58 protein-coding genes, 1 tRNA gene and 1 pseudogene (2 of these 60 running past the window's edge) are annotated in these 56,219 nt (G+C 56.7%); 26 read left to right on the forward strand and 34 right to left on the reverse strand.

The annotated features are described in order from the left end of the window. On the reverse strand, positions 1 to 487 hold the 5' portion of the coding sequence (locus tag GC165_09930; GenBank protein ID MBI1333186.1) for a hypothetical protein. It extends 548 nt beyond the left edge of the window; 487 of the gene's 1,035 nt are visible here — the first part of the coding sequence; the start codon lies at positions 485 to 487; its stop codon lies beyond the left edge, outside the window. A gap of 96 nt (positions 488 to 583) precedes the next feature. Between GC165_09930 and GC165_09935 the strand changes: the two genes are divergently transcribed. Beyond that, complete coding sequence (locus tag GC165_09935; GenBank protein ID MBI1333187.1) at positions 584 to 769, forward strand: hypothetical protein; 186 nt, start codon at positions 584 to 586, stop codon at positions 767 to 769. On the opposite strand, the gene gcvT is transcribed toward GC165_09935, so the two are convergent. Continuing rightward, complete coding sequence (gene gcvT, locus GC165_09940; protein MBI1333188.1) at positions 766 to 1,836, reverse strand: glycine cleavage system aminomethyltransferase GcvT; 1,071 nt, start codon at positions 1,834 to 1,836, stop codon at positions 766 to 768. The genes GC165_09935 and gcvT overlap by 4 nt on opposite strands. A gap of 89 nt (positions 1,837 to 1,925) precedes the next feature. Here gcvT and GC165_09945 point away from each other — a divergent pair, with 89 nt between their 5' ends. From GC165_09945 to GC165_09955, 3 genes are all read left to right on the forward strand, one after another. After that, a complete protein-coding gene (locus GC165_09945; GenBank protein MBI1333189.1) occupies positions 1,926 to 2,822 on the forward strand; it encodes a hypothetical protein in 897 nt (298 codons plus the stop codon). 52 nt (positions 2,823 to 2,874) lie between these two features. Further along, positions 2,875 to 3,792 (forward strand): hypothetical protein, encoded by a 918-nt coding sequence (locus tag GC165_09950; GenBank protein ID MBI1333190.1) that lies wholly within the window; start codon positions 2,875 to 2,877, stop codon positions 3,790 to 3,792. A gap of 86 nt (positions 3,793 to 3,878) precedes the next feature. Next, a complete protein-coding gene (locus tag GC165_09955; protein MBI1333191.1) occupies positions 3,879 to 4,151 on the forward strand; it encodes a hypothetical protein in 273 nt (90 codons plus the stop codon). A 73-nt stretch (positions 4,152 to 4,224) separates the two neighbouring features. On the opposite strand, the gene GC165_09960 is transcribed toward GC165_09955, so the two are convergent. Continuing rightward, entirely contained in the window at positions 4,225 to 4,416 is a 192-nt protein-coding gene (locus GC165_09960) for a hypothetical protein (GenBank protein ID MBI1333192.1), read from the reverse strand. 106 nt (positions 4,417 to 4,522) lie between these two features. On the opposite strand from GC165_09960, the gene purF reads away from it, so the two are divergent. After that, positions 4,523 to 5,995 carry an amidophosphoribosyltransferase gene (purF, locus tag GC165_09965; GenBank protein ID MBI1333193.1) on the forward strand — a complete coding sequence of 491 codons (1,473 nt, stop codon included), beginning with the start codon at positions 4,523 to 4,525 and terminating at the stop codon, positions 5,993 to 5,995. After that, on the forward strand, positions 5,995 to 7,053 hold the full coding sequence (locus tag GC165_09970) for a hypothetical protein (protein ID MBI1333194.1): 1,059 nt from the start codon (positions 5,995 to 5,997) through the stop codon (positions 7,051 to 7,053). Before purF ends, GC165_09970 begins: the two co-directional genes overlap by 1 nt. Positions 7,054 to 7,105: 52 nt before the next feature. Here the strand turns inward: GC165_09970 and GC165_09975 are convergent, their stop codons facing one another. The 5 genes from GC165_09975 to GC165_09995 all read right to left on the reverse strand — a co-directional run bounded on the left by GC165_09975 (position 7,106) and on the right by GC165_09995 (position 10,667). Beyond that, complete coding sequence (locus tag GC165_09975) at positions 7,106 to 7,714, reverse strand: hypothetical protein (protein ID MBI1333195.1); 609 nt, start codon at positions 7,712 to 7,714, stop codon at positions 7,106 to 7,108. A gap of 225 nt (positions 7,715 to 7,939) precedes the next feature. Further along, the gene (locus GC165_09980; GenBank protein ID MBI1333196.1) at positions 7,940 to 8,683 is read right to left on the reverse strand and encodes a hypothetical protein; all 744 of its coding nucleotides are present in this window, start codon (positions 8,681 to 8,683) and stop codon (positions 7,940 to 7,942) included. Between the two features lie 267 nt (positions 8,684 to 8,950). Beyond that, a complete protein-coding gene (locus GC165_09985) occupies positions 8,951 to 9,889 on the reverse strand; it encodes a GNAT family N-acetyltransferase (protein ID MBI1333197.1) in 939 nt (312 codons plus the stop codon). Next, positions 9,889 to 10,371, reverse strand: coding sequence for a hypothetical protein (locus tag GC165_09990; GenBank protein MBI1333198.1), 483 nt, complete (start codon positions 10,369 to 10,371; stop codon positions 9,889 to 9,891). The genes GC165_09985 and GC165_09990 overlap by 1 nt, the downstream gene beginning before the upstream one ends. Positions 10,372 to 10,373: 2 nt before the next feature. Further along, entirely contained in the window at positions 10,374 to 10,667 is a 294-nt protein-coding gene (locus GC165_09995) for a DUF1844 domain-containing protein (GenBank protein ID MBI1333199.1), read from the reverse strand. A 68-nt stretch (positions 10,668 to 10,735) separates the two neighbouring features. Here GC165_09995 and trxB point away from each other — a divergent pair, with 68 nt between their 5' ends. The 5 genes from trxB (at position 10,736) to GC165_10020 (ending at position 14,395) form a co-directional block, all read left to right on the forward strand. Continuing rightward, the gene (gene trxB, locus GC165_10000; GenBank protein ID MBI1333200.1) at positions 10,736 to 11,671 is read left to right on the forward strand and encodes a thioredoxin-disulfide reductase; all 936 of its coding nucleotides are present in this window, start codon (positions 10,736 to 10,738) and stop codon (positions 11,669 to 11,671) included. Positions 11,672 to 12,119: 448 nt separating this feature from the next. Beyond that, a complete protein-coding gene (locus tag GC165_10005; protein MBI1333201.1) occupies positions 12,120 to 12,734 on the forward strand; it encodes a PEP-CTERM sorting domain-containing protein in 615 nt (204 codons plus the stop codon). Positions 12,735 to 12,815: 81 nt separating this feature from the next. Next, positions 12,816 to 13,118, forward strand: a complete 303-nt coding sequence (locus GC165_10010) for a hypothetical protein (protein MBI1333202.1) — start codon at positions 12,816 to 12,818, stop codon at positions 13,116 to 13,118. A 51-nt stretch (positions 13,119 to 13,169) separates the two neighbouring features. Further along, positions 13,170 to 14,081, forward strand: coding sequence for a hypothetical protein (locus GC165_10015; protein MBI1333203.1), 912 nt, complete (start codon positions 13,170 to 13,172; stop codon positions 14,079 to 14,081). After that, on the forward strand, positions 14,078 to 14,395 hold the full coding sequence (locus GC165_10020; GenBank protein MBI1333204.1) for a metalloregulator ArsR/SmtB family transcription factor: 318 nt from the start codon (positions 14,078 to 14,080) through the stop codon (positions 14,393 to 14,395). Before GC165_10015 ends, GC165_10020 begins: the two co-directional genes overlap by 4 nt. On the opposite strand, the gene GC165_10025 is transcribed toward GC165_10020, so the two are convergent. Beyond that, on the reverse strand, positions 14,392 to 15,243 hold the full coding sequence (locus tag GC165_10025; protein ID MBI1333205.1) for an AAA family ATPase: 852 nt from the start codon (positions 15,241 to 15,243) through the stop codon (positions 14,392 to 14,394). The two genes, GC165_10020 and GC165_10025, sit on opposite strands and share 4 nt — an antisense overlap. Before the next feature lie 113 nt (positions 15,244 to 15,356). Here GC165_10025 and GC165_10030 point away from each other — a divergent pair, with 113 nt between their 5' ends. Together GC165_10030 and GC165_10035 are read left to right on the forward strand one after the other, a co-directional pair. Next, a complete protein-coding gene (locus GC165_10030; protein ID MBI1333206.1) occupies positions 15,357 to 16,637 on the forward strand; it encodes a YHYH protein in 1,281 nt (426 codons plus the stop codon). Between the two features lie 2 nt (positions 16,638 to 16,639). After that, positions 16,640 to 17,158, forward strand: coding sequence for a hypothetical protein (locus GC165_10035; protein ID MBI1333207.1), 519 nt, complete (start codon positions 16,640 to 16,642; stop codon positions 17,156 to 17,158). Here the strand turns inward: GC165_10035 and GC165_10040 are convergent. Beyond that, a complete protein-coding gene (locus tag GC165_10040) occupies positions 17,142 to 17,591 on the reverse strand; it encodes a DUF3291 domain-containing protein (GenBank protein MBI1333208.1) in 450 nt (149 codons plus the stop codon). The two genes, GC165_10035 and GC165_10040, sit on opposite strands and share 17 nt — an antisense overlap. Positions 17,592 to 17,641: 50 nt before the next feature. Here GC165_10040 and GC165_10045 point away from each other — a divergent pair, with 50 nt between their 5' ends. Continuing rightward, positions 17,642 to 18,505 (forward strand): hypothetical protein, encoded by an 864-nt coding sequence (locus GC165_10045; protein MBI1333209.1) that lies wholly within the window; start codon positions 17,642 to 17,644, stop codon positions 18,503 to 18,505. After that, a complete protein-coding gene (locus tag GC165_10050) occupies positions 18,502 to 19,896 on the forward strand; it encodes an ADP-ribosylglycohydrolase family protein (GenBank protein MBI1333210.1) in 1,395 nt (464 codons plus the stop codon). Before GC165_10045 ends, GC165_10050 begins: the two co-directional genes overlap by 4 nt. Here GC165_10050 and GC165_10055 read toward each other — a convergent pair. The 5 genes from GC165_10055 to GC165_10075 form a co-directional block, all read right to left on the reverse strand. Then, positions 19,888 to 20,412: a hypothetical protein gene (locus tag GC165_10055; GenBank protein ID MBI1333211.1), complete on the reverse strand. Its 525-nt coding sequence runs from the start codon at positions 20,410 to 20,412 to the stop codon at positions 19,888 to 19,890. The genes GC165_10050 and GC165_10055 overlap by 9 nt on opposite strands. A gap of 94 nt (positions 20,413 to 20,506) precedes the next feature. Then, positions 20,507 to 20,797 carry a DUF705 domain-containing protein gene (locus GC165_10060; protein ID MBI1333212.1) on the reverse strand — a complete coding sequence of 97 codons (291 nt, stop codon included), beginning with the start codon at positions 20,795 to 20,797 and terminating at the stop codon, positions 20,507 to 20,509. Between the two features lie 71 nt (positions 20,798 to 20,868). Beyond that, on the reverse strand, positions 20,869 to 21,603 hold the full coding sequence (locus GC165_10065) for a PEP-CTERM sorting domain-containing protein (protein MBI1333213.1): 735 nt from the start codon (positions 21,601 to 21,603) through the stop codon (positions 20,869 to 20,871). An 18-nt stretch (positions 21,604 to 21,621) separates the two neighbouring features. Further along, positions 21,622 to 22,530 (reverse strand): hypothetical protein, encoded by a 909-nt coding sequence (locus tag GC165_10070; GenBank protein ID MBI1333214.1) that lies wholly within the window; start codon positions 22,528 to 22,530, stop codon positions 21,622 to 21,624. A gap of 100 nt (positions 22,531 to 22,630) precedes the next feature. Continuing rightward, positions 22,631 to 23,674 carry a LacI family DNA-binding transcriptional regulator gene (locus tag GC165_10075; GenBank protein ID MBI1333215.1) on the reverse strand — a complete coding sequence of 348 codons (1,044 nt, stop codon included), beginning with the start codon at positions 23,672 to 23,674 and terminating at the stop codon, positions 22,631 to 22,633. Positions 23,675 to 24,394: 720 nt separating this feature from the next. Between GC165_10075 and GC165_10080 the strand changes: the two are divergent. Then, positions 24,395 to 24,601, forward strand: a pseudogene (locus GC165_10080) (signal recognition particle-docking protein FtsY). A gap of 355 nt (positions 24,602 to 24,956) precedes the next feature. Here GC165_10080 and dnaN read toward each other — a convergent pair. Genes dnaN through GC165_10095 form a run of 3 tightly spaced genes read right to left on the reverse strand, consistent with a single transcriptional unit; the run spans position 24,957 to position 26,909 of the window. Further along, entirely contained in the window at positions 24,957 to 26,060 is a 1,104-nt protein-coding gene (dnaN, locus tag GC165_10085; protein ID MBI1333216.1) for a DNA polymerase III subunit beta, read from the reverse strand. A 13-nt stretch (positions 26,061 to 26,073) separates the two neighbouring features. Further along, positions 26,074 to 26,355: a hypothetical protein gene (locus tag GC165_10090; GenBank protein ID MBI1333217.1), complete on the reverse strand. Its 282-nt coding sequence runs from the start codon at positions 26,353 to 26,355 to the stop codon at positions 26,074 to 26,076. Further along, on the reverse strand, positions 26,352 to 26,909 hold the full coding sequence (locus GC165_10095; protein ID MBI1333218.1) for a sigma-70 family RNA polymerase sigma factor: 558 nt from the start codon (positions 26,907 to 26,909) through the stop codon (positions 26,352 to 26,354). Before GC165_10095 ends, GC165_10090 begins: the two co-directional genes overlap by 4 nt. A 70-nt stretch (positions 26,910 to 26,979) precedes the next feature. On the opposite strand from GC165_10095, the gene GC165_10100 reads away from it, so the two are divergent. Further along, positions 26,980 to 27,870 carry a hypothetical protein gene (locus GC165_10100; protein MBI1333219.1) on the forward strand — a complete coding sequence of 297 codons (891 nt, stop codon included), beginning with the start codon at positions 26,980 to 26,982 and terminating at the stop codon, positions 27,868 to 27,870. Here the strand turns inward: GC165_10100 and GC165_10105 are convergent. From GC165_10105 to GC165_10120, 4 genes are read right to left on the reverse strand one after another with little or no spacing between them, the layout of a single operon-like run. Next, the gene (locus GC165_10105) at positions 27,800 to 28,312 is read right to left on the reverse strand and encodes a hypothetical protein (GenBank protein ID MBI1333220.1); all 513 of its coding nucleotides are present in this window, start codon (positions 28,310 to 28,312) and stop codon (positions 27,800 to 27,802) included. The genes GC165_10100 and GC165_10105 overlap by 71 nt on opposite strands. Beyond that, positions 28,312 to 28,743: a PIN domain-containing protein gene (locus tag GC165_10110; protein MBI1333221.1), complete on the reverse strand. Its 432-nt coding sequence runs from the start codon at positions 28,741 to 28,743 to the stop codon at positions 28,312 to 28,314. The genes GC165_10105 and GC165_10110 overlap by 1 nt, the downstream gene beginning before the upstream one ends. Then, complete coding sequence (locus GC165_10115; protein MBI1333222.1) at positions 28,730 to 28,996, reverse strand: hypothetical protein; 267 nt, start codon at positions 28,994 to 28,996, stop codon at positions 28,730 to 28,732. Before GC165_10115 ends, GC165_10110 begins: the two co-directional genes overlap by 14 nt. Before the next feature lie 57 nt (positions 28,997 to 29,053). Beyond that, the gene (locus tag GC165_10120) at positions 29,054 to 30,139 is read right to left on the reverse strand and encodes a PEP-CTERM sorting domain-containing protein (protein ID MBI1333223.1); all 1,086 of its coding nucleotides are present in this window, start codon (positions 30,137 to 30,139) and stop codon (positions 29,054 to 29,056) included. 123 nt (positions 30,140 to 30,262) lie between these two features. Between GC165_10120 and GC165_10125 the strand changes: the two genes are divergently transcribed. Both GC165_10125 and GC165_10130 read left to right on the forward strand, forming a co-directional pair. Beyond that, positions 30,263 to 31,162 carry a hypothetical protein gene (locus tag GC165_10125; protein MBI1333224.1) on the forward strand — a complete coding sequence of 300 codons (900 nt, stop codon included), beginning with the start codon at positions 30,263 to 30,265 and terminating at the stop codon, positions 31,160 to 31,162. Positions 31,163 to 31,277: 115 nt separating this feature from the next. Continuing rightward, positions 31,278 to 32,969 carry an STAS domain-containing protein gene (locus GC165_10130; GenBank protein MBI1333225.1) on the forward strand — a complete coding sequence of 564 codons (1,692 nt, stop codon included), beginning with the start codon at positions 31,278 to 31,280 and terminating at the stop codon, positions 32,967 to 32,969. Between the two features lie 256 nt (positions 32,970 to 33,225). Here GC165_10130 and GC165_10135 read toward each other — a convergent pair whose 3' ends face one another. Beyond that, positions 33,226 to 33,939, reverse strand: coding sequence for a hypothetical protein (locus GC165_10135; protein ID MBI1333226.1), 714 nt, complete (start codon positions 33,937 to 33,939; stop codon positions 33,226 to 33,228). 270 nt (positions 33,940 to 34,209) lie between these two features. Further along, complete coding sequence (gene ilvE, locus GC165_10140) at positions 34,210 to 35,082, reverse strand: branched-chain-amino-acid transaminase (protein MBI1333227.1); 873 nt, start codon at positions 35,080 to 35,082, stop codon at positions 34,210 to 34,212. A 91-nt stretch (positions 35,083 to 35,173) separates the two neighbouring features. Here ilvE and GC165_10145 point away from each other — a divergent pair, with 91 nt between their 5' ends. Beyond that, positions 35,174 to 36,532, forward strand: a complete 1,359-nt coding sequence (locus GC165_10145) for a hypothetical protein (GenBank protein MBI1333228.1) — start codon at positions 35,174 to 35,176, stop codon at positions 36,530 to 36,532. A 9-nt stretch (positions 36,533 to 36,541) separates the two neighbouring features. Here GC165_10145 and GC165_10150 read toward each other — a convergent pair whose 3' ends face one another. The 7 genes from GC165_10150 to GC165_10180 form a co-directional block, all read right to left on the reverse strand. Next, a complete protein-coding gene (locus GC165_10150) occupies positions 36,542 to 37,255 on the reverse strand; it encodes a cupin domain-containing protein (GenBank protein ID MBI1333229.1) in 714 nt (237 codons plus the stop codon). Between the two features lie 10 nt (positions 37,256 to 37,265). Further along, positions 37,266 to 38,474: a PEP-CTERM sorting domain-containing protein gene (locus tag GC165_10155; GenBank protein ID MBI1333230.1), complete on the reverse strand. Its 1,209-nt coding sequence runs from the start codon at positions 38,472 to 38,474 to the stop codon at positions 37,266 to 37,268. 231 nt (positions 38,475 to 38,705) lie between these two features. Then, positions 38,706 to 40,526: a hypothetical protein gene (locus GC165_10160; GenBank protein ID MBI1333231.1), complete on the reverse strand. Its 1,821-nt coding sequence runs from the start codon at positions 40,524 to 40,526 to the stop codon at positions 38,706 to 38,708. 1 nt (position 40,527) lies between these two features. Next, positions 40,528 to 40,920, reverse strand: coding sequence for a hypothetical protein (locus GC165_10165; GenBank protein ID MBI1333232.1), 393 nt, complete (start codon positions 40,918 to 40,920; stop codon positions 40,528 to 40,530). Between the two features lie 8 nt (positions 40,921 to 40,928). Next, a complete protein-coding gene (locus GC165_10170; protein ID MBI1333233.1) occupies positions 40,929 to 41,999 on the reverse strand; it encodes a hypothetical protein in 1,071 nt (356 codons plus the stop codon). Further along, positions 41,996 to 42,931, reverse strand: coding sequence for a hypothetical protein (locus tag GC165_10175; protein ID MBI1333234.1), 936 nt, complete (start codon positions 42,929 to 42,931; stop codon positions 41,996 to 41,998). Before GC165_10175 ends, GC165_10170 begins: the two co-directional genes overlap by 4 nt. Beyond that, the gene (locus GC165_10180; GenBank protein ID MBI1333235.1) at positions 42,903 to 43,925 is read right to left on the reverse strand and encodes a hypothetical protein; all 1,023 of its coding nucleotides are present in this window, start codon (positions 43,923 to 43,925) and stop codon (positions 42,903 to 42,905) included. The genes GC165_10175 and GC165_10180 overlap by 29 nt, the downstream gene beginning before the upstream one ends. Before the next feature lie 44 nt (positions 43,926 to 43,969). Here GC165_10180 and GC165_10185 point away from each other — a divergent pair, with 44 nt between their 5' ends. Continuing rightward, positions 43,970 to 44,677: an outer membrane lipoprotein-sorting protein gene (locus GC165_10185; protein ID MBI1333236.1), complete on the forward strand. Its 708-nt coding sequence runs from the start codon at positions 43,970 to 43,972 to the stop codon at positions 44,675 to 44,677. On the opposite strand, the gene GC165_10190 is transcribed toward GC165_10185, so the two are convergent. Then, positions 44,674 to 48,138, reverse strand: a complete 3,465-nt coding sequence (locus GC165_10190) for a glycosyltransferase (GenBank protein MBI1333237.1) — start codon at positions 48,136 to 48,138, stop codon at positions 44,674 to 44,676. The genes GC165_10185 and GC165_10190 overlap by 4 nt on opposite strands. 301 nt (positions 48,139 to 48,439) lie before the next feature. Here GC165_10190 and GC165_10195 point away from each other — a divergent pair, with 301 nt between their 5' ends. Continuing rightward, positions 48,440 to 48,904: a DUF1801 domain-containing protein gene (locus tag GC165_10195; GenBank protein MBI1333238.1), complete on the forward strand. Its 465-nt coding sequence runs from the start codon at positions 48,440 to 48,442 to the stop codon at positions 48,902 to 48,904. Positions 48,905 to 49,183: 279 nt separating this feature from the next. Here the strand turns inward: GC165_10195 and GC165_10200 are convergent, their stop codons facing one another. Then, complete coding sequence (locus GC165_10200) at positions 49,184 to 51,496, reverse strand: hypothetical protein (GenBank protein ID MBI1333239.1); 2,313 nt, start codon at positions 51,494 to 51,496, stop codon at positions 49,184 to 49,186. Positions 51,497 to 51,535: 39 nt separating this feature from the next. Here GC165_10200 and tkt point away from each other — a divergent pair, with 39 nt between their 5' ends. The 3 genes from tkt (at position 51,536) to GC165_10215 (ending at position 55,353) form a co-directional block, all read left to right on the forward strand. Then, on the forward strand, positions 51,536 to 53,515 hold the full coding sequence (gene tkt, locus GC165_10205; GenBank protein MBI1333240.1) for a transketolase: 1,980 nt from the start codon (positions 51,536 to 51,538) through the stop codon (positions 53,513 to 53,515). 16 nt (positions 53,516 to 53,531) lie between these two features. After that, a tRNA-Arg gene (locus GC165_10210) sits at positions 53,532 to 53,607 on the forward strand. 261 nt (positions 53,608 to 53,868) lie between these two features. After that, the gene (locus GC165_10215) at positions 53,869 to 55,353 is read left to right on the forward strand and encodes an AAA family ATPase (protein ID MBI1333241.1); all 1,485 of its coding nucleotides are present in this window, start codon (positions 53,869 to 53,871) and stop codon (positions 55,351 to 55,353) included. Between the two features lie 30 nt (positions 55,354 to 55,383). On the opposite strand, the gene GC165_10220 is transcribed toward GC165_10215, so the two are convergent. Then, a complete protein-coding gene (locus tag GC165_10220) occupies positions 55,384 to 55,650 on the reverse strand; it encodes a hypothetical protein (GenBank protein MBI1333242.1) in 267 nt (88 codons plus the stop codon). 247 nt (positions 55,651 to 55,897) lie between these two features. Between GC165_10220 and GC165_10225 the strand changes: the two genes are divergently transcribed. Next, on the forward strand, positions 55,898 to 56,219 hold the 5' portion of the coding sequence (locus tag GC165_10225) for a hypothetical protein (protein ID MBI1333243.1). 167 nt of this gene lie beyond the right edge of the window; the window shows 322 of its 489 coding nt (coding positions 1-322); the start codon lies at positions 55,898 to 55,900; its stop codon lies beyond the right edge, outside the window.

The following is a 56,219-nucleotide window of genomic DNA, read 5'->3' on the forward strand; positions in this document are numbered from 1 at the left end:
AGACTTCGCGAACCTTTTCGAGCGGCTCCTTGAAGCTCGGCATGTCGTAGATGTAGATGGTGTTGACCTTGGACGAGATGCCTTTTGCCTGCGGGTCTTCGTCGAAAAGCTGTTCACCGCCGGGATCGCCAGAGAAGCAGAGGTAAACATCCACACAACTCTTGTTGTAGTCCGGCTTGTGGTCGATTTTGAGTTCGGTGAAGTTGTATTTCCAGAGATTCAGCAAGAGCCGCGCGGTGGTTGGCGCAAGTTCGTCGTGGACCTTTCGGTCTTGGGAAAACACGCGAAATCGAAGCTGGTATTCATCGGTGGAGGTCCAGGCGTGACCATAACCTTCGGTCAGCCATTCGAACGCGAACGGTTTGTTCTCCGGCGGAAACTTCAGCGGAGAGAGTTTGGCGACTTCGAGCGGTTCCGACCGTTGCCGGACTTCGATCAAATCTTCGCGGAAGGGTTGGAGATAAAGGAGCGCCGCTAGGAACGTCATCGACCTTTTGATTTTACGCTAAACTCGCGGCGTCCCGAAAATCCAGTCCATGACGGCCCTGGGCGGGGCCCATCGGTGCCACAATGAAAGTAGCCCATGCTCAACGAAAAGGTCGACTTTCAGTTTCTTCAGCAATTCGTGGTCGTGTGCTGCATCCTCTTCCTCATCGTGTTGTGGGGGAGCTTTTACTTCTTCACTCGGTTCAAAAAGAAGGACGACGCGTACCGCCACCGCTTTGTGGACATGCACGCGACCGACCCCGAAACCGAGCAGCAGCCCTAAGACCGCTTAAAGAATCGCTTGCCGACGACCATCGCCGGTTCTCGCTTGCCGCGTACATCGACTTCGCACGGTGTGTTCAGCTTGATGTCCGAACGGAGGAAGGCGAAGGCGATGCCCTTATCGAGTAGGGGCGATACCACGCCGCTGGATACTTCGCCGACTTCTTCGTCGCCGACGAACACCTTCATGCCCGGCGCAATGAGGCGCTTGACTTCGAGTTGGATGCCTTGGAGCTTGGTCGGTGTGCCATCGGTGCGAGCGGCACTGATGATGTCGGAACCGATGAACGACTTGGTTTTGCTGACGACCCAACCCAGTCCGGCGGCGATGGGTGACAGTTCGTCGGTGAGTTCGTGGCCGTAGAGCGGGAGTCCGGCTTCGACGCGAAGGGTATCGCGCGAACCCAGGCCGCAGGCGGCGACGCCCGCTTGTAGCAGGGCGTTCCAGAGATTTTCGGCGTCCTTGGCAGGGCAGATCAGTTCGAAACCGTCCTCGCCGGTGTATCCAGAGCAAGGTGCGAAGCAGTCGATACCGGCGATTTTGCAGTCGACGAGGCCGAACAGGCCGACGGAAGAGATGGCTTCGGGCTTATCGGAGAGGGAAGCGACGATGGAGCGGGCCTTGGGACCCTGCACCGCGATCATGGCGGTGTCGTCCGTCTCGTCAGCGATGTCCACGCCGAACTTGTTGTGGGACTTGATCCAGTCGACGTCCTTTTCGTGGTTGCTGGCGTTGACGACCATGTAGAACTCGTCGGCGGAGAGTCGGTAGACGATAATGTCGTCCACGCATCCGCCTTTGTCGTTCGGCAGCAAGGAGTATTGACCCTGCCCGTCGACTAGCTTCGCGACGTCGTTCGAGGTGATCCATTCGAGGAACTCCAGAACGCTCTCGCCTCGGAAGCGGAGCCGAGCCATGTGCGAAACATCGAACATCCCAGCGCCTTCGCGAACGGCCTTCGATTCGACGAGGATGCTGGTGTACTGGACCGGCATTTCGTACCCGGCGAAGGGGACCATTCGGGCGTTGAGGGCGAGGTGGGCATCGAACAGCGGCGTTCGCAGCAAGGTGTCGGACATTAGTTGAAAGGGTACCTTGGGGCGCGGATTGTCTTGTCCAAAATCGGGTCGGCGTGATAAGGTTCGGGTGGGCCGAAATGATTCCAGAGCGCAAGCGAGATTCGATTCATTACCCTCGGTACGAGAAGACCCAGTTGGTGCCGATCAGCTTTTGGCAGTGGTGCGTTCTGCTGGTGGTTGCCAATCTCGACGTCTTGCTTTTGATCATGGCGCCCACGTTGATGTTGCCGTTTAGGACGTACTACAGTATTGCCGAGGGCAGCGCTGTGATTGCCATTTTGGGAATACTTGTCCTTCCGTTCTTATTTGGCGCAGGTTCGGTGGCTCGCGGAGCGCTTGCCCGTGTTCGCACCTTTCCAGGCGTTGGTGGTACTTTATCTGCCCTCATTTTGCCGACGGTTGTGGCGGTGGCGGCATCTTATCAACTTGGCTGGTCAACGCTCGTCTTTCACCGTTTAATTCGAAGCATAGGCTACTTAACAGATGGCGTTTGGCCGACTTGGCTCGCTGGATTGCTCTACTTTGGACAGCCCATTCTTTCGGCCGTCTCCTCGGCAATGCTCGGCTTAGTTATGCTGACGAACCCGACCAGGAAACCACAATGGCTACTGTTTGGCACTTACGGTATTGTCCATGCGGTCCTCTTCCTCATCGGCAGCCGGCTGAGCCACATGGTGTACCCAACAAGAAGTACAGCATTACTGTTATCTCCGAGTTTCCCTTTTTGGATCATTGGGTCGATTCTCGACGTCATCGTCTATCTTTTGTGTACGTACCTTCTGGTCCGTGCCTTTCGTCCATCGTTGTTTCCAGCGGCGTTCGGGATGTTCTGTGTCTCGCTAGCTTTGTCCTTCACGGAGCATCCTTCGGGTTGGTATTCGATCTCTGCTCGTCTTATTGCTTTGCTATTGGTTTTCTTTGTGTGGGTGAGCCAGGAGCGGTTTGGCGGAATGGAAGAAGCCGAGGCCACCTAACAGCGGTCTTGCCGATGTTATGTCTGGTGTGATAAGGTTCCAGTAGGTCGCCATGATCCCAGACCGAACCGAAGATTCGCCACGCTATCCACGATACGAGAAGACTCCCTTTGTGCCTTTGACCTTTGGGCAGTGGGGCTTTCTTTTTGTGGTCGCCTGCATGCCGTCTCTTCTGGGAATCATGACACCGAGCTTGCCACGGTCTTGGTGGCATATGGTGATTTCGCGGACGACTCCCGAGTTGTTCGCGTCTGTCGGCGTGTTGATCCTGCCTTTTCTGTTTGGCCGGGGTTCGATGGCACGCGAGGCCCTTTCGCGGGTCAAAATTTCTTGCGGATGGGCCGGTATTGGTTCCGGGCTAATTCTTTTCGGAGTAAGCGTCGGTGCGGTTATTGCCGAACAGCGTGGGATGGGCGGCATTTTTAGTCCTTTCATCCAGCGACTGACCGATCTTAATGGTGGCACCACCTCTAACTTTTGGAAGGCTTTTCGCTATTTTGGAATCCCCTTTATTCAGATTGCGGCTTGGACCTTTTTGACTTTGCTGATGCTTTCGCACCCCAAGTGGAAGGCGGGCCTAGCCCTCTTTGTTGGCTACTATATAGTGAGTTTTGTTCTCAAGATGGTTGCGTACCAGCTGCAAATCATGATTACCACTAGCCGATACGGAGACAAAGGCGTGCCATGGAACCTTGAAGGGTGGCTTTTTGGCACGGTCTTCGAATTAGTCGCGATCATTGCCTGCAGCTGCGCTTTGACCCGAGCGTTCCGTCCATCGCTGATGCCGGTTGCGGTGGTGTCGGTTTCGATGGCACTCTTCGGCCTGATTATCCAAGTACCTGCAGGTTTCTACCAGATCATCGGGGCAATTGTTGGGACCCTCCTCGTCTTTTTCGTTTGGGCAAATCAGGAGCGGTTTGGCGGGAACGAAGACGAGACAGGCGGACTGGAGATGAAGGTCGAGGCGTAGCGAAATCGAAAGGGTTCTTGCAAAGCCTGGATTTGTTGTGGTATCTTGACTATTCGCGCCGATCATTCGATTTGGCGGAGGTAGTCATGGCTAAAGTTTGTCAAGTGAGTGGAAAGAAAGGAAATACGACGGCGAAGTACATTCGCAACCGCCACTCGCAGGGTTGGAAGTACAAGGCTCCTCACAAGAACCGAACCCAGAACGCCAATCTGCAGGTGGTTCGACTGAAGGTCGGCGGCAACAATGTCAAGCTCGTGGTTTCGACCGACGTGCTGAAGAGTCCGCTGTTCGCTCAGGTCGCCTGTGGCCTCAAGCCGGTGCCCAAGACCTGGCTGAAGAAAGCGTCCTACGGTCTCTAAGAGAAGTCTTTCGACAAAAAACGAAGGCGACAGCGGAATGGCTGTCGCCTTTTTGTTTTGAAATCAGAGCCCATTAAGCCCGGATGTCGATCGTCGAACGCAGACCGTCGTCCTTCATGGCGCTCGGTTGAGACGCACACTTGGGAGGGGTTTTCGCGCTCGGTTGCGACGAAGCTGTTAGCACGTGTCGGGCACTGGGCTGGCTAGCCGCTTTGTAGACGGACGCCGCCGATGCCGATGCCGCACTCATCGCCTGGACAACCATAGGGAATCCTTTCCATTGGTGGTGGTGAAATCACCCGGCATTCGTCTAAGGAAATCGAAACCAGCGTTCTGGAGGGTGCCGAATGTCGGTATCCTTACCATTGTTCATGGATCACCGCGAGCTCTTAGGCGATGCCATCAAAGAAGAGTGTGGAGTGGTCGGAGTCTATACTCCCGGCCAGGACGTTGCGAACACCACCTTCTTCAGCCTTTTTGCCCTCCAACATCGGGGCCAGGAATCCGCCGGAATTGCGGTTAGCGACGGGGAAAAGGTGCGCATGCACAAAGACATGGGTCTGGTGAACCAGGTCTTTACTCCCGAAATTCTGGATAGCCTGAAGGGCGACATGGCGGTGGGCCACAACCGCTACAGCACCACCGGCGCGAGCGTGTTGCGTAACGCCCAGCCGGTCTATTGCCAAAGCTTGGTGGGCGAAATTGCGGTAGCGCACAACGGCAATCTGATCAACGCCGGCGAACTTCGGAATCAGATGCAGGCCGAGGGCGAGCATTTCGACTCCACTTCGGACTCCGAGGTGCTGGCGAGGATCATCGTCAACAACCTGGAGCGAGGACCGGTTGAAGCCGTTCGCGAGGTGATGCGGCTTTGCAAAGGTGCGTTTTCCGTTGTGGTCCTGACACCCAACACTTTGATCGGTTTTCGCGATCCTTACGGCATCCGCCCGCTCTGCGTGGGCAAGCTTGGCGAAGGCTATATGATCGCCTCGGAATCGTGCGCGTTTGGTCCAGTCGGCGGGCAGTACGATGTCGACCTGAAGCCGGGCGAGATCGCCTTGGTGACCCGCGAAGGGCTGACGATTGAGCACGGTGTGGACTCACCACGCGAGGCGATGTGCCTGTTCGAATTTATTTACTTTGCCCGACCCGACTCGCGTATGTTTGGCACTGGCCTGTACGGCGCGCGTTTGCGGATGGGCGAGCGACTGGCTCAGGAGCACCCGGTCGAGGCCGATATTGTGGTTCCGGTGCCAGATAGCGGCATTCCGGCGGCGCTTGGGTATTCGAAGGCGAGCGGGATTCCTTTCCGCGAGGGCATGACCAAGAGCCGCTATATCCACCGGACTTTCATTCAACCCGACCAGCGTATGCGCGAACTCGGGGTACGAATGAAGTTGACTCCGTTGGAGGATCATTTGGTGGGTAAGCGGGTGATTTTGGTTGATGATTCGATCGTTCGCGGGACGACGACCAAGCAGTTGGTCAAGATGCTTTTTGAATCTGGGGCGGTCGAGGTCCACGTTCGGATCACGGCTCCGCCAATTGTGTATCCGTGCTTTTACGGTATCGACATGGCGTCGAAGGGTGAGCTTGCCGCCGCAGTTATGTCGCTGGACGAATTGTCGGACTACCTGGGCTGTACGTCGCTTGGGTACTTGAGCGTCGAAGGCGCCCAGATGGCAGTAGACGGCACGACGGAAGGGTTCTGTACGGCGTGCTTTACTGGGAAGTATCCGCTTCCGATTCCGGCCGGGCTCCAGAAGCATGCGTTTGACGATCCGCCTCCTGTTGGCGAGATGGCCACCATCGCGCCGGGTCAGGGCGTTCTGTTCGAGCAGTAATGCCGGTCGTCGTGCTCCAGGGCTTGCTGGCGGACGACGAAAGCCAGTCGGTTATTCGCGACCTTTCTGCGTATCGTGAGTTTGGCGAGCGGTCGAGTTTACTGAAGTTCTTTCGTCGGGAGGATCAGTTTGAATTTGGGTTGCTGGGGCATCGGGATCTTTCGGTCGCCGAGGGCCCGCTGACGGTTGCCGCGCTGGGTTGGGATCCGCCAGAGCGGTCTACCCATTTTCATGTCTCTCTTTTGAGCGTCGAGGGCGACGCGGTGGCTGAGCCGACGCCGCCCACGGCTGAGGAACTGGCCACGTTGAAGAAGGAGCTTTCGAAACTCGATTCCCGGTCGATGACCTTTTTGTTTGGGGAAGGGCTCGACCATGGGCTGGTTTGGGAGCGGCGGGTTGACTTGCTTACCCGGACCCCAGAGGCAGTTGGAGAGATGGGACTTCGGGTGAGTTTGCCAGAAGGCGACCAGGAGAACGATCTTCGGCGGTTCATCGACGACTCGGTGAACATCTTGACTGAGCAAGACTTCAACCTTCGGCGCATCGACCAGGGGCTAAGGCCGATTAACCTTTGTTGGCCGTGGGGGCAAGGAGAAAGAATTCGGGTTCCGAACAAAGTGTTGGAGCTTGGCCATCCGTGGAGAGTGTTTGCACCGACGCTTTCGATGCGAGGCATTGCGCGGCTATCGGGGTTTCGGGTGTCTTCTCTGCCGATGGTATCGAAGCTTTCGGATAAGGGTTTGGATGACCTCAAACGGTCGTTGATGGACGAAGCCTATTCGCTCGCCGTTTTCGACTTTAGTGGCATTGAGGAACCTGAGGAGCGAGGATATCGGGCTAATGACGTAGCCCAATGTGTGTTACTGCCGATGGCCGACTGGTGCGTGGATCATGACCGAAGTATGGTCGCAATTGCCACGAATCAAGGTGGGAATGGGCTTGTGGCTTCGGTTCAGAAGAAAGTGGGCGAGCGAGATATCTATCCATTCGACGAACGTTCGTTATCCGAACGGAATGTAGGCGAGATCGCTCTCGATCGGATTTTGAGCTCGGCGTAAAGACAAAGCCCTGCACTCGTTGAGAGGCAGGGCTTTGGAGGTCGGTTGAAGACTAGATTCGCTTCATGGTTGTGCTCATAGGGATGTTATTCCCCATGAAGCCCATGGTCATTTTCATCGTCGTGCTGAGTGGCAAGCCGGTCGATCGCTCCAGTACGCTCGTGGAGGTGCCGCTGATGGTCATCGACATCTTCATGCTTTGTCCTTTTGCCGACGCCTTGCCAGCACCCATGTCCATGTTCATCGTGCCTGACGTGGTTGAACCGATGGTTGCCGTCTTTCCATCGAACTTCACGAGCTTGTAGACGATTTTGATAGTGCCCGTCGTGGCTGGGGCCGTTCCACCTCGGGAAGCCATGACGGTCTTCATGATTGCGCCGAGGTCGATGGTCTGCGCCCAGGTTTCGCCAATCTTGACGGGCTTCTTGGGGAAGGCGACGCCGATGGCGTTGTTTCCAAGGCTCTTCATGATTGCCTGCATTCCAGCGTTACCACCAGCCTTCGGGTCGGCCTTTACGCTGCCGTATTTGTCAATCAGCATGGTCTGATGCTGGCCTTCCATCATCTTCTTCATTTGATCCGAATTACCAGCGCCGCCCGTCACCTTCACGTCCGATGTCGAAATGTCGAATTTGAAGTAGCCGCCACTTGCGGAAGCCACCTTCAGAGTGGAGGTCGAAGACGTAGTTTGAGAGCCGCCACCCATTGGGTTAGATGATGTGGTGACGTTTGAATACTTGTAGGAAGAACCCACCTTAGGGTTAAGGGTCAACGACAATTGACCTTGAGTTGCGAGGATAGACGCGAGTGCGATTACTGACATGATTCCAATTACCTTGTACGAATGAGAGGATGAATTCGCTTCAAAAGTCCTGTTCTTGAGTACCTAAAGCCGCTTCATCGATACCGATTGTGATGACGAAAAGTGTTGACTTCCGGCGGTCGTCGCGGTCTGGATTTTCAGGTTCGATGCCAGATAGACGCCGGTCGAGCGCTCCACGGTGTACTGTCCGCCTCCGCTCATCGATTGACTGACCTGCATGAGGCGTTTGTTGGCGCCGCTGCCCGCCGTTACCTCCATTTTGACGCCGCCCTTGAGGGTACAGGAAATGACGGCCGACTTGGTTGAAGCCTGGACAAGTTTGAAGGTCATGACGACGGTGCCAACGGGGTTCTTGGCCTGCCCCTTCGACATGGTTGCCATGATTTTGCCCATGTCCACCGTGTTGGTCCAGGTGTCGCCCACGGCGACGGGATGGTGAGCGAACTGCATGCCGATAGTCTCGTTGCCAAAGCCTCCGAGTAGGCGTTGGGCTCCGGCGGAAGCGCTCTTGGGGTCGGCTTTCATCTGTCCGTAGCTGTCGTAGTCAAGCACGTAGACGGCCTTGTCCAGGTTCGCGGTCGGCGCGTTGCCGCCATTCTTTACGTTTGAAACACGCATCTCGACGCGGTAGGAATCTTTTTCGTGAGAAAGAACCTTGAGGGCCGTGACGGCGTTGACGGTCGAACTGCCCATTGGAGTTTGGCCCGAAGATGTGACAGAGAAGCGATAGCTTGATCCGACCTTGGGATGATATTGCAAGGTGATTTTTGCGCCAGCGGCGGCCACGAGAAAGGGAAGTACAGGCACGGTGAACCTTTAGAATAACACCCGTTCTGCGAAAAAAGTTCTCGGCTAACGGCAATCATACGAATGCCTGGTTTCGTGGTGGATTGTCATCCTTCGGTTGGTCTTCGCCCGGGTCGCCCCGAGGATCGGCACTCCTTGGACTCTTTCAGTCACGGGCACGATGCGCAGCCTTGGTGGGTCGGGCTAACTTGGATCGCCCCTTCAGGGCTGTTATGGTCTTAGAGCCATGGTTAGAAGGCAGGAGAGAAGTAGCCAGAATGTCGGTTTCTAAATCGTTAAGCGTCCAGCGCGGTAGAAGCGGGTCTTTTCGAAGCCGTGCTTTCCATAGAACTCGTCGAGCGTCGTCCAGTCGATGATGCACCGCTTGACGCCCCTCGACTTGAGTTCCAGCAGCCCGGCTGAGAGCATTGCTCCACCCCATCCGTTGCCTCGGACCTTTTGCGAAACGCCGATCGGGCCGAGGGCGCCCCAGTTCTCGCCTAAACTGCGTCGCCACACGGCGCCGCCGATTGGGTACTTGCTGTTCGAGTCCTGAATCGAGGCGAAGCCATGAATCGCGTCGTTGTGGAAGAGTCCGACGATGCCCGAGTAGCAACCTTCCTTTTCCACCTTGGTCATCATGTCGTAGCGCCAGCGTCCGGGGAATTCGCGTTCGAAGAAACGGACCAACATGGCGTGGTCGTCGGGCTGCAGAACCCGGAATTCAACGCCGTCGGTCGGTAGGTCGCGCGGGGGCTGATAGTCGGTCAGGTCTCGTTCGAGGTCGAAGTACTCGCCGCTCATCGAGAAGCCTTCGATGGTGAGAAAATCGTTGAGCCGGGGCTTATCCACCGGCACTCCGGGCCAGAAATGTCGGGAATCCATGCCGAAAACGATGGTGGTTGTGCCACGCTCGCGCATGATGCGCTTGGATTCACCGAAGAGGTCGACCATTTGGAGCGGATCGGTAAACGCCAAGCCGCTGAGGTGCATAGCATCGGCATCGGCGACGCGGTGAAACTTGGCCGGGCTTCGCTTGATGACGACGAACGCCCGGAGCATGTCTTCGAAGTCGAGATCGATCAAGGACGCGCCCCAGTCGAAGGTCGGACTGTCCACCGTGTTGATGCGGAGGATGTCCATGTCAATTTGGTATTGAGGGGGATAGAACGAATTCCAAAGCTCAAGGACTTTGTTTAGATCAACTTCACGCCAATCGGTAATCATTAAGCGGCCTCGCCGAGATACTGCAAGTGATCATTATAATACGCGAGCGCGTCGCGCGCCCTCGCCACTCGGTCTCGGAAGAACACATCGTCGGATTCCACAAACGCGGCCAAGGTTTGCTGGGCCCAAAGCGCTTGAAAAGCGTCGGTCCCCGAACCCAAGAGGCGAAGCCCGACCTTTTCATCTTCAACGTCGAAACGAAGGAAAGCGATCAGAAAGGGACGTAAGTCCCGGTATCGATCTTCCATGGCGACCTTCAGGGCCTTGTACCTCGCTTCACTGCCGAATTTCGGTCCATAACTCTGCGCCCCAGCCAGCATCTCCACAAACTCCTCGAAGTCGGCGCAGAACGCCGTGAAGTGGTTCGTTGAAAAAGACCGAGCCGAGTCCTCATGAACATGACGGTACGGATCGGGCCAGAGTTCAAAGAGTAAGGAAGAAAGTTGATGGATTGTGCGCTTCGCCGTCTCGCGGAAAGCCAATCTTACGAACCCCCCTGTTTTTGCACGTAGTTAATTTTCAGGTCACGTACCAAATTCTGGAGGTGTTTCTTATCCTCATCATCGAGTTGGGTTTCGAGCACGGAAGCAAGGTAGGAGACAACATCAATGGCTACTCTGGCCTGGTTGAGATCGGCATCGATCTTTCCCGTCACCATGTCTGGTTGGAGGCCGAGCTTCTGCCAGGCAACTCCTCCGAGTTGGTCCAAAATGACGGCGATGTGGTCATAAATCGTAGGTGCGGGTCTATCTTGGATATCTTCGGACATCTCGTGCATTTACAGACGTAGAAGAGTGCTGGAATGAACCATGAAAAAGGGGGTTCACAGGTACCATTTGAGGCTATATGATTCACGACGTCATCATCATCGGGTCCGGCCCTGCCGGCTATACCGCCGCGCTTTATGCGGCTCGCGCCGACCTTAAACCGGTCGTCTTTGCCGGACTTCAGCCGGGCGGGCAACTGATGATCACCACCGACGTCGAAAACTATCCTGGCTTTCCGGACGGAGTGATGGGTCCAGACATGATGGAGTTGTTCCGCAAGCAGGCGGAGCGCTTCGGTACGGACATCAAGTACGAAAACATCAGCAAGGTCGACTTTTCGGCGCAGCCGTTTACGGTTTGGGCCGAAGAGAAGGAATATAAGGCCAAGACGATCATCATCTCGACCGGGGCGAGCGCTAAGTGGCTCGGCCTGGAGTCCGAGATCACTTTTGGCGGCCATGGGGTTTCGGCGTGTGCCACGTGTGACGGATTCTTCTTCCGGGGGAAGGTCGTTGCGGTGGTTGGTGGCGGCGATACCGCCATGGAAGAGGCGCACTACCTGACCAAGCACGCGTCGAAGGTCTATCTGATCCACCGCCGCGACGAGTTCCGCGCGTCGAAGATCATGCAGGATCGAGTTCTGGCGAATGAGAAGATCGAAGTGATCTACAACACCGTGCTGGAAGAGATCGTCGGTGAGACCGAGCCGTTCAAGAAGACGACGGGCGTCCGGCTGAGGAACATCGTGACGGGCGAGGAGTCGCATCTTCCGCTCGACGGCGTTTTCATCGCCATCGGCCATAAGCCCAACTCTGACCTTTTTGACGGCGTTTTGGACATGGATGAGACCGGTTACCTGAAGGTTCAGCCGGGCACGACGGCGACCAATGTTCCGGGCGTTTTTGCCGCGGGCGACGTGGCGGACAGCGTTTACCGGCAGGCAGTGACGGCGGCGGGCACCGGCTGTATGGCTGCGATCGACGCGGAGCGCTGGATCACTCATCAGAGTCACTAAGTTCTGAATCTTGGGCCCATATTCACCCGTATTGGTGAATATGGGCGAAGACGGCGGAGCCCCATGGACGTGTTCTGAATGTGGGACCACCACTAACAAATCCTATTGCCCTTTGTGTCGGCACGATCGCCCGGTCTTCCTAAAAAGAATCAGCGCCGATGTGGAATTCAACGAGTATAGAGTGGTCGACGCAAATCGTTCCAGAAGCGCCGGTTCACGTCGATTTGGCGAGATGCATCAGAGGTTACTTGTAGCACTTCTGACGGCCGGTATGGTGTTGTGTCTTCTGATGGTTGTTGCTCAAAAGGCGTCCTAGGACCTTTGGCGAATCTCCTATTTGTGAGAACGTTGAACTAGACTTAATGCCCAGGACTTAGTCTCTGATTTCCTTTAACAAAGCGTAAACCCCGGCATTTTTATCAGGTTTAGCTTCTACCATGACGGTGCTATGCGCAGTATCGTTGCATTGACAATTCTTGGGCTTACAGCTAGTTCCGCCTACGCGGGACTGTTGCCGCTCGACCCAGGCGTTTCGCTCGATCCGCTGACTACGTCGTCTAACGACGGGTTCGCGGGCGGCCGAGGCATCTGGTTCCAGGCAAACCAATCGTTCACCCTCAATGGTGCGGGATTTTACAATGGGTTTGGCGCAGGGCAGGGATTTACGGAGACCTTGTACGAGGCCGACAGTACCGGAGCAGCCCTCCACGGTACCGTCCTCGGTTCCTTTACGATCAATAGTCCCACGCCCGGCGAACTCTACAATGACGGCCTCTTTGCCGCCCCGGTTGCGGTTTCGGCCGGCAGCTACTACTATCTCGAAGTAACGTCCAACGCGGACTTCAACACGAACTTCTTCTATAGTTGGGATGGAAGTCCGTCGGTTGATCTGGTGGACGTGACGATTCTTGACGGCGGTCAGGGTGGCGATCCCGGTGCCTTGAGCAACACGGTTGCACCCGCCCTCCTCCTCGACATTCAACCCGTTCCCGAGCCAGCGTCGCTGGCGGTTCTTGGGCTCGGAGTGATCGGTCTCATTCGTCGCCGAACGAGACGCGACTAACGCCAAGGCTTGCGGTGGGCGGCGTCGAGGACGATTCCGCCCACCTGAAACCTTCGGTATTGCTGTTTCGTAACAATGGTTATGGACGGCGAAGTCCATCGCGACGACCCTGGGCCTTGGATTTGCCCCGAATGCGGCACGTTGAACAGCCATTGGGCTTGCGACCAGTGCTTTGGGCCAAAGCCGTGTCACCTTCCCCTTACCTATAGCTCTAGCAGTTACTTCCGCATCATGCTTGGGCCCCGTGGCCTCCTTGCCTTGCCGGTTGCGTTTGCCGCGTTTGCCCTGCTGGTCTGTATTCTAAATTCCTCGCTGGTTGGGCTCGAGCGCTGGGAGATGCGAAAGGAGCTTTCGACTTACTATCCCCACAAAATGCACCGATAGGGTTGCATATTCTTGGAAAGTGCGATATTATGCAACTGTAAGGTTGCAGATATGACTACCGTCGCTTCAGAGAATGAGATTCGCAGTGAGCTGATGCTCAAGGCTCCCCAGGAAAAGGTTTGGTGGGCGCTCACCACTCAAGCCGGTTGGACCGGCTGGTTCAGTTCGGGTGTCGAGGGTACATTTGCCGTTGGCGAGACCCTCAAATTGGACTTCGGTCCGTATGGCGACGCCTTCGCCCGAGTGGTGGAGATGGACCCGATGACCTCGTTCGCCTACCAATGGCATGCAGGCGATGGATCGGAGATCGGCACTTTTCCCGAATCCGAACTGACGACGGTGCGCTTTACCCTTGAGCCAGTGTCTGAGGGAACGAAACTCCTGATGGTTGAGTCTGGATTTGCCAACATTCCAAGCGACCGACGCTTCAGCGCGCTTGAATCCAACACGAGCGGATGGAAGTCCGAACTGGCCAAGATGGCGCCGTGGGTGGAGCGAGACGAGCATCAGCCGAAAGCTCCGTACGACATTTATCGCGAGCGGTTCGTCAAGGTTCCGATCCAGAAGGCTTGGGACGCGGTGGCGACGCCCGAAGGGCTGAAGAGCTGGTTCGTGAAGGACGTCGAAGGCGATATGAGCGTAGGTACGATGACGATTTTCCACTTCCAGACGTGCGCGAGCGGTCCGGTCAAGGTGATCGAGCGAGACGAGCCGAATACGATTTCGTGGCTGTGGCACCCAGGTGAGAAGGACGGTTGCACGTGGGACAAGTATCCTGAAGACCAGACGACGACCGTGAAGTTCACGTTCACCGAGAAGAACGGCGGGACGGAGATCGTGGTGATCGAATCCGGTTTTGACAACATCCCCGAGGAGCGCCGCATGATGGCCCTTGGCCTGAACAAGGGAGGTTGGAGCACGGTGATGGACTGGCTTCGCGACTACCTGACAGGAAAAGTATGAGCGCGCAACGATCGGAAATCTATCAGGCCTTGGGCGACCCGGCCCGCCTCACGATGATCGAGCGGCTGGGCGACCAGGGCCCCATGACCACGATGAAGCTGGTGGAGGGGCTTGGCATGTCGCGCCAAGCCGCCACCAAGCACCTGCTGGTGCTGGAAAACGTGGGACTGGTGTCGAGCACGGCCAAGGGTAGGGAAGTCATTCGCGAGTTGCGTCTGGAGGTTCTGGACGATGCGGCAAGCTGGCTGTCGGCCCGAGCCCGGGCGTGGGATCGCAAGCTGGGCGCGTTGCAGAAGTTCTTGGAAGAAGGCTAGTCGGCGAGAAGGCGGTCGAGGAAGGCCTTCGGGCTCTTCAGGAACGCCCAATAGGTTCGATAGAGGTCGGTGTCTTCATACTCGACCTCTTCGATACCGTCGCCGGTGAGTTGAAGAATTTTCGCGCCGGGGATGGAGAGAAGGATCGGCGAGTGCGTGGCCATGAATATCTGACAGCCCTTCTTGTAGGCGAGGTCGTGCATCAGTTTGACGGCGGCTAGCTGGCGGTTGGGGCTGAGGGCGGCTTCGGGTTCGTCGAGGATGTAGAGTCCGTTGGGTCGGAATTCGCTGAGTTGGGCGAAGAAGCTTTCGCCGTGGGACATTTGGTGCATGGGAGCATTCGCATACTTGTCCCGACGACGGTAGAGATGGGGATCTGGGCCAATGTAGGTTCCGTCTTCCTTTCGAAGGTCAGGGTTTTCAAAGAGCTCGTCGTAGGCAAAATCATCTGCTGCAAACGCCGACTCTGTAAACACGTTGTACATCGTTTCGGCCCGCAGAAAGAAGCAGTAGCCTTCCCGCGCCAGAGGATTTCTGTTGGGAACGATGAAGTCCCACAGCATGGAGTGAGTGGATGCCGTCGAGAAATTCATGCCCTTCGCCCCGCCTTCGGGATTCATGCCAAGCATGGCCGCGAGACCTTCGATGATGGTCGATTTGCCGGTTCCGTTTTCGCCGACGAAAATCGTGACCGGGTTCTGAAGCTTTTGCTTGGGAAGGGCGAGGACGGCAGGAAGATTGAAAGGGTAGCGGTCCCAATCGATGGCTTCTTCTTCCACAAAGCGAACGGATCGAATGAATCCGCCGTCTTGCGGTGGTCCCTCGCTGTAAGTCGCCTTTCTCGCCATCTTGCCGCCAAGATTATCTCAATCTGTAAGAAATGAAGATGAGATGAAGACATCAAATGATTTCCAAATAAGACCCCGGCACAATTGGCCTAACTCAAACGGAGAGTGTTGCGATGAAAAGCGAACGAACCAATCCAGTAGGCATAGCCGCCGTCCTGATCTCGGCCGGCTTCATCATCAACTGCGGTGGCGGCGGGGTGGCGGTAAGCGGCGCTTCGACCGCGACTTCGGCGACAAGTACGGGCACGACCTCGACAACGGGCACCACCGGAACCTCTTCGACCACCAGTACGACAAGTACGACAGGCTCGACCTCAAGCACGACGAGTACCACAGGTTCCACATCGAGCTCGACAACTGGTTCGACCTCCACCACTTCTACAACAGGTTCGACCACCGGTAGTACCACGACTGGCTCGACGACAACGGGATCTACTTCGACGACGAGCACCACCGGCTCGACCACGTCCACGACGGGGAGTACGACCACTGGCTCGACAACCACTGGTTCGACAACTTCGACCACGACAGGCTCTACTTCGACCACCTCGACGACAGGCTCGACCACAAGCACCACATCAACGACCGGTACCACCGGGACTACGGGCACCACCGGAACGAGCGGCACGACGGGCGGCGGGCTGACCGGCTCGACGGGCAACACGGTTTCCATCACCACCGACAGTCTGTATCGATACATCGTCGGCAACGGCCTGCCGGGACATGCTACCGGCACCTTCCCCAATGCCCACTGCCCGAACACGATTTCGGCCCAAAGCTATAACTTTAAGGCGTACAAGAACCCGAGCCCGGCGGCGACCTCGACCAATATTGCGCTCGGCAAAAAGCCTGGCGTGGTCCGCAACAGCGTCCCGCTGGACCCGCTCGCCAACGAGTTTTGGAACAACAATCAGAACAGCGGATGGCAGTACGACCCGCTGGGTGGCGGGATCAACCTCGGCGTCGATTTCAACTACGCCCACGTCCAGCCGAACGGCGCGTACCACTATCACGGGCTGCCTACGTCGATCCTGACCATGCTGGACTACACCAATCAGATGGCGCTAGTGGGTTGGGCGGCAGACGGCTATCCGATTTATGGACCTTACTGCTACACCAACCCGAATGATCCTAACAGCGGGCTGACCAAGATGAAGGCAAGCTACAAGCTGAAGACCGGCATGCGGCCATCGGGCCCAGGAGGAGTCTACGACGGCACATTCGAGCAGGACTGGCAGTACGTGCAGGGATATGGCGACCTGGATTCGGGCAACGGTCGCACCGGCGTCACGCCCGAGTTTCCCGGCGGAACCTACTATTACGTGCTGACCAGCGAGTACCCATACATTCCGCGTGTGCTGAAGGGCACGCCCGACCACTCGTTCGGATTCTGACCATGAAACATCTTCTTTCTTTGGTGGCCCTAGGGTTGGTGGCTACGAGCCAGGCGCACGACCTGTTGGCGGATACGGTTCGCGTTGTCATCACGGACAACGGAACGTTTGTCTCGGTGGGTTTGCATCGGGGTGACAAGTTGGTGGGCGACCTCGACGCGCAGATTCGTAGCCGGTTGAAGCTGAGGCAAGGGGGAACGCTGATGACATTTGGCAAGCCGACGATCATGCCGAGCAGGGCCGACGACATGGTGTATTGGCAGGCACCGGCTACGAACTCGGGCACGGGTGGGTACTCGCTGGATGATCGGATTCGGCCCGAAGTCCAGGGGATGCCGACGGCCTTGGTCGTTTTTCGCGACGGTGTGTTGGTGGATCAGCACTTGTATTCTGCGTCGGCGGCTAAGCCGCCGACCGAGCAGAAAAGTCCGATTTGGCTCATTGGAGTCGGCGCTCTTTTAGTGGGTGCATGTGGGGTAGGAGCGGTTCGCTCCTGGCGCTCGTCTAGCCGTTCGGGCTAGGAAAGGTTTGTCGAAAAGAGAATGCAGTTGGGGTTTCGCCATGCGCGAACAGGTGCTCGAGCCGGGATTGGCCTTCCTCAAGGGTGGGTCGGTGCCCGGCCTCGACCCACCAAAGGGCGAGGTGCGCCTCGTCCATTTTGTCGAACCATTGCTTGCGGTCGAACATGACATCCTTGTGTGCGCTTCGGTACACGTAGTCCATCAGGTGCTCGACGCTCTCCCAAACCGACATGTTGACGAGGATGGTGGTTCCAAACGTGCGGTAGCTGGTGGCGTCGCCGAGTTCATCTTGGAGTCGCCAGACAAAGCCGGGGCTGCTGTCGGCGATGCTGTTGATCTCGGCGATTTGTTCGACGAACGACCGCATGGTTGGGTGGTGGAGCGGCGCCTTCATCTGGGCGATGTTTATTTGGGCCAAGTGGTAGTCGGGCATGTTTCTCCTAGTTTATGCAACTTGCGAGATATCATAGAGGACGATCTTCAATGATCATCTACTCGCCCGTCATCATCCTTTTTGGCATTGTCCTGGACTTGCTTGCTTTCGTTGTCCACCGGATCACGGGGTTTCCACTACAAGGAGCGCCACTCACGTCCCTCATGTTCGGATTTTGGGTGATGAGTGTTGTCTTCAAGACGCAGATAGTAGGACGAACCCTGGAATCGTCGGTTCCACCTGAGGTGCAGGCCTTATTTGACGATTTGGTACTTCGATATGGATTGAAGGATATGTCGCTAAAGGTTACTTCCAACAAAAAACCTTCGGGAATGCTTTTGAGGCAGGTTGTGTATTTGCCGAAGGGAGCGATCGAGCAGCTTTCGTCCGATGGGATCGCATGGATACTAGCGCATGAGTTGGCTCATCAAAAGTTCTTTGCTTTCAAGCCAGGACCTCAAAAGAAAATGTCCCGTTCGATGACTTGGTTGACCGTATTCTTGCTTCTTGTTTGCCTAATTGTGCTTCGCCTGAAGATGCCTTGGTATGGCTATGCGTTGTGCGCGCCGGTATTTATTCCGATTGCTATCGGATTGGGTCGAAAGGACAATGCGGTTTCGGCCCAAGGATGGGATATGGAACTAGCCTGTGACTACATCGCCATGGAAGTTCTAGGGAGCGCGAAGGGGGCTGAGGAAGTGCTCCAAGTACTCACTCGACCTTCTAAATTTGGCGCCTGGTTCTTGGGGCATCCTATGATCGAGGCTCGAATGAAGCAGGCGGTTGACTTTGCGAATGGCGTCGAGAGAACACCGTACGAGACCGCTTTTGTGGAGACCGGCACTGGGCAGATTCTGGAGGAATTAGAGAGTAGTCGAAAACTTCCGACCTCAAGTAATCTAGCGACACAATGACGAACGACGACGTGGTCGGTCAGTGGATGCTGAAGCAGATTTGGCTGGAGGGTGCCGATCCCGAGGTCGAATGGACGCAGGCCAAGGAAGAAGGTCGTGATGTGGCGAACCTGGAGTCCGACTTTGAGGCGGTGATCGCCGCCGGTCGAGAGGGCGAGCGCGATACGGCTTGGTTTTGGCGGGCCGCCGAGCTTTGCGACGAGGTTCAGGCATCGCCCGAGGCGGAAGGATATGCTTACGTCGAGCCGAGCGATCTCGATGGTATCCGGGCTGCATCCGACCAAATTCCGGTTCCGGCGTTCACTGGCGACGGTGACGAACTGCTTCGCCGCCTGCACGGCGGGCTTTTGGGGCGCATCTGCGGGTGCATCTTGGGCAAGCCGTTCGAAGGGTGGAAGCGGCACGAGATTCAGGTCTGGAACGAGGAAACGGGCAACTGGCCGCTGGCGAACTACGTTGCCACGCCGACGCCGGACCAACTTGCGAGGATCGAAGCTCGCGGCGGGCGAACGAAGCTCGGCTGGGCCGAGAACTGGACCCGCGATCGCCTGGACGGGGCCGTCGAGGACGACGATATCAACTACACTATCGCGGGGTTCGATATCGTGCGCAAGTATGGACCGGATTTTCGACCCGTCGATGTGGCCGAGTACTGGTGCGCCAACTTGCCGCTCTTCATGATGTGTACGGCTGAGCGAGTTGCGTATCGGAACTTCACGATGAGCATTTTGCCACCGGAGAGCGCTGCGCACCGAAACCCCTATCGTGAATGGATCGGCGCGCAGATTCGGGCGGACTCGTTTGGCTACTTAAACCCGGGCCATCCTGGCCGTGCGGCCGAATGGGCTTGGCGCGACGCCTCGATTAGCCACATCAAGAACGGAATTTACGGCGAGATGTGGGTGGCGGCGATGCTCGCTACCGCGTATGTCGAAAGCGACTTTCGCGTCATTATCGAGAAGGGGCTGTCGTATGTGCCCTCGATGTCGCGACTGCACGAGGGGGTCGTGACAATTTTGAATCTGCATAGGGAAGGAAAGTCGTATGAGGAGGCGGTGGCGGCGGTGCACGCACGCTGGAATGAGGGCAAGGCGCACGACTGGTGCCACACGGTCTCGAACGCTCAATTGGTGGCGATCGCTTTGTTGTATGGCGAGAACGACTATTCGAAGACGATTTATCGAGCGGTGATGCCGGGGTTCGATACTGACTGCAACGGGGCTACGGCGGGTTCAGTGTGGGGCATTGTCAATGGTGTGGATGCCATCCCCGACGTCTGGGCAAAGCCGATCCGCGATCTGGCGCGGAGTCATTTGCTGAACTATCGCGAGATAGAGATTTCTGATCTAGCAGGGAGGATGGTTGAATTGGCAAACCGGTGCCTAACTTGAAGGCATTTGCTCACGAATTTCAAGGATTTTCGGAAAGTCCGCGGCGGCCGAGGAATAGTGCAACCCTTGCAAAAGATGCGGTACTTCGGTGGAAGGATCAGCTTCAATGACTACGGCCGAAGCATTCTCAATCGGCTTGATTGCTTTGTTCTCCCACGCATGGACCTGAAAAAGTACCGAGGTACCTGGAGGAACCACGGCCCAGTCGGAGTCTAACTGGAGGCGGACTTTTGGGTAGTCGGAATACGATGACTGATCCTCGGTCTTCTTTCGTACAACATAGTCGAATGGGTACGTGTCCAGAACAACCGGCGCCTCGTGCGCATTCGTATATAGGATGTTGACTTCACCCTTCGATCCCAGAAAAGCGTAGACCGCTTCCGTATGTAAATCAGCTCTGGGTTTCTTCTTTAGTTCCGGACCGCAACTCACCATCAATGCACAAGTAAGCAGAACTAATCCTTTCACGTTTCTTTGACCGCCTAGTTTGGGCCGCGAGGGCGCACTAGAGCCCATACTCGTTATTCTACGCCACAGATATTTGAGACATGTTAAACTCCCTGGGCATCCTGGTAGACACGCGGCCACTTAGGCTGTGAACTCCACTGAGTTAGACCGACACCGGTCTTTCGTAATCGAGGTTCTTCCACTCCGAAATCGGCTGGTTGTCGATGAGGAGATTGGGTTTCGGGAGAAAGCCGACGAAGCACTCTTCGATGCCGAGTTCGATTGCAGATTCGCGAGCATAGTCGGCTCCGCCGGAGCTCCAAAGGTAGAGCGTCGAGCCCTTGCCGTGCAGTTCGCGAACACGGGCGACCATTCTCGGAATTGGGATGCGCTTCGCCCCTGCGGTTCGGACGAGCGTGTCGTCGACGTCGATGAAGGCAATGACCTTGCTCATTTGCTAAGGCTAGTATGGAGCAAGATAGTTGTTCTCGACACTCCATTGCTAGGTGCCGAGAACCATCGCAACTATTTTCGTCTTCGCTTAAACAACAGGCCTGTCAGCCCGATGCCTGCCACGGCAAACGTGCCCGGCTCGGGCACCGGCGAGGCGTCCATCTGTGCCATGTCGAAGTCCACTTCGACGCCCGGATGCTGCGCGGAGGAGCGCATATTGAGGTTCGTCAATCGAATCTCGATCGCCTGACCAAGCTGAGGGTCGGAGGCACCGGTATCGAAATCCAGAACGCTCGTTCCGAACTCGCCGTCGGGAATCGCTAGGGAATTGTTATCCTCGGCGAGGACAACGCCATTGGCCAAAACCTGGACCATGTAGCCCGGGAACTCGGTGAGATCAAAATAGTTGTTGCCATCGGAGCTGAAGCCCGCCGCAATGTTCCCAACGCCGACCTGGAAATGGTAGTGCGTGTTGGCCTGGAGCGTCGCGGTCAGGGTCTGAGAAAGTGAGACCGGGCCTTGGCCGATCTGCTCCGACAGGTAGATGTAAGCCGCGTTGCGGCCGTCGGGCACACCCGAGTTGAAGAAGGTGCTTCCGGTCGGGTTGACGACACCGGTTAGGTCGCCACCACCGATGATCCCGTTGGGATCGATGACCGTCCAGCCGTTAGGAACGAGGCTGGGGTAGCTCCAATCCGAGGCAAAATTGTCTTCGAAACTGGGATTGACGATGGTTACCGGAGAGGCGAGCGCCGACCCACACAAGCCGAGGGAGCCGGTCACGAGAGCGAGCTTAGAAATAGTCATATCTTCCTCAAATTAAAGTCAGTCGTTGCCGAGAAACTGTAGAAGTTGAGAGTCGGATACCGACCCTGGATCGTCGAGTCGCCGACCTCTAAGGGTACTCGGCACCTCGGGACGGGCGTACCGAACGTAGTCGAAGAGGGCTAGCAGGTCAGGGCTGCCGTTTCGAATGACGGTGCTATTCTGCTGTTGAGGTGAGAGTCGGCTTGCGCCCGGCCAATCCGTGTAGACGGTGAGGCCGACCTGAAGCGTGGACGGAAGGTCGCCTCGCGAGTAGCGGCGGTGAACACTCCAATTTCCATCCACCTTCTTGAGCATGATCATCGTCGAGCCGATCTTGGCGACTCGAATCACGGCGTCGCCGGACGTGGTGGGCTCGGTAACGAGTTGCGAGTCGCTGTTGACGGTGGTCTTCACCTCGAATTGGTAGCGACCCGCCTGATCGGCCGCGCCCAGCGAGAGGAACACGTAGTTCTCTCCGCCGGGCCGCCACGTAGAGGGGGAGATATTCCTTGGCGCACGAACCATGATTCCGGCCAAAGAAAATTGCGATCTCGGCGCGCCGCTACCGCTGCGCCCCGTTACATGCACCTTTGTCGTCACCACGAAGTCGCCCTCGACCGGTTTGAAGACAAGGATGCCGCGGTAGTCGCGATACCAGGTGCTGGTGTAAGGCATCATCGTCAGCCATCCCTTCTGGGTTCCGCCGATGTCGAAAGTTTGGAGTTGGTTGTTGTTCCACCCCTCGACTCTTTCGACCCGTTGCCAGTTGCTTAGGGTAGAGGGATTATCGAATTCGTCGCTGAGGCTGCCAAGGTCGGTTTGCCGGGCCTGACCAGCAGTGGGCTCGGTTGCAGGAGTTCCACATCCGACCAATGCTGTAGCTAGTGAACCCGCACAAAACGCAGTAAATATGGTCACCATTTTCATCGCCTTTGAGTCTAAATAGCCGCACTTATTAGTTAAGCGATTAACTAACGGGCATTATAACACGATCTTCCCAAAAAGGAGGGGAATTAATTCTTGTCGATCAGTTTTTGCGAGGAGGGGCGACGCTTGACCGCGCGACGAAACGGGCGGGGAACCGCACCGTATGAGGTGTCGTGTCGCCGGTTTCGATCTGCTTGATGATGGCATCGACTGCCGCTTTTGCAAGTTCGTCGAAGGGCAAATTGAAGCCCGTCGGCGCAGGGCGTAGGTTCCTGATCAGGCTTCCTTCGACCATCACGACGGACATGTCCCGAGGGACCTTTGCGCCAATCCTGGCCAGAGCTTTGTAGAGATAGCAAGCGAAGACATCGCACCAACAGAACACGGCAGTGACGCCTTGCTCCATCCACTTTGGGACTAACACTTTCAGGTCGTCGCGCGGAAACCAGGTTGGGCTCTCATATACGGTGACGGTCGCGCCGAGGAGTTTGGCCTCGCGCTCGAAGGCCTCTTGTCGCTCGACTGACGTCGTGAAGCCTTGGGAGCCAATGAACGCGAAAAATCGATGGCCGGCATCGTAGAGAACTTTTGCCGTCAACCTGCCGATCTCTGCGTTGTCGACATCGATGCACGAAATGGATTCTGTGCGCTTGGTGATGCCGACCTGGACGATCGGGACTCCCCGCTCGAGAAATGGCCGGACCATTTCATCCTCTTCGGGACCGAGGATGATCACGCCATCGCATTTGCCGTCGTATGATCGGCGGATGGAGTGGCCATGATCGTCCCATACGTTCTCGGCCATGACGAGTACGCCCCAGTTTCGGAACAGGCATTCGGTTAGGATTCGGTCGAGGAAGGACCGAAAGATCACATCGCGGGTGATCGGCATCTCCGTGAGGTTGGGGGCCAGGAGACCGATGGTTCGGCTGGTCGCTCCTTGGGTGCGAACATCCATCGCCGGAGCCCGGTAGTTGAGAGTACGAATTGCCTCAAAAACCTTTTGGCGGGTGGCCTCGCTCACGCGGTCCGTCCGCCCGGCCAGCACGAGGGACACGGTGGCGGTGGAGACGCCGGACAAGCGGGCGACGTCTGATTGCTTGGCCGGTCCATCGAGTTTGGTGAGAGATTCCTTCTGCCTCATGATTTGGCCAACTTTCCAAGTACTTTTGCACCGAAAGCAGTCATCGGTATTCTATTCCAAACATGGCAAGCGAAAGCTTGGCGCGTAAAAAATGCCTGTCGGTGGGGTACCGACAGGCGATGGTAGCTATTCTTTCTGAAGTAGAGGGTGAAATCTTTTGAGCCCCGGGGCGGAGGCTCACATCCTATCTTTGGTCATTTCTTCGTGTTCGTTAGGTTTCCGTAAGAAATAGTAACTCGATAGTTCGAATAACTTGACTTGCTTGGATAATACATGAATAAGCGTATTTTGAGTTCCATTTTACGAAAAAGTACGAAAAATGGTTACTTATTAAAGATTCTCAATTTTGTAATATCGTAATGTTATAATATTGTGATGAAGTGATAGTCCAGGTAATTCTTCGGTGCAGGAAGGTGGTGTCCCTAGATCTCTGGGAGCGGCTCCTGGCCGTCATTCAGCTTGTACGCGAAAGGATTGGCTTTGAACCCTCAGAACCTCGGCGTACAAATTCAAAAGTGAAACCCAGGCCTCGGCACTGAGGGAGCGTTCACCCTCTTCGTGACTATCTTACGGTGAGTCGATCCAGAGCGTTTATGACTAGTTATCTGCCACGCGAATAAGCGTTGCCCGAGTTTTGGCTAGGCCATGCGACGGGGAATCCGTGCCACCTTTTCAGCACAAAAGCTTTGAGTCCTCTTCTAACCGGTGGTTGTTGTTGAAGAGCCAGTTGTTAGCCCCGTTGTCAAGCCGGTCGTGCTGGAGGTCGAACCGGTTGTACTGGAACCGGTAGTCGAGGAGCCCGTGGTTAGGGCGGTGTTGGATCCGGTTGTGCTCGTTGTCGACGTGGTCGCAGTAGAGCCAGTCGTCGCTGTAGTGGTGGTTGTCGTTGTGGAGCCGGTTGTGGTTGACCCGGTCGAATCGGTCATTCCGGTCGATGCAGTAGTCCCAGTGGTGCTACTTGTGCTTGAAGTTGTACTGGAGGTACTCGTTGTGCTTGTCGTACTGGAAGTGCTGGTGGTCGAGGTCGCGCTGGTCGCCCCGGACGTCGCGGTGCCGCCAGTTGCGGCCGTGCTCGAGTCGATGACGAGACTAGTGCCAGATCCTCCGCATCCGCCAGACGCAAAGACGACAACGGCAAGCATAACGGGCAAGATCCAAACTGACTTCATGACAATCCAAGATTGTCGCTTCAGTGCGACAACGTAGCATTCATTCTGCCACAAAAAGGGGTGACCCCTCCCTAAAGTTCTATGTGCTTCGAAAGGGAGAGGAGCCGAAGTACCTACATCAGCGACATCGGCATGATGACGCAGAAGTAGTGCTTTTCTTCGTCGGCCGAGCGGAAGACGGCAGGGCGCATCGACTCGGTCATTTCGACCTTGATGCCCGGGCCGGTGATCGGCTCGAGTGCGTCGAGGACGTACTTACCGTTGAAGGCGATTTCGAGGTCGCCGTTGGTGGAGATCATGTTGAGCTCCTCTTTGGCGTCGCCCTTTTCCTCGCTACGAGCGGCGATGAGGAGGGTTTCCTCGTTGCCCTTGAATCGGAGCCGGGAGGCGCTATCCTTGGCGACGATCATCGCGCGGCGAACCTTGCTACCGAGTTGATCGCGTTCGAGGCTCCAAGACCGAGTGGACTCGGCGGGAACGACGCGCTCCCAGTTGGGATACTTGTCGGTCAGAAGCTGGGTGACGATCTTGGCGGTGTCGGTGGCGACGCCAACGCGACCGTTGCCGAAGTTGAGTTCAATACCAACCTCGTCCGAGAAGGGAAGGGCTTGGATGGCTCGCAGAGCCTTGGCCGGAACAACGGCGGTGATGCTGGAACCGATGCCGCTCTTGGCGATCTCACGAACGGCCAAGCGGTGGGTGTCGGTCGCGACGAGGCGAAGGGTTTCGCCGTCATAGCTGAGCTGGACGCCGGTGATATTCTGCCGGTGCGGGTCGGTGGAAACGGCGAAGATGACGGAATCAACGGCATCGCGGAAGTCGCCAAGCGACAGCGCGAGGTTCGATTCGCCGCCAAAGTCGGGTGCATCGGGAAAATCGATGGGATCCAGGCTATGGAGGCGATATTCCGAGGCGCCGTGGGTGAGGAGGACGTTGGTGCCGTCCGAAGTCGTGAGATGAACATCACCGTCGGGAAGGGAGTTCACGATATCGACGAGGAGCTTGGCCGGAACGCAGATCGCGCCCTCCTCCTCGATGACCGACGAGAGTCGGCGCTCCACCCACATCTCCCCATCGCATCCGACGACGCGGATGGTCGAACCCGACGCCTCGATTTTGAGGGTCTGGAGGATATTGACGGACGTACGGGCGTTGGCGGCCTGTCCGGCCGCGCTCACCGCTTCAAAGAACTCTTTTCGTGGACAAGTGATTTTCATGTCTGGGTTGTTGTTAGCCGCTCATGGGCAGCTGATACTGCAAATGTCTTGGTTCGGGAGACTGGGTTTGAAGGTGGCCGCCGCGAGCGTAGAGCTTCATCAGGATTCGCTGGTAGCTTTCTTCAGTAAAAGTAAAATCGTCGGATCGCAGGATGTCCACGGTCTGACGTAGGGAAGTCATGTCTTGGTGCAGGGAAGGATCGGTCTTCGCCGCCTCTTCCAACTCGTCATTGAGCTCTTCGGGAAGTTCATTACCCGCATAGAGATCGACCAACTTTCGATAGGTTTCGTTCATTCTTGTGTGCCTCCTAGCTTGTCGCGGAGCGCCCTACGTCCTCTGTATAGGCGAGACTTCAGCGCCGGAACGCTGATTTTCAGTACCTCCGCTGCCTCGCGCGCCGCCATGTCCTCTAGATCGCAGAGGACCAACGGTTCGCGATATTCGACCGGTAGTTCGGACAAGGCCTGCTGCACGGTTATGCGCAAGGTGGATTTGTCCTCCGTCCCGGGGTAAGACGCGTCGGGCGGAAGCTCCATGAGCTTGTGCTGACGCATCTTGTCGATGCATAGATTCCGCGCGATTCGGAAGAGCCAAGTTCGGAACGCTCCATCGGCCCGAAGCTCTCCCGATCGTCGAAGCACCCTGAGGAAGGTTTCCGCAGTGATGTCCTCGGCGTCCGAGCGGTTGCCCAACATACGGAAGGTGTAGCGGAAAATCCGCTCTCCGTACAGTTCATAGATGCCGCCCAACGCGCGCGGGTCGCCCTCATTGAGAGCCGTGAGCCAACGCTTTTCTTGCAGCGAATCATTTGAACCTTCACTGGGCATGGTTATAGACGCATCAATCATGCTAACTGATGCGCGATAATGAGTTTAACATGGAACCTAGTCTTAGTACCAGGGTTGGGGAAAGGTTCGCATGATCTTGCCGGTCGTGGTGGGGGTTCAAATGACCACTCCAGCGGCTACGTTTTTGGATGGCCGACTGCCGTTTTCCACGTCGACCGACAAGTTGTATGACGAGGTGGAGCGATTGGTGGGCGTTCATCCTGGCGGAGTCATACGGGTTGCCGGTTCGAACGAGGTTCTGGTCGCTTTTCACTTCGAAGGTGTCGTGTTTACCCGCACGAACGGCGAAGAGTTCACGCTCGTTGCCAAGCCGAACGGGAAGACGTTTCAGGTTACGAAGCTCGGTCTGCCGGACGGTTATCGCGTGGAGAGTGCGTCCGTCTCACACGGTAGGCTAGTGGTTCTTGGTAAGTGGCCGGGCCATGTCGCTCGACCGTTTGCAGCTACCTTCGCCTCGGTCGATGGGTCATGGCGACCGTCGCAGTTTCAGGATGTTTCATTCGAGTCGTGGGATGACTGGGACTTTCGGGGTCGCGGGTCTACTAAGACTTGTACGATCGATGGAACGACCTACCCGGAGCATATGAACGTTTCGCACTCAGGCGCAACCGTGCATATGCGGCGGGTCTTTCGTCTTCGGAATGGTTGGTTGCTTCCTAGCACGGAGGTTCGAATTTCGAATCCGATGTCGATCCTGGACGAGTATCTGGACGCAGTTCACCTGCACATTCACGTCGATTTTTCGAAGATCTGCTCGAACTCTTCGTCGGCCAGGGGTTTGAGGCTGGTGATGCCGGAACTTTGGGGCGCGGGCTGGCGGGTTGGCTATGACCGCATCCCACACGGGAAGGCGACGATTTGGGCCAACGCGTACTCGATTCGGTTTGACTTTAGGGAGCGGCGGGGGATTTGGAAGCTGACTTCGGTCCGGCATGAGAAGCCTTCGGATTCCAGTTCTTAGGATCGCTGTCTCGAAACCATTTTCGTTGGCCGTCGGCGAGAACATAGCATTTGGTACCTTCCGGCCATAAGTAGTCCTCGGTGGCGAGAATGGTTTCGGGCGACAAATCCTCGCTTAACCGTAAACCGGCTACTTTGGGATTCGGTCGGAACTGGCCGCCGTTTGGATTAGCGGATTTCCATTTTTCCTTCATGTAGCCGGAGAGAGAATCGAACGTCGTGAACGAGGCAGGCAGGCGGTCGTCGTTGTCCTGGGTGTACATATTAATGGCAATGACCACCAATTTGCCTTCGCTTCCGGTTTCCCATTTGAGTTGACTGGCCATTGCTTCATATTCGCTGACCTGCCATGTCCTTTTGTAAATGCACACGCACGACACGATGATGACGACACATAGGAATGCGATCAGGATGACTTGCTTTGGGCGGGTCAACTTGGCCATTAGTATGTGATCGGATCGTGGAGGCGGAACCCGGAGAAGCGTTGGAAGTCGCGATCGTGGGAGCAGAGCGTTGCGCGGTTTTCGATCGCGAGAGCGGCTAGATGGGCGTCAGAGACGAGCTTGTTTCCAACTCCAACCTGCTTGAGTAGATCAGACAAAATCCGAAAATGGTCGACTCCCGGGTTGAGGATTCTGACATTTGGAAAGGCGAGCCAGAGCTTGACAATGTCTGTGGCCTCGTCGACCGAAAAGGGAGCTGGAAAGGCCTTTGGGCTAGTGCCGATTCGAATAAAGGCCAAGATTACGTTCCAGGGAAGGCCGATGTCTTCGGAACCTTCCAGCTGATTCTTCCACCAAGCTCGCGCGGACCCGTATCGAGCATCGTCCATGTTGTGAGCGAACAGAAGCAGATTCGCGTCAGGAATGACCATTGCTATCCTTCCACTCCTCGATTTGCAGTTCCTCGTCGAACTTCGAGAGATTCTCGTAGTCGATGCCTGGAAAGGCACCAAGGCTTTTCCCTTTTACTTCGTATTTTCGTGGGGATTCATTGACGGAAGATCCTTCTTTGAGTCCCTTCCGAATGAGGTCGTTCACGACCTCATTCAGGGACTTTTGGGACTTCCTCGCGATCTCGTAGATGCGGTCCGCGATGTCGGGCGCGGGGGTGAAAGTCGTTCTCATATTTCTATTATTGCATCATGATGCAGAAAGTTTTGCATCGTGATGCAATAATAGATGTTACGCTCTCTTTCGACTCCGAAGGAGAAGGATTCCACCTAGACTGAGAGCAAGGATTGAGGCTGGCTCCGGAACCGAGGAAGGAGTTGCGATGAATATCCGATTGTCCCATGAACTTCCGGTCCAGTGTGAAGCTTCCACCATGAATTCTCCAAGGTTGTTGAGATTGGATATCTGGTAGATGTGAAACCCAGCGAGAGGCTCAACATTCGTCATGTCGATGAATCCTGTTGACTGAGACCAGAGCACGTTGGCCTGCTTTGCACCCTGGCTGTCATAAGAAGCGCCAATGAGGAGACCCGCGTCGTTGATGCCGCTGGACTTGAAGTTATTACCGTTGTACTGTCCCGGCGATATCCATGTGCCGTGGTCGTAGATGTCCGAGCGACCCTTGGAAGTTCCGTAATCGGGAAAACTACTGACAAGGATTTGGCCAGACTCGTTCACGTCGGTCGCCTGGCTATATTGGTACCCGCCAAGTCCTCCAATGACCGTTTTGGTGGTTCCTTGCCACATGGTCGCCTTCTCAGGATTGTCGGTTCCACCAACGGTAACACCGTGGGAATTTCCCGCCCAAATTCCGATCTGCTCAAACGGAATCGTGCCTGCATTCAGGAATGTGTAAGCGCCATTTTTATAGCTCCAGCATCGTCCATAGACGGTATTGCCAACGAAGTGGCTAGAGATTCCGAACACGGTTCCGTCGTTTGCAATACTTCGGATGAGGCTCGACTCGCCCCATGGATTCAGTTGGGTTGGGACGCCGTTGGTCCAAAGAGTAGCGGCAGTTAGATCACCATAACTGTTGAACCCAATTTTGGTTGACCCGCCGACCAAACCGGACGAGTTGATTGCACTGGCATAGATCGTATTGCCGTTGAACGACTGAAGGGCAGTCATATTGCCGTCTCGCGTGCTGACATACCAGTCCCCGTATTGATTGACGAGATACTGACCACTATCGGCAAGCGTGTTGTCGGTATACATTGCAAATGATGAAATCTCTTGGAATGCATAGTTTTGGGAATAGGCGACTGTACCTAGGGCCGAAACTACGACCAAGCCAATGAGGCGCGAATAGCTCATGAAGATATAAATCCTATGCAAGCAATCTTACTTGCGGTTTAATTATTATCGAATGCTCAACACTTTGGTTGCAATTGTTAAGAATTCCTTAGACGTGGCTAACGTCAGAGTTATAATGGGCGAGTGACCGCGGTAAGCCTCGCCGTGTTTTTGAATGGAACTGAAATCGACTGGAGCGCTTTTTCGCGACTCATCGACAAGGCTATTCCTATCTCACGAGACTTGAGAACGTTTCAGGCTGGCCTTGACGCGATAATTCGAGAGTATAAAAAGGATCACAAGGTGGAACAGGGAGACCTTAGTTACGATGTGTTGCCGATCAAGAACTCGAACTGGTACCTCATTTCGATGGGCTGGTTTCCTTCGCCCGGAGGAACATTCGTCGCCCGTCCGTCCGGCAAGTCCTATGTCATCGAGGAAGGTTCTTGGTACGAAGACTTTAAGGCTCAGCAAGCAGTTCTGGACAATGACAATCTGGTGCTGGCGGGGCAGGCGTATTTTGTGTCTAACGCCAAGCATCCAGCAATCATGACGTTCCGCCATTGGGCGAATTGGGAGCTTTCGAACCTGCAGATTGCGGACTTTGAAGCAAGGATCGGCTCCTTCGTTAAGCGGGGCAATCGGTGGACGATTTATTCCGAGGGAAGGACTTACCCAAAGAACATCGAAGTCCCGCACAGCGCCGCAATGGTTCTGATGGAGCGCACGTTTGCTGAGAGCGAGGGTCAGCTACTGACTTCGTACGACACTCTCCGGCCAAGCGTTATGCATACCTTTGACGAGTGGATTGAGGCGGCGCAAAACAAGAATTGGACCAAGGTGCGAACGTTTTGCGCTTCTTCGCAGATAGCCAAGCAGTTTAAAAAGCTGGCGGAAAATGCGCCAAAGCAAGACTGGCTAGGCCGAGACGGCCGCTACCAAGAGATGCAAGCGTGCCGGATACCCAAGACAAAGTGGGTTGCCGTGATGGAAACCGTTGGCAAGACCTGGAAGCTAACGAAGATCGTTCCCGATAAGCGCTGAACCGATGTCGTGATTTGCAACGACAAAAATCAGGTCGTTGCTCGACGGGAAGGTATTCGCCGGAACCTGGTACTCAGAATTAAACTGAGGCGGATGGTTCGCCTCATGGGTCATCTTGAGCTTTACCGTTGGTGGGGAACCATTTATTCCCAAGTCGTTTCAGTCGCTTCGGGATTACAATGCCCAAAAATTTGTGGCAGACCTTATCGCCGGCATCACGGTGGGGCTGGTTGCCTTGCCGCTGGCGATGGCCTTTGCCATTTCGTCCGGGGTGTTGCCGCAATCGGGCATTTACTGCGCGATCGTGGCTGGGTTTCTCATTTCCGCCCTTGGCGGTTCGACGGTCCAGATCGGCGGACCGACCGGTGCCTTTGTGGTTGTGGTGGCGGGCATCGTGCAGAAGCACGGCATCGATGGCCTGTACATGTGTACGATGATGGCGGGAATCCTGCTCATGATCCTCGGCGTGACCGGCCTGGGTTCGGCGGTGAAGTTCATCCCGCGACCGGTCGTGATCGGGTTTACCAACGGCATAGCGGTGCTGATCGCCAGCACTCAGTTGAAGGACTTCTTTGGGCTCAAAATCGCCAAGGTCCCGAGCGAGTTTTTGCCGCGAATTGAAGCGGTCGTATCGCATTTTGGGACGCTCTCGACACCGACGACCGTGCTCTCCGTCGGGTGTCTAACGCTGATTATCCTCATCATGCGATTCGTGAAGAAGGTGCCAGGGTACATCGTGGCGATGGTGGTGGGAACCGGCATCGCTTGGGCATTGGCGCTTCCGCTGGAGACGATCGAAACGAAGTTTGGCGGCATTCCCAGCGGACTACCTTCCTTTCAAATGCCACATTTTCGTCCGGAGCTCATTCTGCCTCTGTTGGCTCCGACGTTCACAGTGACCATGCTAGGAGCAATTGAATCCCTTCTGTCAGCGGTGGTCGCCGACCGGATGACGGGCGGACGTCATAACCCGAACGTTGAACTGTTCGGTCAGGGTGTCGCCAACTTCGTGTCGCCGCTGTTCGGAGGTTTACCGGCAACGGGCGCGATCGCGAGAACGGCGACCAACATCCGTACCGGAGCGAAGACACCGATGTCGGGCATGATCCACGCCTTGACTCTGCTGGTCATCCTGCTTGTGGCGGCAGGGCTGGCGAAGCATATTCCGCTCTGCGTGCTGGCGGCGATTTTGTTCGTCGTGTCGTACAACATGGGCGAGTGGAAGGAGATTCCCGAGATTCTGAAGCTGGGCAAGGCACCGGTGGCGGTCTGGGGCATCACATTCGCCCTGACCGTCTTTGCCGACCTCACGGTGGCGGTCGAGGCGGGCATGATCCTAGCGATGCTCCTGTTCGTCCACCGTATCAGCCTGACGACGACAGTTAGCCAGGTCACGGAAGAGTACATCGAGGACGGCAAGGCCCATAGCCTGCAACTGAATCCTATTCCCGACAACGTCGCGGTCTTTCGGGTTCACGGACCGTTTATGTTCGGCTCCACCGACAAACTCGACACGATCTACCGTCAGATCGACTCCTTGCCGTCGGTGGTGATTCTCCGGCTACGAAACATGAATGCGCTGGATACGACTGGCTTGAAGGCCCTTGAGGAACTGGCCCTGAAGCTATCGCTGAGTGGGCGGCACTTGGTGCTGTGCGGGCTCCGCGACCAGCCGCTGAACCTGGCCAACCGAAGCGGGCTGAAGCACCATCTAGGCGAGGAGAACTTGACGCCGCACGTGCAGTCTGCCATCGAGCGGGCGAAGGAAATCCTGTCGAGGATGGAAGCAGAAGCGGTCGGACCGTAGCCTTCCAGCATCTAATTTAGGAACCCTGCGACCCACTTCGGGGTCGGATTGTTCTGGTCAGTTACCCGGGGTGCAAGCACCCCGGGCTAAGCTCTGAGACCACTTCGTGGTCTCGCCGGACTGACTGGAATCGCGAAGTTTTCGATCGGACAAACGATCTTATCGTTGGCTATTAGAATCGCTACTGCTTCCGCCTCGTTTGCAGACATCGGAAGACACGATGGGCTCGGGCTATATCTCCTTCCGTATAGTCGCCTTACAACGAGGGAATCTCGATGAAGTTGATCGTCGGAGCGAGATTGCCGGTGCCGCTTTCGGTTCCGGTCAGCGCCATTAGGTAGATCTTGCCGCCTTCGAACGTCTTGGTCACGGTGGCGACTTCGGTCTCCGTGTTCTCGCGTTGGGCGACCAGAGTCTGCGGGCCCGCGTCGATCTCCTGCATGGTCACACCACCGAGGGCGACAGCCGCGAAATTGATGTTTGAAAGCGTGCCTGGGTTCTTGAAGACGACCGAGAAGTTTTGGTTGCCGGGATCGCGGTTAAAGGCATTGAAAGCGTAGACACGAGCCTTTGACGGATTCGGAGCGATGCGATTGACGGTCTGGAAACTGAAGCGGAGCCGCTTCTCGTTCTCGGTGCCGTAGTTGTTCAGGCCGTAGGCGAGGACGAGCGTGTCGGTGTTACCGGTCAGCGTAGTGGCTTGCGAGTCGATGACGACGGTGCTACCGGTCTCTTCGATGCTGAAGTCCTTCAGTTCCGACTTCACCGACTTAAAGGTCGTGGTGTCGTCGAGGAAGCCGACGTTGGTGTTGACCGTGTCATCGTTCACCAACAGGTCCAAGGTTGCATCCGGGCAGAAGTTCATGAACCGATAGTTCGGGTCGGGCAAGATCGTCGAAGAGCCGCCTCCGCAGCCAACGATGGCTAAGACAAGCAATGCAAAACCGACGATTCCAGACCTCAACTTCATGCGATTTCCTAATTGTGACTCAAGAGCCCCTTAATATTTTCGTCAAAAACCTCGTAACACGTAGGGCAACCGACTAACGAAGTCGATTCTATTTGCTCAATTGTCGTCTTACAGACGGGGCAAATGGTGACTTTGGTGTTCGGTTCAGGTACAAACAGCTTCCTTTTTAGGTTAATGACCTTGGGACACCCACCGCAGACGAGGTAGGTGTTCCCCTCAAAAGAAATCTTTCGATTCTTCTCCCGGTAGCACTCCGGGCAGTCAAACTCGTTAGAATTCGGTTCCTTCACAGGTGTGCTTTCGGAATCGAGCCATCAGGTCTTTGGTCACCGGTCCGGGCTTGCCGTCCCCGATTGGGCGACCGTCGATCGTGACCATGGGGATGACCTCGGCGGCGGTACCGGTCAGGAACGCCTCGTCGGCGGAGTACAGGTCGAACGGCGTCAGGAACGCCTCCTCGATGGTGTATCCGGCCTCGCGAGCGAGCATCATGACCGTGTTGCGGGTGACGCCGAGCAGGAGACCGCACGACGGATCGGGAGTGCGGATCGTTTTGCCCTGGATGAGGAAGATGTTATCGCCTGTACACTCGGCGATGTAGCCCTGATGGTTGAGCATCAGACCTTCGCCCGCGCCGCGGGAATTGGCTTCCTGCTTGGCCAGGATGTTGGCCGCGTACTTGCCGATGCACTTGAGCCGTGGGTCGAGGGCATCGGGCGGAATCGTCTTGAAACTGGTGGTCACGACGTCCAAACCGCGCTCATACGCCTCGGGCGCATAGAGAGCGAGGGTGTTGACCATCACCATGACGTTGGGCTTGGTGTCGATGTTCTTGGGGTCGAGTCCTAGGCCGGTTCCGCGCGTCACGTTGAGTCGGATGTAGCCATTGTCGGCCTCGGCCTGGCGGCAAGTGTCTAGAACGATCTGTCGAAGCTCGGGTTGGGTGATCGTCATTTTGTAACCCAGGTATTTGATGCCGTGGTAGAGCCGGTCGAGGTGCTCATTGAGCTTAAATACCTTGCCGCCATAGATTCGGATGCCTTCGAAAAGGCCGTCTCCGTACAAGTGGGAGTGGTCCGAAGCCGGAATCATCGCGGTTTCGAGAGGAGAAACAACGCCGTTTAGCCAAACGAGCTTCTGCATATTCCTATTATGTACGTTTTGATTTGTCTAATTTCGCGTCATTACAGGTTCAAATGACGTCATAATTAGGGAACCGATCAATCGGATTCTCATGAAGATTTTTATGAAGCGCGGCGGAATCGTGCTCATTGGTGGTGTGGCAATTGTTTCGGTTGTCTTTGCCGCAGTTGTACAGGGGACTGAAGCGAAACTCCAAAAAGGGAGCCGAATCGGCTTCGTGGATGTTGGTGGCCTAACCGTCGCTGAAGCGCAGAAGAAGGTTCGACTCTGGTGGGAGACGGCCAAGGTTCAGCCGTTGACGCTGACGGTCGAGGATAAGTCCCTGAAGAAGACCTACAAGGCGAGCGAGCTCGGCATTGCCGTCGATGATGTCGCCTCGGTTGCTCAAGTCCCGGTAGAGGGGTTGGTGGGCCAGGTTCTCGGTAGCGACGAGGTCCACAAATATCCGGTCAAGACCAAGGCCATAGAATTCGATTTGAAGGGCCTGAAGGCTGCGGTGACCGACACGTACGGCAAGCCGACTCCGGCGAAAGTCACCTATGTCGGCGGGCAAATCGTCAAGCAGCCAGAAGTTCCGACCTATACGGTGGATGAGGACGCCCTGCCAGCCGAAACCCTGAGGGCGGTGATGGACGACCAAGTCGTCGCCGTGCCGATCAAGCAGGAAACTAAGAAGATTCCTGACGATGCACTAGACCAGATTACGGAAGTGGTCTCTGAGTTTTCCACGAACTTTTCGGCCGATAACCGACCGCGAGCCAACAACATTAAGCTGGCTTCGTCGAAGTTGAACGGCGTGATTCTTCTGCCGGGCGAGAAGGTCGGCTTCAACGAAACGGTCGGAAAGCGAACCATCGAAGGCGGATACAAGGAAGCGGGCGTGTACATCAACGGCCGACACGATACCGGCGTCGGTGGTGGCATCTGCCAAGTCAGCACGACGCTATACAACGCTTCGCTGTTTGCCAACCTCAAGATCGTCGAGCGCACGAACCACTCGCTGCCGGTTCCGTACGTTCCGCTTGGACGCGACGCGACGGTGAACTACGGCGCTCAGAACTTGGTGATCCAGAACAGCATGGATACACCCATCGTGGTCTGCAGTGAGTACCAGCCGGGTCGGCTAACGTTCCGAATCCTGGGCAAGAAGGTGCCGGGGCAGGAAGTGAAGATCACGCAGGGCAAGATTTCATATCGGGACGGTGGCACTCGCCGAGAGTACGACCCGACGTTGCCAGCGGGCACCACTAAGGTGATCCACTCGGGCGACGACAAGTTCGTGCAGTCTTTCCGAACGGTTTTTGTGAACGGCGTGAAAGTCTCGAGCGAGAAGCTGGGCGACAGTTTCTATGGCGGCGGCGGGACGATCATTCTGTACGGTCCGAAGGCAAAGACTCCGCCTCCGAGCAATCCGACTCCTCCGGCGGTCGTGGGTACCACCGGCCACTAAAGTTCTGGCTTAGTTCAGTTCGCTCGGCGAGTAGTCCGAGGCGGCTCCCTCGATCCAGACCATGAGGATTTGGGGAGGCAAGACTCCGTCCTCGACGTCAACCGGGGCGAAATTGTGTTCGAGACTTGAGTCGAACGTGACGGAGTCACCGGTGTGAAGGACCGTGGCTTCGGTTCCGATAGTCACCTTCACATCGCCGCGCAAGCAGTAAACGTATTCCTCTCCAGCATGGGAAGCGCCCTTGTGCATGGGCATGAACACTTCCAAGACGGCTGCTTGAAGGCGGCCACCAGCCAGGGCGCAGTCATGCGACTGCAGAACGCCCGATACGTACTGTTGCTCCCAAAAGTAGGTGCGGTCCGATTGGTCGGGAACCAATGAAAAGTCGGGCAAGCCAGTTTTGGAACCCTTCATGTTGAAGGTGATGATCCACTTTCGATCGTCGTGTCGGTGGATTCGGATCGGCTTTTCTTTTCCGGCCTTGGGTCCGGTCGTAAGGTTGGGCGGCACCGTGTTCAGGCATTCACATACGCGATGAAGAACCTTGTAAGTGACGGGTTTGCCGCTTTCCACACGGAGAACGGTGTTCTTATCGACCTTCGCCAAGGCGGCCAGATCGCGAACGCTGAGACCTCGGGCTATTCGAAGGTCTTTGATTCGTTCGCCGATCATGGAGAAATCGACGTTTCTCCATGACCAGTAGATTTCGGTTTGTCGGGGCATTAGTGCGGCGCTAATCCATTCTAACGCTAACAGATCGGTTCGAGTTCTTCCTTCTTCTCAGGAACCCAAGCGAGAGGAAGGCAATCCCAGCAACCGAGGAGGGCTCGGGGACGGTGTCGATCTTGAGAAGAGCGGCGCGAGTGTGGGGGATTGCTGAACTGGAATCGAGAACGGTGGCGGCAATGTACCCTTCATCGTTGATGCTCTCGGCGCTCCAAATCGTCCAGCCGAAGTATTCCTTGGGCAGGTAGTTGTTGAGATCGTAGAGGGTTCCGCCTTGGTAGAGGAAGGCGTGCCGTGCTCCGCCCGTGTAGGAGGTGTAGCCGACCACGTCGCCATAGCTATTCACTCCCTTAGCCATCATGCTCATTCGTGCGCCGGAGGACGTTGTATAGAGGTATCCCAAGTCTTGGAAGCCTGAGCCGAAGTCGGCGATTGCGCGGTTATTGAACGAAGAATCGACGCCATAACCGGCGACGTATCCGTTGTTGCTAACCGCGAGTCCGTAGGTGGTGTTGACACCGGTTGTGAGACCGAGGTCGGTCATCACGCCGTTCTGATATTTGAAGGCATGCTGGTAGGAAGTGCCCGACGTGGTTGCCGTGCCGACGATGGTTCCGTTCGCGTTGATTGCGTTGGCCTGGCTGAACGTACCGCCCGAGAGCGTGCCGATGTCTGTCATCGTGCCGCCAGAGTACGAGTAGGCATGGTTGGAGCCGGAACCAGTTGTGGAATAGCCGACGACGGTCCCAGCGTCATTTATTCCGTACGCAAAGCTTGATATTCCGCCGAGCGTACCGATATCGGTCAGAGTTCCGCCGTTGTTGACGACGGCATGAGTATAGGTCGTGGTGTTCGTCGCGTTTCGAACGTAGCTGTCGCCTACCGAGACACCGAGACTGTTGATTCCATACAAGTGAGCCTGTCCGACTTGGGTCGATATTCCGCCCCAGATCGGCGCGGTGAGGGAAGGATTTTGGGCGTTGGCGTCCGTGGTTACGCCCGCCACGCCAACGTAGGGACCGTTTGGAATGCCATTGAGGAATCCTGCATAACCAGCGAGCAGACCGTTGCTGCTGGCTGATGTGGCCGAAATGTAGTTCGCTCCTGAGATCGAGATCGGCGAGATCGTGAAGGAAGGGTCGGCCAAAGCGGCCGCGGATAGCGAGGTGGATAGCACGAGGAAGGCTCCGCCCTTGCCAAAGAAAGTAGGTTTCATATCTAGTCTCCTAAAGCGCAGAGTCAGGCGAGTACGGGGGATTCTCCACTTCGAAATTCCTCACCAATCGCTCCAGGTTCTGGCTGCGAGGACTTAATGCTACAACGGCTTTTGGTCGACCTGAATTTCTAAATTCAGACATATTCAGATGCTTGCAAAGCGATGTCTGAAAATGGGTGAAAACCCTGTGAAAATTACCGGCTCAACCTGCGATTCAGGTTCGAAATTTGGTCACTTGCCGGTCTCGATCAAAGCCCATTCGGTGCCTTTGTAGAGCACTTTTCCGTACGATTCGACGGGTACGCCGTCGATTCCGTCTTTGGGTAGGACCAGGTGTGTCACCGGCAGTTGAGCCATGCTCGGCCGGTCAGTGGTGAGAGCCTTGGTGAGTTGGTTTCGCCGGTTCGCGTAGTCTGGCGTCTCGCTCCAGTGACCTGCGTAGGCGCGGCATCCGGCCATCCCAACGAGGATTGGATTGAGGTCGCTGATGATCGGCGTATCGTACGAGTCGGGCTCGATGCTTCCGTCTTCGGCCTTGGTGGGGGCTGGGATGCCCGGCAGGGCTCCGATGACGGCGTTGCGGCCCAGCGGACGGAGGATGTCAAGAATCTTATCGACGTCGGTTGAATAGTAGATCGAGTGGACAGTGGTGTTGGAGACGTCCTTTTTAGCTAACGTGAACTCGCGCGAGAACCAGCGGATGCCAGTGGCGGAGATGACGATAATGCCGAGGGTGGCCAGTAGGTTGCGCTGTCCGCGCTCGCGCTTCTCGAGAACGGCGGCGATGCCGATACCGGCGAGGATGCCCCACGGCACGCTCAGCATCATGGTGAGCTTGCGCTGGAAGAGGGCAGGGAAGTAGGGCGCGATGAGGCCGACGAGGGCCCAGGCGACCACCAGAGCCAGACCAGGCTTCGATGGTCGGAGCAGATACAGACACACCAGGACCAGACCGAACGCCATTGCCCAGAATGGCATCGACATGAAGTAACCGTCCGTCAAATGATCCTTGGCGGCCACGAGCATGACGATCAAGAGAATCGAAAAGCCTCCGACTGCGGCCATCGGGAGCTTCTTCTTGTCGAACAAGGCGATCAAGCCGGGGATGATCAGCAGGACGTATCCGGCAAAGATTTGGCGGAAGTTTGGCGAGTAGGTCAGGGTCTCGGCTCTCGCCTGGAAGACGGGGTCGTTCTTCAGTACGTACACGAACCAAAGCGCGAAGGGAACCGCCCCCAGGCCGATGACGGAGGCGCGAAGAAACCACTCTTTCGTGACGAGCCTGGCTCCAAACAGGGCCACCACGAAGCCGACCAGCGAGAGGGCAATCAACAGCACGTCGTAGCTGTGGATGTTCATCAGCAGGCCGAAGCAAACGGCTCCCGGTAGGACCGCCTTCTTAGACTCTTGGGCCCTCAGCACGGAGATGAGCGTGCCAAGCATCAGCGCAAGGCTGACCATGAACAGGCTGTTGGTAACCGCGCTATAGAGGAAGAAGCCTTCTGGTTGCCACACATCATTCGGCAGACGTGACAGCAGAAGGTCCTTCAGGAAGTCGTTGCCGGGCTTGACGATGGCTTGGCCGAAGTTGTGCCACACCAGAAAGCCGATGCCACCGCCCAGAACCGCCATGGCAAGCGAGAGCTTACGGGTGTACACCTTGTCGGTGACGAACTCGACCAGGCGACCGAGTAGGGTGACGGAGACGAAGGTGAAGAAGAGCCGCGCGATGGTGACGGTGAGCGGAATTCCAAGCACTTTGGCGATCCAACCGAGCACCAGGTAGTACAGGTGCAGCGTAAGGCCAGGCTGAGGGTCGGTGGTGAACCGGTTCTCGAAGGTGAGATGGCCTTCCATCGCCTGACGCATCCACCCGGCATAAACCATGTGATCGTCCAGGTTGTATTGGACGCCGAGGTAGAGGCTCCCGTTAGGGCGGATGAGGTAAGCGTGGAGCACCGGCAACGCGACGAGCACGGTAATTGCCAAGGCGAGCCACTTTGTGTAGGCTCGAAAAATCTTTAGCTGTTGCTCGTCATTGAGTTCCGGCACCTTAGTGTTTTTCGCCCTTGCCTTTGTCTTTTTCGCCAGGCACAGGCATGTGCATCTTCTTGTAGATTCCAGCGATCAGGTCGTAGTTTTCTTTGGCGAGCTTGTGCTTCGGTTCGACTTTGAGAACCTCGCGGAAGTAGGCGAGCGCACCGGCGTACTTTTCGTGCGGCGTCAGGGTTTCTGCGTACATCGTGCCCATGCCGAGGGCGAATGTGGCATCCACGTACTTCTTCTTCGTCGCGACATCCTTCGGCTTCTTGGCGTAAGCGGCCTTCGTTGTTTTGTACTCCGCCTTGAGCTGTTTGAGCTTGGCGTCGCTGATCTGTCGGGTTCCTTGTTGAGCGAGGGCGCTCACGGCCAGCGCCATGACGAGAATCGAAAGAGTCCGCTTCATACCTTCACTTATACCAGTCGCTTGAGTTCGTTTGCCTGTCGAACGGCGTCTTGTTCGGTAATGTCGTCGAGAGTCGCCGCTTCGATGAGCTTCAGCTTCATCGCATCGCCCGCCTCCATGTAGTGGTCGGGACGCTGGATGATCTGCTCCCGGCTGACACGGTGGCGTCGCTCCATTTCGGCAAGGGTTCGGTCGAAGACGGCGCGTAGGGCCCACCGGGCGCTCTTCTTGCGGCGCGTCATGAAGGCCAGGCCGTCCACTAACTCTCGTCCGCCTCGCTGTTGGACACGGGTCTGCGGCGCAAGGCCAAAACGCACCGAGAGGGTGACGAAGATGACCGCGAGAAGGATCAGAACCTGGTTCCAAGCCGCTTCGTAGGGGCGGCCGAGCTTGGTAAGCAGGCTTGCCTCGACGTCGTCAGTGGCGAACGAGTCGACGTAAGTGACGTCTTCGCCGGAACGAACGGCCATGCTGATCAGTCCCATCAGGATATCGGCGTTGTCCGAGGCGTCCAAATACTTATTTGTCGCGCAGTTGCCGTTGTAGAGTTCGACAAGTTGCACGCCGTTTTTGAAAGTGGAGTCGGCGTAGCTCTCGTACTCGTCTGGGCCGACCAGCACGGGCGTCGAGTTGCCGTTTTCCAGCAGAGCGTCGTCCGTCGTGGTGTGCTTGAGGTTGCCCGGTTCGATTTTGCCGACCGGCTTGCGCGTGACCTTGCTACTGACCGGAACAGGAACCAGACTGGGCTCTTTCTGGCCAAAGAAATCGGGAAGGGGAAGGTCGATCACGACGACCCGACTGCCGGATGGCAGCTTGCTAATGAACTTGCCGAGCTTTTTGCGGTTGTAGTCCACAGCGGGAATGATCAGGGTTTTGTCGGCCTTCGGAGTCAGCGATCGATCGACGGTGACCTTGTATCCAGACTGCTTGATCAGCTCAAGGAAAGCCGAGGTGCCGGATGGACCGTAGTTCTTCGATGAGTTGTCTTGGGTGAAGGAGTAGCGTCCGGCTTGGAGGATGACCACGGCAAGGACCACCATGCCGAAGATCCAAAAGGCGATCTTGCCGGGTTGTTTCATGCCGCCTCCTTGGCAAGTTCGCGGATGCTGAGGTAGGTTGACCGGAAGATTTCGACGTCGGCGATGCTATTGGCGCGGTAGCCGTACCAAGCCAGGTCGAACGCCTTGGTGGCTGGTCGGAAATCGAAAGACGACGGGCGGGTGGGGCTGGCTTCGATTCGGCGCAGGTGTTCCCAGTTGGTCTGGGTGGGTTCAAATCTGGCGATGCGGGCCGCGTCGATGCGGAGCAGGGAAGCGAGATACAGGGCTCGGCAAGCCTCACGGTAGCGGCCCTCGGCGATGAGCTTGTCAGCGTTGGCGAGGTACTCGTCTTCGGTCAGCAGCTCTTCGCCTTCCTCTAGCATGCCGGTTCGGGCTCGCTTGACCTTGCCGCGGCTGGTCCACGACCACGGAATCTTGGTGATGAGGTAGATGAGGCCAATCACGGCTACGCCGACAATGACGTAGAAAAGGCCCTGCAGGAGCCCACCAATCCAAGTTGGAAGCTGGGGTAGATCGGGAGTCGCCGGGCCCTGTCGCTTGAAGAGATTGCGTAGGCGCTCAAGCATCTTCTCGATCCAGTTGGAGGCGGTGGATTCGCGCTCGGCTTTATAGAGTGGATCGCTCTTGATAGCTTGGGCCTTGGCTTTCGCGCCCTTGACGGTGGAGAAGGACTCGGCCGCCGCGCTGGAGTCGACGAAGCTGACGATCTCCTGATAAGTGGACTCTTTGGCGTCGTTGGTGGTTGCCGAATTGTAGTCGTCGATGAGCTCGTGCAGGTACTCCTCGTCGCTGGCATCACCGGACCCATCCCTCTCGCTGAGGGTTTTGATGGCCCCCTCTCGCGACTTGGCGGCATGAAACTTCTTGCTGACGGTCGTCCAATCCGCCATGGCGGCTATCGCGAGTCCGATCAGGAACAGGCTAACGGCGGCTCGACGGAAGCTTCTCATAGAGGATAGAAATGTCGAGGCCCTCAACGCAGATGCGCCGTTGATAGTAGAAGAGGGCGGCGGCGATGGCAACGAACGGCGTCACCAGCCAGATAGCGAGGAATTCGGGCAGGATGCCCAACACGATGTCGGCGATAACCTTGAGGTAGGGCGACGGCATGGCATTGCGGACCCAGTCTTGGATGCCGATGGCGGCCATGGCCGACGAGTAGCCGACACGGAGCAAGAGGTAGATCAGGAAGGTACTTCCGATGGCCGAGGCGGCGGGGTTGGCCTTGGGAGCCGGCTTGGATTTGGACCCAAAGAGGTACTTGGCACGCTCGATAGCTTCTTTCGGACTCTTGTTTTCGTTGAGCGCGACGGAGATCGCGCCGAGGCCGATATTGAGTCGAGTCAGGCTCCAAATGATGCCAACGGGAATGAAGAAGATCGAGAGTATGCCAAGGATGCCGGGGATGACGTTTCCTTCGCCCGTGATGCCGACGAGGAGTCCGGAAACGATAAGCGGGATGACGGAAAGGAACGCGATGGAAAGCGTGTACCAAACCGTGCGGAGCATCGTTTTGTAGGCGAGACTGAAGTAGGGCCGAGCGCGCCGCTCGATCTCGACTTGGTTGATCTCTTCGTTCTTCACCTCGGCTTCGACGAGCACGTGGGCGTAGGTTGCGACCTTGGCTAAACCGATGGTGGCGACGATGAAACCGGCCGTCAGTCCGCCGAAAAGATAGAGCGTGAACTCGAGGATTTGGCTAGATGTGTCGTTTTGGTAGCGGGTCTCGAACAGGCGGGGAAAGAGGAGTTCGAAGAAAACGACGGCAAAGCCACTGATGAAGAGACTGGGCAGTAAACTTAAGTTTGCAATTGCCGAAAATGACCTTCGGTAAAGAAAAATTGCCGCATCCGACGTCTCACCCGGGGCGTGCGGACGTAGAAGCTTAGAGGTAGTAGCAGACACATATCGGGCGTAATCCTGGACAGGCCCATTCGTCTGCATACTTTGGATAGTATACGAGTCAAACCCCTGAGAAGAAGCACATTATGATGACAACGACACTGGCAGCGATGATTTTGGGAGGCACTCAATCGACGAATATCGATTCCTACCTGCCTTCCGGACTCAAGGACATCACCTTCAATGTTTCGATGACGAAGCGCAACTCCAAAGAACTTGGCAAGATCGATCAATCGTTCGTACAACAGTACTCGATCGACTCGGCCACAGTCAGGGCAAAAGAGCCCTTCAAGCTTCGCATGGACGCACGGTCGGATGAGACGACAGTGATGACCATCGTAAACGGCGGAAGCAAGTTGATCAGCGTTCCCGCCCTTCGCATCAAGAAGAAGTCAAACGTTTCCGAGGAGCCTGGTCAGCGGCAAACGCTGATGGATTTCATCCTTCTGACTCCTGCCGCAGCGACCGATTTCCTCCATCCGAAGTTTGTGCGGTTCGACCGGCAGTCTGGCGACCCGGTGTTCGATCTAACATTCGCGTCGTCGCTGAACTATCCGGTGCGACACCGCGTTTGGATCGACAAAGATGAGCACTACGTGACCCGACGCGAGTGGTACGGAACGGAGGGCCAGCTTCGAGCGACCTTCCTTTTTTCGAGCCCGGTGAAGGTCAAGGGCATCTATGTTCCGACGGTTATGCAGGTACTGAATGCCGACAACAAACTGGCGGGCGAAACCAAGTACACCAATATCAAGGTGAACGAAGGCCTTTCCGACAGCATCTTCGATATCTAACTGAGCTTCGCTCGACCCGTGCGCTTGAGCTTGCCCCAACCCTGGGGCACGCCCAGCATGGCCCGCCAGAGGCCGCGCAGGACGACGGCGTACATAAGCTGTCGGTACACGAACCGCTGAGGGATCAGCCACCACAAGCGCCACGCCGGCTTGCGGTCCATCTTGTACGCTACCCACCCCGAGATCAGCTCGAGGCCCAGAAATACGCCGTAGAGCACGATGATGGGGAGCAGGGCGTCGGTGATCTTGGGCGGCGGAGCCTCGCCAACGATCTTGCCGTAGCTCGACTGCGGGTCGGAGCCCGGCACTGGTGAGAAATACACCATGACGGCCGAAATGATAGCGAAGAAAATCTTCACGTCCATGATCGGCGCGAGTATCTGGAAGATGACCTGGAACAGCCAAAGCGTCGGCAACGCAAGGCGTCCGAACCAGCCGTAGCGCCCCAACGCCCGGCGGTGCTTCCATAGGCATTGTAGCGTGCCAAACGCCCATCGGAACCGCTGGCGGAAGAGCGCCGAGATCGTTTCGGGAGCCTCGGTGTAGGCGACGGCCCGGTTCTCAGTGTCGATTTTGTAGCCCAACATGCGGATGCGCCACGTGAGGTCCATGTCCTCGGCGAGCGTGTCCGATTGATATTCCTGGGCGGCGACCACTGCTTCGCGACGCCACATTCCAATCGCGCCGGGCACGACGGTGATGGCGTTGAGCTGGCTGTAGGCTTGGCGGTCCAGGTTCTGGCTGGTGCGGTATTCGACCGCTTGCCAAGACGTGACGACGTTGTGGATATTTCCGACCTCGACGTTGCCCGCGACTGCGCCGACCTTTTCGTCATCGAAGTAGGGAACCATGCACCCGATCGCATCGGGGTCGAGCTGGGTGTCGGCGTCGATGCAGAAAAGCAGTTCGCCGGTGGCTCGCTCGATGGCGGCGTTGAGGGCTGATGCTTTACCGCCGTTCTCCTTATGAATTGCGACGACCTCGGTCAGTTGGTCGATGACCTCGCGTGTGCCGTCGGTGGACCCGTCGTTCACGACGATCACCTCGGCTAAGGGATAGCGGGAAGCCAACACGCTCCGCACCGTCGCCTCGATGGTGGACTCTTCGTTATAGGCGGCGATCAGCACCGACACTGTCGGTCCGGTGGTGGGAATAACGTCCAACTGGGGCCGCCGTCGGAAGTGGACGAGGGCGAGGGGGAGCAGGAAGAAGATTCGGACGATTCCTAACGCGATGGCGACAATGAAAAGAGTGGCCAGGAGCCACTGGAAGGAGAAGAAAAGCCAGAAGGCGAGGCGGTCAAGGTTGACGTTGGTGACCTCGTTGGGCGCGATTTTGGGCATGACCTTGTCTCGTCCCACGCCCTCCAACTGGGCGACGGAGACGAACTTGTAGCCCATCGCCTGGAGCTTTGGCACCACCATGCCGAGTGCACGAATGGTCTCTTCGCGGTTGCCGCCTGCGTCGTGGAGCAGGATGATGTTTCCTTCCTGGTGCTGTTCCTCGTCGCTCTGAATCTGGGAAATGATCTCTTCGGTGATGTCCTCGGCGGTGTGCTTCTTGGGATTGCCGTTCTCGTCAAAGATGGTCGGGCTCCAGTCGTGGGGATCGATGTTTTCGCCCACGACGGTGTAGCCGAGGACCGACGCCCAATCGACGGGGAGGACCTGGTTGTTGGTCTCCGGCTGGCTGTCCGCGTTGTACGGCGGGCGAAAGAGCAGGGTTCCGTGGCCGGTCAGCGACTCGATGGCGCGTTGGGTGGCGTTGATCTCCAAGTTCGCCTGACTCTGGCCCAGCGGACCGAGGTCGGGGTGGGTGAAGCTGTGGTTGCCGATCTCGTGCCCTTCGTCGTAGATGCGGCGCACGATGTCCGGGTAGCGTTCGCAGTTTTCGCCGACGAGGAAGAAGGTTCCGGGCACTTTCAGCTTCTTGAGCTCGTCGAGGACGAGCGGCGTGTAGCGGGGATCGGGGCCGTCGTCGAAGGTGAGCACCAACTGCTTGGGCTTGTAGCCGGACTTCGCAATGACATAGGAGTACGGATATTGCTCGTAGCTTTGGTCGGTGATGAGTTGAGTGTCGGGGTCGATTTCCAATGACCGTTGGCCCGATTGCGGCCGCCGTTCGACCTTCAGGAGTTCGCCTTTGCCCGTGAAGTCGATGAGGCGCGGGAAGTCGATGACGGAGAGCGCTTTAGGGTCGGGAGGAGCGAAGAGGGTCTGGGCGTCGAGGCACTTCCAGATGCTGGGGTCTTCGGTACCGAGCGACCAAAGGGCCACGCCCTTGAGGTCCTTCGACCGGACAGATTGCCATTGGTTGTAGGCCGAAACCGCATCGAGGAGCCAGACGTCGTGGTGCGATTTGTCGTCGTCGTCCACGTACTCATAGTGCATGTTCAGCGAGTCGGGATCGAAATCGAAGGCATCTTTCGGTGACTCATCGAGGTAGCCATCGGCCTGCGAGATCGCCTCTTCATAGCTAAGGCTGGCGGCTCCGGCCTTGCCGTTCTTCCAGTCATAGGCATAGCTCCCGACGCCCATCACGACCTTGTCCGCAGGAGCGCGGAGCAGGAAGCGATCGACCTGCTTGACGCTCCAATCCAGCGGGGCGATCGGTCCCGGTTTTCCATCCTCGCTGGATTTGTCGTACGCCATGAGGACCAGGTAGTCACACGCGTCGGCGCAGGCTTTGACGTTGAGTTCGTCGGCGGTGGTCTGAACGTCGATTGAAAGTTCGAAACCGCCCTTGTGGAGCGCAGGTCCAAGTTCTTTCAGGAATCCAGCGATATTGTTCTCGCCGTACTCATCAAGGTCTTCGAAGTCGAGGTTAATGCCAGCCAGACGATTATCGGTTAGAAAACCGACCAAGGATGTGATGAGATTTTTGCGCGCGGTCGGCGAACGGAGCATCTTATCGACCCGTTTGGGGTCGAACAGACCATCGTTGGCGCCTTCCATCGCGTTGGAGAGGATGGGCACTATCCGCACGTTGTTGCGCCGGGCGATGGTGATGATTTCGCCGTTGTTGGGGTTGGATTTCAGGTCGAAGTCGCGGGTATCGATGCCGTCGCCGTTGGGATTCAAGCGGAGCCAGACTGGCGAAACATGGGTGAGGTGAGGTGCGGCGTTGCGGAACGAATCGAGCGACGTCGGTTCCCAAGGAGCCAGAAAGCCGAGTACGATGGAGTCGGTTGGCGCTTTCGACTTGGCGGGATGCTTACGATCGACGACTTGCGGTCGGATGTGATCGAGCTCATGGGCGCGTTGCGAGCGAGCAATAGAAGGCGGAGAGATAATGCGGAACGGGCGGAACTGGGCCCGTAGACCGGCGAGGTTGGGCGTGAAGACCAGCGTGATGCCAAAGGCGATGAAGAGGATCAGGAGGAAGAAGACCAAAGCGGCCAAGGTCCGGCTAAAAATGCCGCGACGTCGTCCGGTTGGATCGTGGAAAACTTGCCTGTTCATGAATGGAGCCGCAATTCGCTTGGTTAGTGTTTCATAAGCGGGCTGCGCTTAACTAGGGTAACGCGCGACATCACCCCGTTGGTTCGGCCATTTTTGAGAACCCTTGCCGGGTACAAATTCGACAAATCTAACGATTTAGTAGGTATTTTGGCGACAGCCTGAACAAATACCCCCAGTGCGGGAGTCAGAAAAAGAGACAACTCCCACAAAGAAGTTGTTGGCAAAAAGCCAAAACCAATCCCCTCCCCAACAGGCCGATTCGAAAGAGTCGGCCCTTTCTTTTTGTGTTATAAAGGTCGGTATGACCAGCAAAGCCGCGACCGTGGCCGAGTACCTTGAGGGGCTGCCTGAAGACCGTCGCGCCGCCATCGAGACCGTGCGAGCAACGATCCTGCAGAACCTGCCGAAAGGGTACGAGGAGGGCATGCAGTACGGCATGATCGGCTACTTCGTGCCGCATTCGATCTATCCCGCGGGGTACCACTGCGATCCCAAACAGCCACTCCCCTTTGTGGCGTTGGCCTCGCAGAAGAACTACATGTCGCTCTACCTGTCGTGCCTGTATTCGGACGCGGAATACTCGAAGGAATTCATCCAGGCATATCAGGAGTCGGGCAAGAAGTTGGATATGGGGGCGTGTTGTCTTCGATTCAAGAAGGTCGAAGACCTGCCGCTGGAGTTGGTGGGACGGTTTTTGTCGAAGATTTCGGTGGAGGAGTACATCCGGCATTACGAGTCGATGCGGCCGGGGAAGGGGAAGAGGTAGGGAGTTGGCAGTCGGCAGTTGGGGGTAGCTCTTTGGGAGATGTGAGCGTCTCGCTCACAAGGATGCGAACCTAACCGCAGTTCCACCAGATACTGGGACTTGTCTTTGGACTCCAGTTCGCCTGCTTGGGCATAAGTCTACTAGAGGTTCTCTTACCCTCAGAACCTCTGCCTGGAACGTCGAAAGGTTGTCCTATTCCTCGGCACTGAGGGAGCGATCCAAGTATTTCCCTTCTGCCAACTCCCGACTACAAACTCCCAACTCCTGACTGCCCGACCCCTATCCCCCCGACTTACCTTTGTCTTTCGGCTTTTCGATCGGCGTGGCGACGATGAAGTCGGGTTGGTGGACGTTATTCGGCGTGAACGCCATCGGCGAAAGCACGAGGCAGTCCAGCGACACATCGGTCGTGGTCGAGCCCTCGATCTCCACCCGCACCGGAGTCTTAAAGCTCGGTAGGCGAGTCGTGCCCAGCCGGTACCAAGCGAAGCCGCTTCCGTATGGGCTCAGGGGCGGAGCGGTGAAGCTCATCGTCTGACCGCCGATCTTCAGCTTCAGCTTCTGGCGGTCGTCGAGGTTAGGAATCTTGGCCGCGACCCACACTTCCAGGTTGCCGGTCGTGCGTTGGGGCACGTTCAGCGTGGCTTGGACGAGGCCGGTAGCGCTGGCCAGCGGCGTTCGAACCGTCAGATACGCCCCGTTGCTACATCCGGCGTCTTCGATCACCTCGCTGAACGTGTGGTCGCCACTGGTCTCGAACTCGGCCCAAATCATGCCTGTAAGCATGTTATTGAGGCTATGCTCGACCCGCTTAGCCACGGCGTACGCCTTGTCCGGCTGGCTATCGATCAATTCCCGGTAGGCGCGGTAGTCCACCGTCTCGATCGACGTGTCCTTGTGCTGGCTGGCGGCGATGCCGATCAGGTTGCCGATCTCGCGCTCCAGGCGTACAAATTCGCTTTCGGGCACCGGGCATCCGGCCGCTCCAGTGATGAAGATCGGCGAGTGGTCGAACTCGATGCGAAGGCCCGTCTTGGTCACCGAGACCACCGGCGGGAGGCCGATCAGCCCCTTGATCTGCGCAGTCGTTGGGTTGGCCAGGCGGAAGTCCACCGTCGTACGCGGGCCGTTGGTCCACAGTACGTAGGTGATGTTCTGCCCATCGGACATCTGGTACCCGCTGATATCCGGCCCAAGGTCCAAGCGGTTACCGTCGGCAGGAGAGGGAAGCCACAGCAGGTTTCCGGCCAGCTTTTGGGCGTACGCCGGGTTTGAGGCGTTGACGGGGAAGTAGATTGCGTCCGGCCGCATCTGCGTCGCCCCCAGCGACAGCTTGGCGATCTTGGCGTAATCGGCGTCCTTGGTCGCCCGCACAAACAGCCCGCGGATGCCGTAGACGTTCAGGTCTTCCAGCACCGACGGCTGGTCGAGGTCGGGCGAGTAGGGAACGTCGATGGCGAACACCGGACCGGGAGCCACGCTCCGCAGGTTCGAGCTCATCGCCCCCGACAGCGAATCCAGCAGAGCCGACGGGTTGAACTTATTCAGGCGGATGGTGAGGCCCGTCAGTTGGTTTTCGGGGTTCTCGAAGAACCAGCTCCAACCGGCCCAATCTTGGAACACCGGCACGCCCGCCGCCTTGCGGATGGAGCGGATGATGCGATGCACGCGCCGAATGCGCGTTTTGCTGATCGACTCGGCAAGGTCCGACCAGAACTGCGACTTACGAGGGTCGGCCGGAATGGTCGAGGCATGCACCGGATCATAGAAGTATTTGACGCCGCGCGCCCCGTTCCAGAGGGGGAACAGTTGCGCCGCCTCGGTGAAGTTGGCGATGTTGGGCGCCTGCATGTACCATGCCCGCATCAGGGTGTCGACGTTGCGATACTTGTTGCTGAGGTAGTCGGCGAACTCGGCGGTGAACAGCGGACTAGAGGGCACAAACCCGTTGTCTCGGCTGGCGAGGTACGGTGTGCTTCCCAGCGGGTTGATGATGCCGCGCAGGCCGGGCTGGGAGCCCATCGTGCGCACCTGGCGCAGAATCTGATCGCGTCGCTCGTCCAGGCGGTCCCACAGGTCCTCCATCATCAGCGATTCACCGACCGGGTAGATCAGCGCGACTTGTTCGGCGTCGGTGGCCGCCTTCACGTCGGTCTTTAGCACGCCCTTGGTCACATCGGCGAACTTGGACGAGATGACGGTTCCATCGCGCGAGAGCGCTACCACCACAAAAGCCCGATCCGCCCCCGGCAGGTTGCACGTGATGGTCTGCGACGCCTTGATGTTGTTCAGGCGGTAGTACTGCGGCTGAACGATGGTGCCCCGAGCGCTGGGCAGGGCCGAGGTGACGGTGAAAAAGTACCGACTATCGCCCATCTGGGCGGCGACGTCCTTCCACTGTCCGGCGGCCGAGACCTCGACGTTGTAGTCCTTGATGCCCGCGGCTTGTCCGGCGGCGATATCCTTCGAGCCCGCCTCGACCTGGAGGCCCACCGGAACATAGTCCGAGCCTCCCCACGTGAGTTGAAGATGATTGCCGACGGCCCAATTCGGCGCAAGCGACAGAAATGCGATCAGACTGGATGCAATCACAATGCGACTTTACCTACCTACTAGGTACCCTATATAGCTGTGAGAATTGCTGAACCTTCGCTCGAAAACCTGTGTATCAACACGATTCGAGGGCTTTCGATTGACGCTGTTCAGAAAGCAAATAGCGGACATCCCGGACTCCCGATGGGTGCCGCTCCGATGGCTTTCGCGCTGTGGACCCGACACCTCCGGTTTAATCCGAAGAACCCGAAATGGTTCGATCGCGACCGATTCATTCTCAGCGCCGGCCACGGCTCGATGTTGCTTTACTCCCTCCTCCACCTCACAGGATACGACGTTTCTTTGGAGGATTTGAAACAATTTCGCCAGGCGCACAGCAAAACCCCCGGCCACCCGGAGAATACGCTGACGCCGGGAGTCGAGATGGCCACCGGTCCGCTGGGGCAGGGATTTGCCCACGGAGTCGGGTTCGCCATTGCCGAGGCGCACCTTGCCGCTCGGTATAACCGGCCCGGCCACGAGGTCATCGACCACTACACCTACGCCATCGTCTCGGACGGCGACCTGATGGAAGGTATCTCGAGTGAAGCCGGATCGCTGGCGGGCCACCTCCAGCTTGGCAAGCTGATCTACCTGTACGACGACAACGGAATCTCCATCGATGGTTCGACCTCGTTGGCGTTCACCGAGGACGTGTACGGGCGGTTCACCGCGTTCGGATGGCACGTTCAGCGCGTGGACGGCATGAACGTCGAAGAGGTTTCCGCCGCTCTCGAAGCCGCCAAGAACGTGAAGGACAAGCCCTCGCTGATCATGTGCAAGACCGTCATCGGGTTTGGTTCGCCGCACAAGGCGGGCACGGCCAAAGCCCACGGATCGCCGCTGGGACCAGACGAAGTGAAGCTGACCAAAGAGAACCTGGGCATCCCGCTGGAGCCCGAGTTCTACGTTCCCGCCGAGGTGGCCGCGTTCATGAACAACGCGTGCACCGGCGACGACCTGGAAGGGGAGTGGAAAGGGAAGTGGAACGCCTATGCGTCGGCGTACCCGGCCGAAGCCGCCGAGCTGAAGGCGATGATCGACGGAGTTCTGCCTGAGGGTTGGACTTCGAAACTGCCAACGTTTACCGACCCGGCCGCAACCCGAAAGAACGGCCTGGACGTGCTGAACGCGGTGGCCGCCGTGCTCCCTGGCCTGCTGGGCGGGAGCGCCGACCTTTCCGAATCGACATTTACCACCATCCACGGCGAGGCATCGTTCCAACCGGGTGCGTACCAAAACCGCAACTTCTGCTACGGCGTGCGCGAGCATGCGATGGCGGCGGCGGTGAACGGCATGACCCTGCATGGCGGCGTGAAGCCCATCGCTTCGTCGTTCGTGCAGTTTACGGACTACTGCCGACCTTCGATCCGCCTGGCGGCGCTGATGGAGTGCCCGTCGCTGTTCGTGTTCACCCACGACTCAATTGGGTTGGGTGAAGACGGACCGACCCACCAGCCGATTGAGCATTTGGCCGCGCTGAGGGCGATGCCAAACCTGAACACCATGCGCCCCTGCGACGGCAACGAGACGGCGGCGGCCTACAAGGTTGCGCTGGAATCGACCCATACGCCTTCGATGCTGGTGCTGACGCGGCAGAACCTGCCGGTGCTGTCTCCCTCGTCGGTGGCTTCGCATCCGCTGGAGAAGGGCGCGTACGTGCTGGTCGAGGCGTCGTCGACGCCGAAGGTGGTGCTGGTGGCCACGGGTAGCGAAGTCCAGTGGTGCGTCGAAGCGGCGAAGACGCTGGAAGGGGAAGGGATTCCTACGCGAGTGGTGTCGATGCCGTCGTGGTTCCTGTTCGAAAAGCAGTCCTCTTCGTACCAGACGTCGGTCCTGCCGAAGGGCGTTCCGACGCTGGCGGTGGAAGCCGGATGCTCGATGGGATGGGCCAAGTACTCGACGGATCAGATCTGCATCGATCGGTTTGGCGTGTCGGGTCCGGCGGGTGTGCTGTTCAAGGAGTTCGGGTTCACGGCGGAGAACGTGGCGGCTCGGGCTAGGGCTCTGCTGGCGTAGGTACACTGAACCGTTCGCGCCCGTAGCTCAGTGGATAGAGCAACTGCCTTCTAAGCAGTGGGTCGCTGGTTCGAGTCCAGTCGGGCGTGCCATTGCTCAGCTTCTAGCTATTAGCTTCTAGCTTTTAGCCTTCTGCTTTCAGCTTTCTGGCTTCTGGCTTCAGAATCAGTCGTGGCACTGGTAAAGACGTCTGCTTGTCCGCCGAAGTCCCAGCACGGAGGAGGGCGTAGCTGGGATTTGCCAGTGTTCAGACCTTCCACGCTTAACTCTCAGCTTCGCAGAGGTCGTTAATCGCGTCGAGAATCCTTTAGCTACGCTTAGTGGTCGAATAGTACATGAGCTAAAATGCTCTAATGATCTCACCGGACCTGTTCGTGAAGGTCGGTACTTACCGGAAAGCGCTTCGAGTCGTGGACGGATTTACCATCTTAGTTGGGCCAAACAATTCTGGGAAGACAAGGTTGCTAAGACTACTCTTTGAGACTAAGGCTGTAGTGCATTCAATTTCGACTCTTCGTCCAGCACTTGATCCATTAATTAATGATCAGTATGCCAAGAACCTTGTCTCATCATGTTTAACCAATTATGAACAGCAATCTCGCAGTTCGACAGGCGATATTACGCTTGATATTCAGGCAGGTCGAATACTCTTTCAAAACATTACTAGTGGGGGAGATAATATAGCGGACGTCGTGAGAGGCGCGCTGGGATTGGCATTCTGCGAAGGAGCAAATTGGTACATGATTTCCAGTAATAGGCGTCCAGTATTCACGGAAACGATACACAATTCACGGCGACCAGTAAGTGAGAATGCCATTTTTGTTACTGAACGTCTTTATGATGCCTTGAACGAAATACAGGAGGGGGATTACAAGTCCGTTGAGCGATTTCGTGCGACGGTCAGCCAAGTGTGTGAAATAGATGATATTCTTGGTGGCATCGAGAATAAAGAAAATATGATTTGCCGAGTAGTCCTGTCGAGCGGCGAAAAACAACAAAACCTCGATCAGATGGGGCATGGCATTAAGCAGGCAATTCTCCTCCTTGCGTTAGACACTTTTTGCGATGGTGCCTTTATTCTTGTTGATGAACCAGAATCTAATATGCATCCACGACTCCTGACAAGAATACTCGATCATCTGAAAGATTCGAAGCGGAACTATTATATCTTTGCAACTCATTCGAACATATTGCTAAGGCAGGAGTACTCTGCTTCCCTTTATGCAGTCAAGTGGCAAGGTGAAAATATCGAATTGTCGGAACTAAAGGATAGAAACCACGCTCTTGATGTACTTGGATATTCTTCAATTGATAATGTTCTGGCCGATGTTTTGATCTTGGTTGAAGGGCCGACAGATGTTCTTGCGGTCCGGGCGATTCTTGATCGTCATTTTAGTGGGAGGAAATCAAAGTACTACGCAATTTTGCATATGGGTGGCGATGCAATGCGGCACTTTGCATGTAGAGATTTGAGCGGCAGATTTGAGACAATATTTGTGATCCTTGATGGTGAAGACAATGCAACGGCGAAATCGGCGCGAAGTGACTTCAAGAAACTAAATAAGGACATTTTGCAGTCAGACCATATCTTCCAGTTGTCCAGGTACGCCCTTGAGAATTATTGGTCAGAGACAGCGATGATGTCTAAATTCGCAAAGGACATTCCGCCGGGCACTGTGTTCCCAGTAGAAGGAAGCCTTAGTTCTATAAAAATTCCTAGTAAGCGTATGAAGTCTTTGAATCGAGAGCTAGCACTCGCCACGAGTTGGTCTGAATTGGAGAGCACAGATTTCGGGCTTGCGATAACCAAGATTGTGAACTATTTGCAACTGGGCTAATACTGGCAATCAAGTACTGCTGACAACACCCTACTTCCTGACACTAATATACGAACACAAGCCGCTTCGGAACTCGACGTCGGCGATGAGGACCGCCGCCTTGCTCGTCAGATCGGCTTGTTCCACTGCTTTGCGAACCTCGATGGCTTCGTGTTCTTCCAGCCCGTACGCCATCAGTGAGGTGACGGCGCAATGCCTGAACGGCAGGTAGCCGCGGGCCAGGCGGCCCGGCTCGATGCAGAACTGCACGAGGCACGGACCGACCTTGGCGCGGCAGTATTCGACATGCTCCCACACGTCCTCCTGGTACTGCGCAAGAGCAGTTGGAGTGAGGATTGACGATAGGTAAGAGCTGGTAACATGGTTCTATTTTACCTGGAAATAGTAGACGTATGTATAGTATGTGTCAGTTAGCGGTTGGCAGTTGGCAGAGAGCCGATTGCATAGAGCATTGAGCACAGAAAGCAGAGAGCGGAAGCCTGAAGGCACATCGAAACCTGAAGCCTCTGACCTGTATACTCCGTATTCAAAGAAGAGACATCCAGTGAGCATGTACTATGTGTGGGGATCGGGCGGAGAGCGGTACGGTCCGGCGAATGAGGACCTCCTGACCGAGTGGGCCAGCCAGGGCCGGATTTCGCAATCGTCGATGGTGGAAGTGGTCGAGACGGGCGACCGAATGCTGGTCTCCAGTGTGCCGGGTTTCATCCCCTCGGCCGTAGTTTCGCAGGCTTGGCAGCCGCCAGCGACTCCCGCTCCGGCGTCCTATCCGCGGGCGTACGGGACGGTCAACAACCACCTCGTCAAGTCGATCCTCTCGATATTTTTTGGGGTGCATATCCTCGGCATCATCGCCACGATCTTTG

This window comes from Armatimonadota bacterium (genome assembly GCA_016125185.1).
Lineage (GTDB): Bacteria > Armatimonadota > Fimbriimonadia > Fimbriimonadales > Fimbriimonadaceae > Fimbriimonas.

Coding starts and splice junctions, on each gene's coding strand:
- GC165_09935 (MBI1333187.1), top strand. CDS start 584: ATGCTCAACGAAAAGGTCGACTTTCAGTTTCTTCAGCAATTCGTGGTC.
- GC165_09945 (MBI1333189.1), top strand. CDS start 1,926: ATGATTCCAGAGCGCAAGCGAGATTCGATTCATTACCCTCGGTACGAG.
- GC165_09950 (MBI1333190.1), top strand. CDS start 2,875: ATGATCCCAGACCGAACCGAAGATTCGCCACGCTATCCACGATACGAG.
- GC165_09955 (MBI1333191.1), top strand. CDS start 3,879: ATGGCTAAAGTTTGTCAAGTGAGTGGAAAGAAAGGAAATACGACGGCG.
- GC165_09960 (MBI1333192.1), bottom strand. CDS start 4,416: ATGGTTGTCCAGGCGATGAGTGCGGCATCGGCATCGGCGGCGTCCGTC.
- purF (MBI1333193.1), top strand. CDS start 4,523: ATGGATCACCGCGAGCTCTTAGGCGATGCCATCAAAGAAGAGTGTGGA.
- GC165_09970 (MBI1333194.1), top strand. CDS start 5,995: ATGCCGGTCGTCGTGCTCCAGGGCTTGCTGGCGGACGACGAAAGCCAG.
- GC165_09985 (MBI1333197.1), bottom strand. CDS start 9,889: ATGATTACCGATTGGCGTGAAGTTGATCTAAACAAAGTCCTTGAGCTT.
- GC165_09995 (MBI1333199.1), bottom strand. CDS start 10,667: ATGCACGAGATGTCCGAAGATATCCAAGATAGACCCGCACCTACGATT.
- trxB (MBI1333200.1), top strand. CDS start 10,736: ATGATTCACGACGTCATCATCATCGGGTCCGGCCCTGCCGGCTATACC.
- GC165_10005 (MBI1333201.1), top strand. CDS start 12,120: ATGCGCAGTATCGTTGCATTGACAATTCTTGGGCTTACAGCTAGTTCC.
- GC165_10010 (MBI1333202.1), top strand. CDS start 12,816: ATGGACGGCGAAGTCCATCGCGACGACCCTGGGCCTTGGATTTGCCCC.
- GC165_10015 (MBI1333203.1), top strand. CDS start 13,170: ATGACTACCGTCGCTTCAGAGAATGAGATTCGCAGTGAGCTGATGCTC.
- GC165_10020 (MBI1333204.1), top strand. CDS start 14,078: ATGAGCGCGCAACGATCGGAAATCTATCAGGCCTTGGGCGACCCGGCC.
- GC165_10025 (MBI1333205.1), bottom strand. CDS start 15,243: ATGGCGAGAAAGGCGACTTACAGCGAGGGACCACCGCAAGACGGCGGA.
- GC165_10030 (MBI1333206.1), top strand. CDS start 15,357: ATGAAAAGCGAACGAACCAATCCAGTAGGCATAGCCGCCGTCCTGATC.
- GC165_10035 (MBI1333207.1), top strand. CDS start 16,640: ATGAAACATCTTCTTTCTTTGGTGGCCCTAGGGTTGGTGGCTACGAGC.
- GC165_10040 (MBI1333208.1), bottom strand. CDS start 17,591: ATGCCCGACTACCACTTGGCCCAAATAAACATCGCCCAGATGAAGGCG.
- GC165_10045 (MBI1333209.1), top strand. CDS start 17,642: ATGATCATCTACTCGCCCGTCATCATCCTTTTTGGCATTGTCCTGGAC.
- GC165_10050 (MBI1333210.1), top strand. CDS start 18,502: ATGACGAACGACGACGTGGTCGGTCAGTGGATGCTGAAGCAGATTTGG.
- GC165_10055 (MBI1333211.1), bottom strand. CDS start 20,412: ATGGGCTCTAGTGCGCCCTCGCGGCCCAAACTAGGCGGTCAAAGAAAC.
- GC165_10060 (MBI1333212.1), bottom strand. CDS start 20,797: ATGAGCAAGGTCATTGCCTTCATCGACGTCGACGACACGCTCGTCCGA.
- GC165_10065 (MBI1333213.1), bottom strand. CDS start 21,603: ATGACTATTTCTAAGCTCGCTCTCGTGACCGGCTCCCTCGGCTTGTGT.
- GC165_10070 (MBI1333214.1), bottom strand. CDS start 22,530: ATGAAAATGGTGACCATATTTACTGCGTTTTGTGCGGGTTCACTAGCT.
- GC165_10075 (MBI1333215.1), bottom strand. CDS start 23,674: ATGAGGCAGAAGGAATCTCTCACCAAACTCGATGGACCGGCCAAGCAA.
- dnaN (MBI1333216.1), bottom strand. CDS start 26,060: ATGAAAATCACTTGTCCACGAAAAGAGTTCTTTGAAGCGGTGAGCGCG.
- GC165_10090 (MBI1333217.1), bottom strand. CDS start 26,355: ATGAACGAAACCTATCGAAAGTTGGTCGATCTCTATGCGGGTAATGAA.
- GC165_10095 (MBI1333218.1), bottom strand. CDS start 26,909: ATGATTGATGCGTCTATAACCATGCCCAGTGAAGGTTCAAATGATTCG.
- GC165_10100 (MBI1333219.1), top strand. CDS start 26,980: ATGATCTTGCCGGTCGTGGTGGGGGTTCAAATGACCACTCCAGCGGCT.
- GC165_10105 (MBI1333220.1), bottom strand. CDS start 28,312: ATGGCCAAGTTGACCCGCCCAAAGCAAGTCATCCTGATCGCATTCCTA.
- GC165_10110 (MBI1333221.1), bottom strand. CDS start 28,743: ATGGTCATTCCTGACGCGAATCTGCTTCTGTTCGCTCACAACATGGAC.
- GC165_10115 (MBI1333222.1), bottom strand. CDS start 28,996: ATGAGAACGACTTTCACCCCCGCGCCCGACATCGCGGACCGCATCTAC.
- GC165_10120 (MBI1333223.1), bottom strand. CDS start 30,139: ATGAGCTATTCGCGCCTCATTGGCTTGGTCGTAGTTTCGGCCCTAGGT.
- GC165_10135 (MBI1333226.1), bottom strand. CDS start 33,939: ATGAAGTTGAGGTCTGGAATCGTCGGTTTTGCATTGCTTGTCTTAGCC.
- ilvE (MBI1333227.1), bottom strand. CDS start 35,082: ATGCAGAAGCTCGTTTGGCTAAACGGCGTTGTTTCTCCTCTCGAAACC.
- GC165_10145 (MBI1333228.1), top strand. CDS start 35,174: ATGAAGATTTTTATGAAGCGCGGCGGAATCGTGCTCATTGGTGGTGTG.
- GC165_10150 (MBI1333229.1), bottom strand. CDS start 37,255: ATGCCCCGACAAACCGAAATCTACTGGTCATGGAGAAACGTCGATTTC.
- GC165_10155 (MBI1333230.1), bottom strand. CDS start 38,474: ATGAAACCTACTTTCTTTGGCAAGGGCGGAGCCTTCCTCGTGCTATCC.
- GC165_10165 (MBI1333232.1), bottom strand. CDS start 40,920: ATGAAGCGGACTCTTTCGATTCTCGTCATGGCGCTGGCCGTGAGCGCC.
- GC165_10170 (MBI1333233.1), bottom strand. CDS start 41,999: ATGAAACAACCCGGCAAGATCGCCTTTTGGATCTTCGGCATGGTGGTC.
- GC165_10175 (MBI1333234.1), bottom strand. CDS start 42,931: ATGAGAAGCTTCCGTCGAGCCGCCGTTAGCCTGTTCCTGATCGGACTC.
- GC165_10180 (MBI1333235.1), bottom strand. CDS start 43,925: ATGCAGACGAATGGGCCTGTCCAGGATTACGCCCGATATGTGTCTGCT.
- GC165_10185 (MBI1333236.1), top strand. CDS start 43,970: ATGATGACAACGACACTGGCAGCGATGATTTTGGGAGGCACTCAATCG.
- GC165_10190 (MBI1333237.1), bottom strand. CDS start 48,138: ATGAACAGGCAAGTTTTCCACGATCCAACCGGACGACGTCGCGGCATT.
- GC165_10195 (MBI1333238.1), top strand. CDS start 48,440: ATGACCAGCAAAGCCGCGACCGTGGCCGAGTACCTTGAGGGGCTGCCT.
- GC165_10215 (MBI1333241.1), top strand. CDS start 53,869: ATGATCTCACCGGACCTGTTCGTGAAGGTCGGTACTTACCGGAAAGCG.